45 protein-coding genes and 3 pseudogenes (2 of these 48 running past the window's edge) are annotated in these 57,671 nt (G+C 71.8%); 17 read left to right on the top strand and 31 right to left on the bottom strand.

Features of this window, described 5'->3' with window-relative positions:
- The 3 genes from ACSURM_RS00755 to ACSURM_RS00745 form a co-directional block, all read right to left on the bottom strand.
- Window positions 1-273 carry the 5' portion of a hypothetical protein gene (locus ACSURM_RS00755; RefSeq protein ID WP_436952403.1) on the bottom strand. Its footprint begins 216 nt before the window's first position, so only the first 273 of its 489 coding nucleotides appear in the window; its start codon is at window positions 271-273; the stop codon falls past the left edge of the window.
- A gap of 92 nt (window positions 274-365) precedes the next feature.
- The gene (locus ACSURM_RS00750) at window positions 366-1,379 is read right to left on the bottom strand and encodes an ArsR/SmtB family transcription factor (RefSeq protein WP_436952401.1); all 1,014 of its coding nucleotides are present in this window, start codon (window positions 1,377-1,379) and stop codon (window positions 366-368) included.
- A 358-nt stretch (window positions 1,380-1,737) separates the two neighbouring features.
- Window positions 1,738-3,090, bottom strand: a complete 1,353-nt coding sequence (locus tag ACSURM_RS00745) for a lipocalin-like domain-containing protein (RefSeq protein WP_436960861.1) — start codon at window positions 3,088-3,090, stop codon at window positions 1,738-1,740.
- Window positions 3,091-3,345: 255 nt separating this feature from the next.
- On the opposite strand from ACSURM_RS00745, the gene ACSURM_RS00740 reads away from it, so the two are divergent.
- Entirely contained in the window at window positions 3,346-3,924 is a 579-nt protein-coding gene (locus ACSURM_RS00740) for a potassium channel family protein (protein WP_436960859.1), read from the top strand.
- 114 nt (window positions 3,925-4,038) lie between these two features.
- Here ACSURM_RS00740 and ACSURM_RS00735 read toward each other — a convergent pair.
- The 8 genes and pseudogenes from ACSURM_RS00735 to ACSURM_RS00700 all read right to left on the bottom strand — a co-directional run.
- Window positions 4,039-4,419, bottom strand: a pseudogene (locus ACSURM_RS00735) (leucine zipper domain-containing protein); the annotation flags it as partial.
- A gap of 341 nt (window positions 4,420-4,760) precedes the next feature.
- Window positions 4,761-6,131, bottom strand: a complete 1,371-nt coding sequence (locus ACSURM_RS00730; protein ID WP_436952399.1) for a pyroglutamyl peptidase — start codon at window positions 6,129-6,131, stop codon at window positions 4,761-4,763.
- 511 nt (window positions 6,132-6,642) lie between these two features.
- Window positions 6,643-9,870, bottom strand: a complete 3,228-nt coding sequence (locus ACSURM_RS00725; RefSeq protein WP_436952397.1) for an MFS transporter — start codon at window positions 9,868-9,870, stop codon at window positions 6,643-6,645.
- Window positions 9,867-10,508 carry a prolyl hydroxylase family protein gene (locus ACSURM_RS00720; protein ID WP_359044039.1) on the bottom strand — a complete coding sequence of 214 codons (642 nt, stop codon included), beginning with the start codon at window positions 10,506-10,508 and terminating at the stop codon, window positions 9,867-9,869. The genes ACSURM_RS00725 and ACSURM_RS00720 overlap by 4 nt, the downstream gene beginning before the upstream one ends.
- Before the next feature lie 10 nt (window positions 10,509-10,518).
- Window positions 10,519-11,253, bottom strand: coding sequence for a tyrosine-protein phosphatase (locus ACSURM_RS00715; protein WP_436952395.1), 735 nt, complete (start codon window positions 11,251-11,253; stop codon window positions 10,519-10,521).
- A complete protein-coding gene (locus ACSURM_RS00710) occupies window positions 11,250-12,374 on the bottom strand; it encodes an aminotransferase class I/II-fold pyridoxal phosphate-dependent enzyme (protein WP_436952394.1) in 1,125 nt (374 codons plus the stop codon). Before ACSURM_RS00710 ends, ACSURM_RS00715 begins: the two co-directional genes overlap by 4 nt.
- On the bottom strand, window positions 12,371-13,735 hold the full coding sequence (locus ACSURM_RS00705; RefSeq protein WP_436952393.1) for a B12-binding domain-containing radical SAM protein: 1,365 nt from the start codon (window positions 13,733-13,735) through the stop codon (window positions 12,371-12,373). Before ACSURM_RS00705 ends, ACSURM_RS00710 begins: the two co-directional genes overlap by 4 nt.
- Window positions 13,736-13,766: 31 nt before the next feature.
- Window positions 13,767-14,423, bottom strand: a complete 657-nt coding sequence (locus ACSURM_RS00700) for a prolyl hydroxylase family protein (protein ID WP_436952391.1) — start codon at window positions 14,421-14,423, stop codon at window positions 13,767-13,769.
- Between the two features lie 233 nt (window positions 14,424-14,656).
- Here ACSURM_RS00700 and ACSURM_RS00695 point away from each other — a divergent pair, with 233 nt between their 5' ends.
- Complete coding sequence (locus ACSURM_RS00695) at window positions 14,657-15,283, top strand: 2OG-Fe(II) oxygenase (RefSeq protein WP_436952389.1); 627 nt, start codon at window positions 14,657-14,659, stop codon at window positions 15,281-15,283.
- Window positions 15,284-15,364: 81 nt separating this feature from the next.
- Here the strand turns inward: ACSURM_RS00695 and ACSURM_RS00690 are convergent, their stop codons facing one another.
- Genes ACSURM_RS00690 through ACSURM_RS00660 form a run of 7 tightly spaced genes read right to left on the bottom strand, consistent with a single transcriptional unit; the run spans window position 15,365 to window position 22,921 of the window.
- Window positions 15,365-15,559 carry a ferredoxin gene (locus tag ACSURM_RS00690; RefSeq protein ID WP_436952387.1) on the bottom strand — a complete coding sequence of 65 codons (195 nt, stop codon included), beginning with the start codon at window positions 15,557-15,559 and terminating at the stop codon, window positions 15,365-15,367.
- Between the two features lie 16 nt (window positions 15,560-15,575).
- Entirely contained in the window at window positions 15,576-16,808 is a 1,233-nt protein-coding gene (locus tag ACSURM_RS00685; protein WP_436952385.1) for a cytochrome P450, read from the bottom strand.
- Entirely contained in the window at window positions 16,805-18,490 is a 1,686-nt protein-coding gene (locus tag ACSURM_RS00680; RefSeq protein ID WP_436952383.1) for an AMP-binding protein, read from the bottom strand. Before ACSURM_RS00680 ends, ACSURM_RS00685 begins: the two co-directional genes overlap by 4 nt.
- Before the next feature lie 30 nt (window positions 18,491-18,520).
- Complete coding sequence (locus tag ACSURM_RS00675; protein ID WP_436952381.1) at window positions 18,521-19,690, bottom strand: FAD-dependent oxidoreductase; 1,170 nt, start codon at window positions 19,688-19,690, stop codon at window positions 18,521-18,523.
- On the bottom strand, window positions 19,687-20,967 hold the full coding sequence (locus ACSURM_RS00670; RefSeq protein WP_436952379.1) for a DegT/DnrJ/EryC1/StrS family aminotransferase: 1,281 nt from the start codon (window positions 20,965-20,967) through the stop codon (window positions 19,687-19,689). Before ACSURM_RS00670 ends, ACSURM_RS00675 begins: the two co-directional genes overlap by 4 nt.
- Complete coding sequence (gene dmpG / locus ACSURM_RS00665) at window positions 20,961-22,034, bottom strand: 4-hydroxy-2-oxovalerate aldolase (RefSeq protein WP_391340476.1); 1,074 nt, start codon at window positions 22,032-22,034, stop codon at window positions 20,961-20,963. The genes ACSURM_RS00670 and dmpG overlap by 7 nt, the downstream gene beginning before the upstream one ends.
- Complete coding sequence (locus ACSURM_RS00660; RefSeq protein ID WP_436952377.1) at window positions 22,031-22,921, bottom strand: acetaldehyde dehydrogenase (acetylating); 891 nt, start codon at window positions 22,919-22,921, stop codon at window positions 22,031-22,033. Before ACSURM_RS00660 ends, dmpG begins: the two co-directional genes overlap by 4 nt.
- A 275-nt stretch (window positions 22,922-23,196) precedes the next feature.
- On the opposite strand from ACSURM_RS00660, the gene ACSURM_RS00655 reads away from it, so the two are divergent.
- From ACSURM_RS00655 to ACSURM_RS00620, 8 genes are all read left to right on the top strand, one after another.
- The gene (locus ACSURM_RS00655) at window positions 23,197-25,230 is read left to right on the top strand and encodes an amino acid adenylation domain-containing protein (RefSeq protein WP_436952375.1); all 2,034 of its coding nucleotides are present in this window, start codon (window positions 23,197-23,199) and stop codon (window positions 25,228-25,230) included.
- A gap of 6 nt (window positions 25,231-25,236) precedes the next feature.
- Entirely contained in the window at window positions 25,237-26,058 is an 822-nt protein-coding gene (locus tag ACSURM_RS00650; RefSeq protein WP_436952373.1) for a thioesterase II family protein, read from the top strand.
- Window positions 26,048-27,238, top strand: a complete 1,191-nt coding sequence (locus tag ACSURM_RS00645) for a cytochrome P450 (RefSeq protein WP_436952371.1) — start codon at window positions 26,048-26,050, stop codon at window positions 27,236-27,238. The genes ACSURM_RS00650 and ACSURM_RS00645 overlap by 11 nt, the downstream gene beginning before the upstream one ends.
- Before the next feature lie 13 nt (window positions 27,239-27,251).
- Window positions 27,252-27,932: a uracil phosphoribosyltransferase gene (upp, locus tag ACSURM_RS00640; RefSeq protein ID WP_436952369.1), complete on the top strand. Its 681-nt coding sequence runs from the start codon at window positions 27,252-27,254 to the stop codon at window positions 27,930-27,932.
- A 68-nt stretch (window positions 27,933-28,000) separates the two neighbouring features.
- A complete protein-coding gene (locus ACSURM_RS00635; protein WP_436952367.1) occupies window positions 28,001-29,275 on the top strand; it encodes an ATP-grasp domain-containing protein in 1,275 nt (424 codons plus the stop codon).
- Window positions 29,276-29,302: 27 nt separating this feature from the next.
- On the top strand, window positions 29,303-30,625 hold the full coding sequence (locus ACSURM_RS00630; RefSeq protein WP_436952365.1) for a histidinol-phosphate transaminase: 1,323 nt from the start codon (window positions 29,303-29,305) through the stop codon (window positions 30,623-30,625).
- A 35-nt stretch (window positions 30,626-30,660) separates the two neighbouring features.
- Window positions 30,661-31,089, top strand: a complete 429-nt coding sequence (locus ACSURM_RS00625) for a cobalamin B12-binding domain-containing protein (protein ID WP_436952363.1) — start codon at window positions 30,661-30,663, stop codon at window positions 31,087-31,089.
- Window positions 31,089-32,360, top strand: coding sequence for a methylaspartate mutase (locus ACSURM_RS00620; RefSeq protein WP_436952361.1), 1,272 nt, complete (start codon window positions 31,089-31,091; stop codon window positions 32,358-32,360). The genes ACSURM_RS00625 and ACSURM_RS00620 overlap by 1 nt, the downstream gene beginning before the upstream one ends.
- Before the next feature lie 227 nt (window positions 32,361-32,587).
- Here ACSURM_RS00620 and ACSURM_RS00615 read toward each other — a convergent pair whose 3' ends face one another.
- The gene (locus tag ACSURM_RS00615; RefSeq protein WP_436952359.1) at window positions 32,588-35,680 is read right to left on the bottom strand and encodes a BTAD domain-containing putative transcriptional regulator; all 3,093 of its coding nucleotides are present in this window, start codon (window positions 35,678-35,680) and stop codon (window positions 32,588-32,590) included.
- Window positions 35,681-37,604: 1,924 nt separating this feature from the next.
- On the opposite strand from ACSURM_RS00615, the gene ACSURM_RS00610 reads away from it, so the two are divergent.
- Complete coding sequence (locus ACSURM_RS00610) at window positions 37,605-39,185, top strand: alpha/beta hydrolase (RefSeq protein ID WP_436952357.1); 1,581 nt, start codon at window positions 37,605-37,607, stop codon at window positions 39,183-39,185.
- 30 nt (window positions 39,186-39,215) lie between these two features.
- Here the strand turns inward: ACSURM_RS00610 and ACSURM_RS00605 are convergent, their stop codons facing one another.
- Window positions 39,216-39,374: a hypothetical protein gene (locus tag ACSURM_RS00605; RefSeq protein ID WP_436952355.1), complete on the bottom strand. Its 159-nt coding sequence runs from the start codon at window positions 39,372-39,374 to the stop codon at window positions 39,216-39,218.
- 715 nt (window positions 39,375-40,089) lie between these two features.
- On the opposite strand from ACSURM_RS00605, the gene ACSURM_RS00600 reads away from it, so the two are divergent.
- Window positions 40,090-42,069 carry a hypothetical protein gene (locus ACSURM_RS00600; protein ID WP_436952353.1) on the top strand — a complete coding sequence of 660 codons (1,980 nt, stop codon included), beginning with the start codon at window positions 40,090-40,092 and terminating at the stop codon, window positions 42,067-42,069.
- Between the two features lie 1,020 nt (window positions 42,070-43,089).
- On the opposite strand, the gene ppk2 is transcribed toward ACSURM_RS00600, so the two are convergent.
- On the bottom strand, window positions 43,090-44,085 hold the full coding sequence (gene ppk2, locus ACSURM_RS00595; RefSeq protein ID WP_436952351.1) for a polyphosphate kinase 2: 996 nt from the start codon (window positions 44,083-44,085) through the stop codon (window positions 43,090-43,092).
- Between the two features lie 135 nt (window positions 44,086-44,220).
- Here ppk2 and ACSURM_RS00590 point away from each other — a divergent pair, with 135 nt between their 5' ends.
- The gene (locus ACSURM_RS00590; protein WP_436952349.1) at window positions 44,221-45,849 is read left to right on the top strand and encodes an alkaline phosphatase D family protein; all 1,629 of its coding nucleotides are present in this window, start codon (window positions 44,221-44,223) and stop codon (window positions 45,847-45,849) included.
- A 75-nt stretch (window positions 45,850-45,924) separates the two neighbouring features.
- Here the strand turns inward: ACSURM_RS00590 and ACSURM_RS00585 are convergent.
- Window positions 45,925-46,136 (bottom strand): annotated as a pseudogene (locus ACSURM_RS00585) (IS701 family transposase); the annotation flags it as partial.
- A gap of 24 nt (window positions 46,137-46,160) precedes the next feature.
- On the opposite strand from ACSURM_RS00585, the pseudogene ACSURM_RS00580 reads away from it, so the two are divergent.
- Window positions 46,161-46,298: pseudogene (locus tag ACSURM_RS00580) on the top strand (IS701 family transposase); the annotation flags it as partial.
- A 79-nt stretch (window positions 46,299-46,377) separates the two neighbouring features.
- On the opposite strand, the gene ACSURM_RS00575 reads toward ACSURM_RS00580, so the two are convergent.
- Together ACSURM_RS00575 and ACSURM_RS00570 are read right to left on the bottom strand one after the other, a co-directional pair.
- Entirely contained in the window at window positions 46,378-47,133 is a 756-nt protein-coding gene (locus ACSURM_RS00575) for an SDR family NAD(P)-dependent oxidoreductase (RefSeq protein WP_436960857.1), read from the bottom strand.
- A gap of 50 nt (window positions 47,134-47,183) precedes the next feature.
- A complete protein-coding gene (locus tag ACSURM_RS00570; RefSeq protein ID WP_436960855.1) occupies window positions 47,184-47,945 on the bottom strand; it encodes an SDR family NAD(P)-dependent oxidoreductase in 762 nt (253 codons plus the stop codon).
- Window positions 47,946-48,111: 166 nt separating this feature from the next.
- Here ACSURM_RS00570 and ACSURM_RS00565 point away from each other — a divergent pair, with 166 nt between their 5' ends.
- From ACSURM_RS00565 to ACSURM_RS00555, 3 genes are all read left to right on the top strand, one after another.
- A complete protein-coding gene (locus tag ACSURM_RS00565; protein WP_436952347.1) occupies window positions 48,112-48,966 on the top strand; it encodes a helix-turn-helix transcriptional regulator in 855 nt (284 codons plus the stop codon).
- Window positions 48,967-49,281: 315 nt separating this feature from the next.
- Window positions 49,282-49,623, top strand: a complete 342-nt coding sequence (locus ACSURM_RS00560; RefSeq protein ID WP_436952345.1) for a nuclear transport factor 2 family protein — start codon at window positions 49,282-49,284, stop codon at window positions 49,621-49,623.
- Between the two features lie 330 nt (window positions 49,624-49,953).
- Window positions 49,954-50,076: a hypothetical protein gene (locus ACSURM_RS00555; RefSeq protein ID WP_436952343.1), complete on the top strand. Its 123-nt coding sequence runs from the start codon at window positions 49,954-49,956 to the stop codon at window positions 50,074-50,076.
- Between the two features lie 56 nt (window positions 50,077-50,132).
- Here the strand turns inward: ACSURM_RS00555 and ACSURM_RS00550 are convergent, their stop codons facing one another.
- The 7 genes from ACSURM_RS00550 to ACSURM_RS00520 form a co-directional block, all read right to left on the bottom strand.
- Window positions 50,133-51,389, bottom strand: coding sequence for an IS701 family transposase (locus ACSURM_RS00550; RefSeq protein WP_436952341.1), 1,257 nt, complete (start codon window positions 51,387-51,389; stop codon window positions 50,133-50,135).
- A gap of 544 nt (window positions 51,390-51,933) precedes the next feature.
- Window positions 51,934-53,118: an acyltransferase family protein gene (locus ACSURM_RS00545; protein ID WP_436952339.1), complete on the bottom strand. Its 1,185-nt coding sequence runs from the start codon at window positions 53,116-53,118 to the stop codon at window positions 51,934-51,936.
- Between the two features lie 120 nt (window positions 53,119-53,238).
- On the bottom strand, window positions 53,239-53,640 hold the full coding sequence (locus ACSURM_RS00540; protein ID WP_436952337.1) for a YybH family protein: 402 nt from the start codon (window positions 53,638-53,640) through the stop codon (window positions 53,239-53,241).
- Between the two features lie 43 nt (window positions 53,641-53,683).
- The gene (locus ACSURM_RS00535; RefSeq protein WP_436952335.1) at window positions 53,684-55,084 is read right to left on the bottom strand and encodes a flavin monoamine oxidase family protein; all 1,401 of its coding nucleotides are present in this window, start codon (window positions 55,082-55,084) and stop codon (window positions 53,684-53,686) included.
- 100 nt (window positions 55,085-55,184) lie between these two features.
- The gene (locus ACSURM_RS00530) at window positions 55,185-56,363 is read right to left on the bottom strand and encodes an acyl-CoA dehydrogenase family protein (protein ID WP_436952333.1); all 1,179 of its coding nucleotides are present in this window, start codon (window positions 56,361-56,363) and stop codon (window positions 55,185-55,187) included.
- Between the two features lie 46 nt (window positions 56,364-56,409).
- Entirely contained in the window at window positions 56,410-56,769 is a 360-nt protein-coding gene (locus ACSURM_RS00525; protein WP_436952331.1) for a nuclear transport factor 2 family protein, read from the bottom strand.
- Window positions 56,766-57,671: the 3' portion of an FAD-dependent oxidoreductase gene (locus ACSURM_RS00520; RefSeq protein ID WP_436952329.1), read on the bottom strand. The gene runs 489 nt beyond the window's last position; 906 of the gene's 1,395 nt are visible here — the last part of the coding sequence; the start codon falls outside the window, past its right edge — the gene reads right to left on this strand; the stop codon is at window positions 56,766-56,768. The genes ACSURM_RS00525 and ACSURM_RS00520 overlap by 4 nt, the downstream gene beginning before the upstream one ends.

The following is a 57,671-nucleotide window of genomic DNA, read 5'->3' as shown; positions in this document are numbered from 1 at the left end:
ATCCCAGACGACGGCACACAGGTTGCCGCTGGAACAGGTGTACGGCGTGTTCGGCGGCAGGTGCGACGTCGAGACCGATGGTGAGATCCCCGGCGAACTGGCGAGTACGGTCTTCGCCGACGCCCCGTGCGGAGCGGGCGGCGTGACCAGGACACGGCTGCCCGCGGTGGGGTTCACGGGCGCGGCGGCCTGGGCCGGCGCGGCGAAGAACAGGGCGGCGAGGGCCACCGCGAGGGCGGCGACGAGGCCGAGGACGGATCGTTTGTCGCGCATGCTGTTTCGAACCCCCAAGGAAAGACGGCGACTTGGTCGGCGTCCAGCCTGCCGGGGGCGGCGAACGATGCGCCACACGTTGAAGCCGTGCCTTAAACGGAGCCTGCGGGACCGTCGAGCAGGGCGAGGCCTGTGGGAGTGATGGTGTGCAGGACATGGCGGTTGTGGCGGACGCTGAGCAGCAGGCCGGCCCGGCGCAGGACGGCGGTGTGCTGGCTGGCGGCTGCCCCGGAGATGCCGACGCGCTCGGCGAGTTCACTGGTGGTGCGGCCGGTGACGACGTCCTCCAGGATCGCGGCGCGGGTCCGGCCGAGCAGCGCGCCGAGTTCCGCGTCGGGCCGCGCCGCCGCGTAGCCGTGGGCGGCCCAGCCGGGGAGGTGCGGGATCGGGTAGACGAGGACCGGGGTGCGGTCGGGGGCGGGGACGGCCAGCATGATGGGTCTGCGGATGCAGAAGAAGGAGGGCTGCAGCACCAACCCGCGCCCGTCGAGGCGGATCTCACGCTCGGCTGGGTAGTCGGCGCTCAGCACGGGCGGCTGCCAGCGCAGCACCGGGCCGAACCCGGCGAGCAGCCCGTCGGTTCCGCCGGCCAGCGCACTGCGGGCGCGGTCGGCGCGGTCCGCGTCCACCTGAGCCCGTATCAGCGGCCAGTAGGGGGCGAGGGCGCGCTGGTGATAGCCGCCCAGGGCGGCGCCCAGGCGGCGCAGCGCGTCGGGGTCGCCGGCGGCCAGGGCGTGCGAGCCGTCCGGCAGGGAGCGTCGCCGCTGCGGCGAGGCGGCCAGGCGAGTGAGGTCTGCGCGTAGCCGGTCCCGTGGTGTGCCGAGTACGGCGTCGACGGCGCTGTCCAGGTCGCGGGCGGCGCCTGGGTCGGCGGGGCTCGGGGTGAGGAAGTCGGGAGAGTAGCCGCGCTGCGGCAGCAGCCCGGCGAGCAGCGCGCCCACCGGTCCCAGCCTCGGCCGCACCAGCCGTCGCCAGGCTCCGAACACGGGTTCCTCGTCCCCGGTGAGAAGGGCCTGGAAGCTGTTGGTGATCTCCCAGAGGGGATCGGGAGCGGCGGCGACACGGACGCGCGCGATGTCATCGGCGGTGAAGTGCACCCGCAGCATGGGGTCTCCGATGGTGGTCGGTCATCGGGTGAACGGGGATGCGTCACGAGGATGGCCCGGTCCCATGGATACCGACAAGGCGGCATTCGGCCACCGCATCATGTCATTCGGCGCCATTCGGTCAGACGTTCACACGCGTTGCTTGAGACGGCATCTTGCTGCGCAAGGACGGCTGAATGGGCGCCCGCCCCAGCCGGAAGACGACCGAGGCGCCTGTCGTCGCCCAGGGGTGATGGCCGGGCGGACCATGGCCGAAAGGCCGACGTCCGCCCGGAGGCCGCGGGCGCGCCGGACGCCGGGTCCGGGTCCGGAGCGGCGGTGCGGTGCGGTGAGCGTCACCTGTAGTGCTCTCGGGTGTCTATGTGGACGGTGGGTGGGTGTGGCCGTCCTTGGCGGGCGCGCTGCTCAGACCGAACTGAGCCGCTTCGAGGGTTCCCGTCCCGCTTCCCGAGGCGTGCGCGTCGGCCAGTCTCAGGGTGAGGTCGTTGGTGGTGGCGTAGCGGGTGTACCAGATCTCGTCGATCCCGAGCCTGGTCAGGGCGGTTTTCTGGGCCTGGGTGGGGTGGGGGAGGTAACGCCGGGAGACGATCAGCTGGTCGGTGTCGGTGAAGGTGAAGTCGGCCCTGTCGCCGCCGTGGTGGTAGGACCAGCGGACCTTGCTGTAGTAGTCCCGGGGGTAGTCCGCGTCGGGGTGCGCCTTCGGGGCGGATTCGTGAGCGGTCACCGTCCTCGGGTCGTAGGCGCCGACGAGGCGTTCGCCGCTCTTGGTGTCGTCGACGACGAAGACGGGGACGGTGCCTGCGCCGTACTCCTCGCGCAGGTGCAGGTCCGCGCCGATCACGGCGTACGGGCCGACGCTGCCGCGGCCCCAGCGCCAGTGTTCGACGCCGTAGGGGAAGGGGCGGTCGCCCCAGTTGTGGTCGTGGTAGCCGTGGCCGGTGAAGGATCGTGTCCGGCCGTTCACGGTGACCGTTCCGGTGGCGGTTCCGGAGGGCACCGCGCACAGCCAGCCGAAGGAGTGGCCGGTGTCGCCGAAGTAGATGACGCCGGTGCCCGGCCGGAAGGGGCGCACCGTGCTGGTCAGTGTCAGGTCGACGCCCACGTCGCCCGACCGGCCCCGCATGCGGTAGGTCTTCAGGTCGCCGGTGAAGGTGAAGGGGCCCAGGCGCACGGCGCAGCGGTTCTTGGCGCTGGTGAATTCCTGCCAGCCGTAGCGGTGGACGCCGCCGTGGCTGGTGCCGTCGGGGTCGGTGACGGTGACGGCGGCCTTGGGCGTGCGCCCGGGCTCGCCGGGCTCGGGGACGAAGCCGTCGTCGAGCCGGGTGCTCAGGGTGAAGGAGACGACCGTGCCGTCGTCGCCCGTGAAGTCGGAGTACCACCACTCGAAGACGTTCGGGTCGTCGTTGTGGGCGTGGGTGCGGAAGCCGTCCTCCCACTGCTGGATCGCGCCTCGCCGCAGGCCCGTCCGGGTGTAGTCGGCGTCGGTGTGTCCGTAGCCGTTGGACGTCCGGCCGCCTGCCGAGGACGGCGCGGCCGGTGTGGACGGGGCGGGGCTGACCGGGGCCGCCTCCGTCCGCCGCGGCGGTCCGGCGCACGCGGAGAGCGCGAGGCCGCAAGCCGCGGTGCCCAGCCCGGCCGCGGCGGTGGTGCGCAGGAACGCGCGGCGGGAGGGTGCGCACCGTTCGTCCATGGCGAAAGCCTTTCCACTCACCGATGTGCGTCCTGACGAGGGCCGTCCCACCGTCGTCAGGAGGCGGTCCGCCCAGTGAACGGCCTCCGGGGGGACGACGCATCTCGAACGGCGGGCCATCACCCGCTCCGGTGGCTCACCCGGTCGGACCGGTTGCCGTGGCCGGGCGGGGCCGGGAGCCGGAGGCTTGATGACCGAGCCGCCGTGCCGCTCCGACGGGGGGGGGAGGAGGGTCGGTTCGGCCCCAGGGCGACTGCCGAGGAGACGAAGACGGAGATGAGGCCGAGCGGTCCGCTGCGGGATCTGCCGCCGGCGAGGCGGCGATGGGCCGTGGTCCTGTCCGTCCTGGAGTCGGGTCTCTCGGGCGCGGCACTGCTCGGGGCGTACGCGCTGCTGCCGCTGTCCGCCGGCACGTCCCTGCCGGAGCTGCTGCGACTGGTCACGGCGGTGGTCCTGGTCGCGGCGGTGGCGGCACGGCAGGTGCGGGCGGTGCCGCGCGCCGGGCGTCCCGTTCTGCGTGCGGTCAGGGCCCTGTGTGTGTCGGTGCTGTTCCTCCTGGTGGTGTTCGCCGCCCTTTACGTGAGGTTGTCGGCCGGTGATCCAAGGGCGTTCACACAGCCTCTGACGCGGATCGACGCGCTGTACTTCACGGTCTCCGTCTTCGCCACCGTGGGCTTCGGCGACCTGGCGGCGGTGACGCAACCGGCTCGCCTGATGGTCACCGTGCAGATGCTGCTGGACCTGGTGGTGCTCGGGGTGGTGCTCCGCGTGCTGTCGGGTGCGGCACGGATGAGCCTGGTACGCGGCCGGCCCGGGCACGACCAGGAGGATCCGCCCCGGGGACGACAGCCGTGAGGCGGCCGGGCCTCTGTGGCACCGAAGCCGGCCTCCGGCACGGCGACCCCGCCGCCCACACCGGGGGAGGCGGCGTCGCCGGGCAGCGGTATAGGTCCGGCCGGGGCGGTCGCGTTCGTAGCGGCGTATGACGCGGCCGGTGGCCCGGTCCAGGTGAGCCAGGCGGGTCAGAACGCGGTGCACCGTCGAGGGCACCAGGTGCGGCGGCGGGTGCGGGATGCGGGCCGGTCCTCACCGGCGCAGGGAGGGGCGGACCTTGGTGATCCGTCGTTCGGTACGGGTCGGGGTCCGACGCGGGCTTGTACGCGGTCGGCAGGAGCGGTCGGTCATACCCGTCTCGCCGTGCGTGCGGTAGCGGTCGGCCCGTCGCCGGGCAGCGGTGGGCGAGACCTGGAAGCGTTCGGCTGTCCGGCGTCGGGGCCAGCCTTCCTCGACGACGCGGCGGGGCAGGCGTAGCCGCCCGGTCTCGGTCAGGGGCGCGTCACGGTGGACCACGAGGGCCTTACGGCCCCGGGCCCCGACGCGACATCGACACCCGGCCCAATGAAGGGGCCCGGCCGACGTCAGGCCATGAGCCCTTCCGCCTGATCGTCGTGGCCTTGGTCGACTCGGTGTGACACCGCACGCGAAGAACCTCGCCCACGGCGAGGGCACCGCCCTCGAATCCGTCTGCGCTGTGAGAGTCAGCAACTACTCCGCGTCCTTGGCGCCTGCCGCCTGCCGGCCGCGATGGCCGCGCCGCCGGCCGGTGTGAGGCAGCGGCGTGAGCCGCGTACCTCGGCCGACGGCGACGCTGCCCGGTGGTCGTCCCCGGTCCGGCAGACGGGCGATCGGGCTCAGCGGGCGGCGAGAGTTCCCAGCGCGGTGGTGAGAAGGGCGCGGGCCTGGGCGAGGACGGCGTCCCGGTAGCGTTCGAGGACGGGGTCCGTGATGTGCCCGGTGGCGGGGTCCTGGTTGTCCGGGGCCAGCAGGAGCTTGGGTGTGTGCAGGTGGCCGCCGGGGACCCGCAGGCGGCAGGCGTCGCGGAGCAGGGTGGCGCGGTAACCGATCTCGTTGGAGAGGTAGTCCCCGCCACCGCCCTCGCGGGCCAGGGAGTTGGGCGTGGGCCCGTCTTTGCGCTCGGCTGGTTTGTCGGAGTCGGCGGGAATCTCCGTGACCCCGGTGTGGTGGTAGACGGGAAACGGAGCGGCCGGCTGGTCGGCCAGGAGGCTGGCGGGCAGGGTGGTGGTGGTCCACTGCGGCTGCGGGTGGACCGTGGGGACGCCGGGCGGGATCGGTACGGGGCCGGGGGCCCGCTGGTTGAGGTTGTCCCATCCGACGCCGCGCCAGGCACCGTTCGTGTGTTCCACGTCGAACTGGTTGAGGCGACCCTGGCTGATGGTCATGAACAGGTCGACCCTGTGCGGGCCGGGCTGGAAGTAGGGGGTCAGGGCGTGTTCGACGATGCCCTGGGCGAAGGCGTGCCAGCGCAGCGGGAACATCATCGTGGTGATGTGTGCCGGTCCGGCGTCGGTGTCCAGGGTGGTGCCGTCCAGGGCCAGCGCGAGACAGCCGGCGGGGTTGCTGTGACGCAGGTCGTCGTTGATGTGGTCGATGCCGCGGTCCAGCTGGAAAGGGTCGAAGCCGGTGATCACCGCACGGAGCCCCTCCTGCGGTGGCGGCGAAGCCTGGGACTGGGTGCGGCCGATACCCCTGGATGCCCGTTCGAAGGCGAGCAGGACTCGCTGGCGGTCTGCCTCGTCCAGCGGTGAGCGGGCACACCAGGCGCGCAGGGCCCGGGCGAGCGTGAGGCGTGTCCAGTACAGGGGGCGGTCGTCGGTGACCGGCAGGTCCGAGTCCGAGTGCGACGTCGTCCGGCCCTGCGCACGGTCGACGGCCCGCTGCCACAGCCGGCCGCCCAGGAAGGCCATCGCGCGTTCGGCGTCCGACAGCGTCTGGGCCCCGTCCAGTGCCTTGCTCAGTTCCGCCTGCCAGCCCTGCGCGTCGCCCATGCCTCCGCGGGACAGGATCTCCTGGGGGATCTTCTCGTCGACGCGGGCTTCTTCCACGGTCTGCTCGGCCGCGTCCGTTCCGTTCCCCGGCTGCGGGAAATGCTGGACGGCCGGTTGCCAGATCACCGTCGGCATGGACCCCGCAACGACGATCCAGTCTGCCTGCCCCCCAGCTCCCTGGCCGGCGTCCTCGTCGTAGTACACGTTGCCGTCCACCGCACGCTCCCTCTCCTCGCCGCTTTCCGGTTCCTCTCTGGAAAAGCACTTCCCGGATACGCCTGCCGCTCACAGGGAGTTGAGCGGGAAGAGTGAAAAGCCGTGAAAGGGGAAAAGTCAGTGGGTGATATGTGGGAGAGTGGAGATTTCCTCCCCGGGTGCAGCGCGGGAAATCCCAATATCACCCCTTTGAACAGTCCACCTTCCGTTCACCTTCGCCTCGAGCGCGCTGGAGACCGGCATGCACTACCGTTCCGGGCGCATCGTGGAACGCGCCCGTGCCGTGCGTCGCGGCGTGTCCACCCGGGTCCGGTAACGCCGCACGACGAGGGACGACCCGCATCCGTACACGGAACACCGTGCGTCGGCGCTCGCGTACGTCCCCCGGCCCCGGCACCCGGCGAGTACATGAGGCTGGGGCGCGCCCGCCCGCCCGGACGGGCGGTGGTGGCGAGCGCGCCCAGAGTCTCCGTGCTCCGGCAGGGCCCCGCGGCGGTCGCGGCTCAGGACGTCAGGCCGGGTCCACACCGGCCCCCGCCGTGGGCTTCGGCCGGACGTCGGGCGCCGTCGTGTGCCGGATGTCGGCGCCCAGCTTCACCAGGTCCTCGACCAGGTCGCGGTAACCGCGGGCCAGGTGGTGGTGGTTGCGCAGCGTGGTCCGGCCGGGTACCGCGAGCGCGGCGAGCAGCAGGACCGCGGCGGCGCGCAGGTCGGTGGCGTGGAGGTCGGTGCCGGGCCGGTGCGGCGGGCAGGGGCCGTCGACGCGCAGGACCGTGTCGTCGACCGTCGTGCGCATGCCGAGCGCCTCCAGTTCCGGGGCGAAGCCGAACCGGTGCTCCCAGACGGCCTCCCTGATGTAGGTGGGACCTTCGGCGTACGCCCCCAGCAGGGCCAGGAAGGGCTGGCTGTCGCTGAACACACCGCGTGACATGGCGGTGAACTCCACGGGCCGCAACGGCTTCGTCAGCGGGTGCGCGGTCACCTCGTCGGCGCCGACGTCGACCCGCACCCCCATGCGGTCCAGCAGGTCGAACTCGGGCGCGAGCGCGTGGACCGCGCGGTCGATGCCCGGCCCGGTGATCCGCAGCGGCTCGTCCGCCAGCAGGACACCGGCGCAGACCCAGGTGACCACCTCGATCAGGTCGGGGATCAGGGTCACGTCGACGGGCTGGTTCAACGACTCGGGGCCGCGCCCGTGGATCACCCACGTCTCGGGCCCGGCGAACTCGATGTCGGCGCCCAGGTCGCGCAGCACGGTGACCATGTCGGTCACGTCGGGCTTGAGGTACGGGTGCCGCAGCGTGGTCGTCCCGTGCGTGACCGCGCCCATCAGCAGCGCGGTCTTGACCGCACCGCTGTAGCAGGGCCCGCTCATGAGCGCCTTGTTGCGCGTGTAGTCGAGCATGTCGATGGTGCAGGGCGTGAGCCGTTGCGCCGTGAGGTCCACGGAGCCGTCCGCCGTGAGCCGGGTGGTGACGCCGAACCGCCCCATCACGTCCAGCAGGTGCTCGACGGGCCTCCCGCGCGGGCCTTCGCCGATCGAGCAGCCGCCGCTCGCGGACAGCCGGGCCACGCCGTTGCGGGAGACGAGGGCGGGCAGCAGGTAGAGCGAACCGTGGATGCGGCCGACGAGATCGGCCGGCAGCTCCGCGCGGTCCCAGGCGGACGCGTCGACGGTGAACGTCTCGGCCGCCCCGTCGTAGTGCGCGTGCGCGCCCGCGGCGCGGAAGATCTCGCCCAGCACCGCGGTCTCGACGATGTCCGGGCAGTTCTCGATGCGCACCGGCGCGCTCGCGGTGGCCGCGGCGGCCACGGTGGTGACCAAGGAGTGCTTGAACCCGGAGGTGCGGACGGCCCCGGAGAGCCGGTTCCCGCCGTGGATCTCCAGCAGCGGCTCACCAGGGGGAGCGGGTTCTCGCCGACGGTCCTGCATGGGGGTACCTCCTGAGCTGAGTGGTGAGGGGTCGGGCGATAGGGTCCGGTGCGGGATCGAGCGCAGCCACCGCCGCGCCTGCCCCGCATCGGTCAGGTGGACGACGGTGAGGCCGGGGTGCAGGCGGAGGAAAGCGGCCGTCTCGGCCCGCCGGGTGGCGTGCTGGGACCAGGCCCAGCGCAGCGGGTGGCGCGGATTGCGCAGCATCGACCGCCAGGTTTCCCGGTTGCCGTGCCACAGCTCCCGGCCCGTGGCGGCCCGGACCACCGAGCGCCACAGCACGCGGCGCATGACGGTCCGGCGGGGCAGGTCGAGCCAGACGAACGTGTCGGCGCGCCCGCCGAGCAGGTCGCCGACGACCCAGTGGTACTGGGCGTCGCAGATCCACGCCGGTGCCCGCGTGGCGCGCTCCACGTCGTCCGCGAACTCCGCCCGGTGGGTCCAGCCGGGACCGTGGTAGAGCGCGTCCATCTCGATGTGCCTGATGTCCAGCGCCCCGGCCAGGGCGGCGGCCAGCGTCGTCTTGCCCGCGCCGGAGATCCCGCCGACGACGATCCGCCGCAGCGGCGCGGCCGCGGGCGCCGTCACCGGCCGGGTGGGCCGCGTGAGGAACCCGACCGACAGGGCCGTCCCCGCGCAGACGGCGGCCAGGCCGAGCCACAGCACGGTGTTCCCGTGGGCCAGCAGCGCCGTCCCGGCCGCCGGGGCGACGGCGCCCGCGATCCCGAAGGACGTCTGGAAAGTCGCGTTGTAGCGGCCCTCCAGACCGGGCGGCGCGGCGGCGTTCGCCGTCGTCGTGACGACCGGGGCGAACAGCGCGTCGCCGAGCGTGCCGATCAGCGCCGCGGCCAGGACGACCGCGGTGGTCACCGGACCCGCCCAGCCGGACGGCGCCATGACGAGGACCGACAGGGTGAAGAAGCAGGCCGCCAGGCGCAGCGCCTTCGGGGCGGAGACCCGCCGCGCGTAGGCGACCGCGGGCCGCCGGGCCACGGCCATCGCCCCGCAGGCTACGCCGATCACCACCCCCGGCACCCACGACGGCTGCCTCAGCACCACGACGGCGACCACCGGGAGCATCGTCGTCAGGCAGTCGGAGACGAACGCCAGCAACAGCGTCAGCAGGCACAGCCGCAGGAAGCCGGGGGCGTCGCGCAGGTCGCGCCACCGCCACGCCCGCCCGTCGGCCGGGGGCTCGGCCGCGGGGGAGGGCCGCAGGTGCCGGCGCACCGTGAGCACCAGGCCCATGGCCGCCGCGTAGGTGAGGCCGTTGGCGTACGCGACCAGGTGCAGTCCCGTACCGCTGTCGATCAGCAGGCCCCCGGCGGTCGCGCCGATCGCACCGCCCGCCGCCCACCCGCTGACCTTCAGCACGCTCGCCGTGCTCAGCACGCCCATCAGCTCCCCGGCCGGGACCAGCCGGGCCAGCAGAGGGGTGCTGGCCGTCCAGAACAGCCGGTCCGCGGCGGCCGCGACGACGGCGAGCGCGCCGACCTGCCACGTGGCGGAGACGAAGGGGAACAGCGCGAACACCCCGGTGCGCACGGCGTAGCTCAGGGCCGCCCCGCTCGCCGGACCCCAACGGTCCACCAGCAGGCCGTTCACCGGCCCCGCGAGCAGGCCGAGGAGCCCGCCGACCGTCAGCGCGGCACCCACGTGCGCCAGGGGGAGGTGCTGACCCCGGGTGAAGAAGATCAGCGCGACCGGCGCCCACAGGCCGTTGCCCACGCAGTCGACGGTCAGCGCCACGAGGTAGGTGCGCTTCCCGGGCGTCTCCCGCCCCCGGCCGGTCAGGAACGGGATCACGGGCGGACGAAGTGCACCAGCAGTGCCCGCCGGTCCACGGGGCAGGTGTCGGCGACCGGCGGCACGCCGTGCCAGGACCGGTCCGAGCGGACGAGCACCACGGACGTCCCGGTGGTCGGCGCCACCCGCTTCGCGCAGTCGGCCATGTCGGCGCTGCGCAGCAGCCGCAGGTCACCTCTCCACTCCGGGTCCCACCCGTCGTTGAAGTAGAAGAGGTGGGTCACCGCCTTGTCCGGGCGGTCGGTGTGCGGCTCGATCCAGCAGCCCCGCGCGTAGCGGGTCATCCGGGCCTCGACCAGACACCGCTCCAGGTCCACGCCGGTGAGCGCGGACAGCGCCTCCCGGTAGGGCCGGGAGACGACGTCCGCGACGAGCTGCTGCCAGTCCGCGGGGAGCGTGCGCACCTGGTCCTCGACGACAGCCCCGGCGGTGACGAGGTTGCGGTTGAACATCCGGTACTGCTTGTCGGACCGGTTCAGGTCGGTGCGCTCGGACTCCTCGAAGCCGTCGTCGCTGAACTCGCCGCGCAGCTTCTCGGCGACGGCGTCCGTGACGAACGAGCGAGGGATCACCACGTGGCCGAACGGGTCCTGTTCCAGCTCGGCCCGGCTGATGGTCTCGATGTCGACTAGGGACACGTCTTCTTCCTCACAGGTGGACGGGATGGGTGAACGCGCCGACGACCGTGCGCAGCCGGGTCTCCTCCCGGAGACCGTGGAGCGTGAGCATCCGGGCGACGCTGCCGTGTTCGGCTTCGATCCCCGCGATCAGGGAACGCATCGTCGCCGCCGGTGTGGAGGTCCGCAGCCGCAACTGCGCCAGGGTGTCCTCGCGGGTCCAGCTCGGGCGGGCGTCGGCGCTGCGCAGGGCGCGGTAGGCGCGGGCGGTCAGGGCGTAGTCCCGGGCGACGTCCGCCGTCCGCACCCCGAGCGCCCGCAGGACCAGGGCGCTGACGACGCCGGTGCGGTCCTTGCCCATCGCGCAGCAGATGTAGACGGGGACCTCCGCCCCTTCGGCGAGCAGGTCCACGATCTCCGCCGCGACCGGCGCCGCCCTCGTCAGCATGTCTCGGTAGTTCGCGAGGTAGTCGCTGGGCCGGGGCCGCACATTGCCCCGGATACGGCTCATGTCGCCGGCCACGGGCCGGGACAGCACGGTCGCGCCCGTGTACTCGGGCCCCCGGTACTGCCGGCGTTCCTCCTCCAGGCGCAGGTCGACGACCGTGCGGATGCCCAGGCCGCCGAGCGCCGGCGCCGTCTCCGGGGACGGTGCCGGCCCCCGGACGAGGAGCCCCCGGCGCAGGTACCCCCCGCCGGGACCGCGCAGCCCGCCCAGATCGCGCACGTTGGGCAGGCCCGGAACCATGATCCTCCTGGTGTTCATGCCACCCCTTCGCGGTACCGGTCGCCCAGGGCGGCGACGACCCGGCGGACGACGGCCTCGTTCGCGACCGCGATACGGACGGCGGCCGGCAGCCCCGGCGCGCCGGACAGGTCCCGTACGACGATCCCCAGCCCCAGGAGGTGCCGGCTCGCGGCCCCGGCGTCCGCCGGGTCGGGGACGTCCCAGGTGACGAAGTTCCCGCCGCTCGGCCGGGCGTGCCAGCCGGGCACCGCGCGCTCGACCTCGGCCGCGAACCGCTCCCGCAGCCGCCGCACGTCGGCCCAGATCCCGGTGAAGACGGCCTGCTGCTCCAGTGAACGCCGCAGCAGCGCGACCGCCGGAGCGGAGACCGAGCCCTCCGGGTCCAGGTCGAACAGGTGGCGGGCGGTCGCCGGGTGAGCGACCGTCACCGCGATCCGGGCGCCCGACAGCCCGTAGGACTTGGAGAACGTGTTGACGCGGACGACGTGCCGCAGACCGGCGAGCCCGCGCACCAGCTCCTCGCCGCCCTCGGTGAACGCCAGGTAGGCGGTGTCCACGACCAGCAGACTGCCGTGCTCCGCCACCGCGTCCGCCAGCTCGGCCAGTTCCTCCCTTCCGTGCACCTGCCCGGTGAAGCTGTGCGGGGTGGTGACGACGACGAACGCCGGCGCACCCGCGCGCAGCCGCCGCGCCAGGTCACGGAGGTCGAACAGCCCGGTCTCCGGGTCCGGTGCCACGGGGTCCAGCACACAGCCCGAGATCGCCGCGAACTTCGCCCATCCGTCGAAGTTCGGCTGGTGCAGGACGATCCGCGACACGTCGGGGAACGCGCGGGTCAGCAGGTTCAGCCCGGGATCGCTGCCCGCGGTCAGGACGAGGGAGTCGGTGTCCACCCCGAACCGGTCGGCGAGCATGCCGTAGACCGGCTGGAGGATGGGGTAGGTCAGCACGTCGTTCGGGTCGAGCTCCGCCAGCGTGGCCCGGTGCACCGCTGCCGCCCGGCTGTCCAGCAGTCCACAGTTCTTCAGGTTGATCTCGTCGGGGATCCGGACGCGCCGGTTGCGGAACCGGCCGGCGCTCTCCCGCAGGAAGGGGGAGCCCGCCCCTTCCCGCGCCGGCACGAGCGTCTCGTCCCTCATGCCGGGCGCAGGGCCGGGTCGGCGGCGCGGGCGGGGATGTTCTCGAACACCTGCGTGACGTCCGGCTGGCTGCCGAAGACGATGTCGTAGCCGCGGGCCAGCTCCTCGTCGGTCAGCGCGTGGGTGCCCGGCACGAACAACTGCCGGTTGAACGCGGCCATCTCGTGGTCGGGGAGGTCCGGGCCCGCGAGCTCCCAGGGGGCGTACACGGTCGGCCGGGCCCGGCCCCCGCGCTCCTGGACGGCCTCGATGGTCCGCTCGGCCCCCTCGATCGTGGTGCCGGGCAGCCCGACGATGACGAAGCAGTTCAGCTCGATGCCCGACTCCTCGCACCAGGCCGAGAGCCGGTCGAGGTCCATCGCGGACTTCTGCTTCGCCCGGGGCAGCAACGCGCCCTCCTGCGGGTCGAGCGTCTCCAGACCGACGCTGATCCGGACGCAGCCGGCCGCCCCCATCGACCGGATCATCTCCTCGCTGAGGTGGTGGACCGTCGTCGCGCACTTCCACGGGTACGGGGAACCGCGGCCGGTCAGCTCCCGGCACAGCTCCTCCATCCACTTCTTGTCCAGCGTGAACGTCGGCGCGTAGAACGCCACGTACTCGAACGGCGCCGCGGCGAACGACTCCTCGATGTACTGGAGTGTCCGTTCGACCGTGAGCCGCCGTTCCTTCCGCGTGTAGATCAGTGGCACCTCGCAGTAGGAGCAGCCGACCGGGCATCCACGAGCCGCCGGTACGACCAGTTCGCGGCGGCGCGGGATGCCGCAGAACTTGTTGGCGTCGTCGAAGTAGAGGGCGTCGTAGTGCCCGTACGGGATCTCGTCGGGCGTCGGCAGGTACCAGTCCTCTGCCGGGAGCAGGTCGCCGCGGCGCTTGGGAGCGGTCCAGGAGCCGTCGCGGCGCAGGTGCACCCCCGCCGCGTCGGCCGCCCGGCCCCGGAAGACCTCGATCGCGGCGACGACGCCGGACTCGAAGTCGCCGTTCTCCACGATCGCGTCGATGTCGAAGCGCTCGAAGAAGCGGGGGTTGACCCCGGACAGCCTGCCGAACGTGACGATCGGGGCGTCCGGGTTCAGCGCCCGCGCGTAGGAGACGAGCCGGCGCAGCCCGTCGATGCCGTCGAACTCGTTCATCACGGCGATCACGTCGTACCGCTCCTGGAAGAGCCTGCTGCCGAGGTCCTTCCACGTCAGCCGCTCGACACTGGCGTCGATCGCGGTGACCTGGGCGCCCGGGTAGACGGCGCGCAGGTGACCGGTGACCTGGTAGAGCGCGAGGTGGTGCCCCGCGTTGAAGTAACTGAGCACCTGCGGCGGCCAGATCACGAGGATCTTCCGGGGTTCGTCCACAATCTTTCCCATGGGGGTCCTTTCGGTGCCGGGCGCCGGACGGTCAGTTCTGCGGCCGGTACGCGGACCCGGCGAGCCCGGTGGTCAGCCAGTACTCGATCTGGACCGTGATCCGCTCGGTCCCCTCCGGGTGCTCGATCTTCGAGACCGCGTGCCACGACGTGTCGGTGGGCGGGAAGGCGAGCAACTGGCCGCCGACCGGGCTGATCTCCTCCGTCGGACCCTCCTTGGGGGACGCGAAGATCTGGAACTGCCCGCCCGCCTCGACGGGCCAGTCACGGTTCAGGTAGAGGATCACGGTGATCGCCTTGGTCGGCTTGTCCTTGTGTACCGACAGGTAGTCGCCGTTGCGGTGGGTGTAGAGGCCGATGCTGCGCTGCAGGCCGGCCAGTTCGATCCCGGTCGACTTCTCCAGCCAGGCGGTGAACTCGGCGCCGCGCAGGTCCTCCACGAGGTCGCGCCAGACCGCGGGCAGGCGGGGGAAGACCGGGGCCTCCTCCTCAAGGACGATGAGGTCCACGAGGTTCATCCGGTACTGCTTCTCGTGCTTCGGGTCCTCGACCGCGATCTCCGCGATGTCGGCGGTCGGCACGGTCGCGAGCAGCTCCTTCAGTTGCCCGTCGTCGAGCAGGTCACGGCCGCGGAAGAGCTGGAACGGCTGGGTACGTTCCTCCAGCGCCGAGTCGAGCGTCAGCACCACGGTGTCTCCTTGGAGTCGATGCGTGGGCCCGGGACGGCCCGGGCCCGACCTGGCCACAGCCTGTCCACGGGCCCCTGCCGACCCCTCGTCGGTTCGCTGCCCGGCCGCTGCCGGGGATCGGCAAGGTCTTCGCAAACCGGCGCGCCATCGCACGGCAAGCGGCACGGTGACACTGGCGGGGCAGCCCTGATACCCGAACCGGCGCACACGCCGGCCGCCGAGAGGTGCGAGTCTTGATCAACCTGGACGTCCGGCTCGAAACGCGGGACCACCCCTTCCGGCACTTCCGCGGCGCCGGTCTGCTCTCCGCGCGCCACCTGGCCGACCTCGGTGCCACCGCGCCTGACGAGGGCCTGTTCCGGCGGATCGACACCTCGACCGGTGAGGTACGGCGCCGCTACCGCTCATCCGTCCTGCCGGTCTCCGACAACAGGACCGGCCTCACCCCCGAGGAGATCCCGCTGGCGGCGCCCTGGCGCGAACTGGTCACCGACCTGCTGTCCGACGGGTTCACAGACTGGCTCCGCCGTGAGACCGGGGTGGACACCACCGGGCTCCACCGCCGGGCCGAGATCTACCACCACTACGACGGCGACTTCGAGGACCTCAGCATCGGCAAACAGCACAAGAGGCTCTCCTTCGCACTGCACACCAACGAGCACTGGCCGGCCGACGGCGGCGGAGAACAGGAGTGCTGGTCCGGCCCGGACAGGTCGGCCGGCCCCGCCTCGACCATGCTTCCGACGGGAGGCACCGCCTGGCTCTACTCGCCCTCGCCCTCGTCCTGGCACCAGATGGCGCCGGTCAGCGCGGGGCGGGGCCTGGTGCGGCGGTGGGTCACCCTGGCCTTCTTCGAGTAGCCGGCGAACCCCGGCCCGACAGCGACGGCCGGACAGACGGAAGCCGCCGCCCGAGTCGTCCCGGACGGCGGCTTTCGCCGGTCACTCCTCGTCGATCCGGATGGCCGACGACGGGCACAAGTGGACCGCCTGACGGACGGCCGGCCAATCCGCCCCGGCCGGATCCACCGTCACCGGCGCGACCAGCCCCTCCTCGTCCTGGTCGAAGACGGCGGGCGCCGCCAGGACGCACTGGGCGGCGCCGACGCACCGCCCCTTGTCCGCGGTGATGTGCACGGGCGTGCCCCTCTCCTCAGCAGTTCACCGGCACCCGGTAGATGCCGTAGATCCCGGCGTCGTCCTTGTACGGCAGCTTCTCGGCGGGCACGGCCAGCGACAGGCCCGGAACCCGGCGCAGCAGCGTCTCGAACACGACCTCCAGCTCCACCCGGGCCAGGTTCTGCCCGAGGCACTGGTGGACTCCGTACCCGAAGGCGACGTGGTGGCGCGCGCCGCGTTCGAAGTCGAGCCGGTCCGGGTGCTCGAAGACCTCGTCGTCCCAGTCGGCGGCCAGCCCGGACACGACGATGCCCTCGTTCTCGCGGATGGTCACGCCGCCGATCTCGATGTCCTCGGTGGCGACCCGGGCGGGCGCGTTCTCCACGACGCTGAAGTAGCGCAGCATCTCCTCGATCGCCGGGGGCAGCAGCGAGGGATCGGCCGCGATCCGCGCCTTGTGCTCCGGGTTCTCCAGCAGCGCCACCACGCCCAGCGAGATCATGTTCGCGGTGGTCTGGTGCCCGGCGACCAGCAGCATGACGGCGGTGCCCACGATCTCGTCGTGCGTCATCACCGGCGTCCGCCGGTTGCGCGCGATGAGCCGGCCGATCAGATCGTCGGTGGGCTCCCCCCGCTCCTTCTCGGTGACGAGGTCCTCCAGGAAGTCGTTGAGCGCGTCGGAGGCCGCGGCGCGCTCCCGTATCGAGACGGACCGGCTGACCAGCATGCCCGCCCACGCGTGGAAGTCACGGCGCTGCTCGTGGGGCACGCCCAGCAGCTCGCAGATCACCAGCGACGGCACCGCCTGCGACACGTGCTCGACGAGGTCGGCCGGCTGCGGCGCGGCCAGCATCTCGTCGATGCTCCGGTCGACGATCTCCTGGACACGCGGGCGCAGCGCGGCGATCCGGCGCAGCGAGAACTCGCCGGTCAGGATCTTGCGGTGAGCCCCGTGCTCGTCCCCGTCCAGGTGGATCATGGACCGCCGGGTGCTGAGCCGGCGGACGCGCTCGGGCGCCGCGCGCTGCTCGGCGGTCAGCCGGCCCGGGAACGCCGGGTGCAGGCGGTCGGCGCTGACTCGCGGGTCGGCGAGCAGCTTGCGGGCCAGATCGTGCCTGAGGACCAGCCAGGCCACCTGACCGTCGGGCATGCGGACCCGGCTGACCGGCTCCTGCCCGCGCAGCTCGCGATACTCGGCGGGCGGGTGCATGGGGCACTCGCGGGCCATGGGGAACGACGGGATGTCGTGGCCGGACGTGTCGGTCATGGGGTGGGTTCCCGTTCCTCTCGGGCCTGCCGGTCCGCTGCCGCCGCACGGAGCGCGACCCGGTTGATCTTGCCGACGCCGATCATCGGGAGGGCATCGACCACCCTTATCTCCTCGGGCAGTTTGTACGTGGCGATGCCGCGCTCGGTGAGGAAGCGGCGCAGGCCGAGCAGCGTCGGCTGCTTCTCCGGGTCGGAGGGGACGGCGAAGGCGCAGACCGTCTGCCCCCACACCGGGTGCGGCATCGCGACCGCCGCGACCGCCCGCAGCAAGGGGTGCTCGGCGAGCAGCGATTCGATCTCCCCGGCGGAGATCTTCTCCCCGCCGCGGTTGATGACGTCGCCGATCCGGCCCTCCACCACCAGCCCGCCCGACGGGTGGAGGCGTGCCAGGTCGCCGGTGCGGTAGAAGCCGTCGTCGGTGAAGGCGCGCGCGTCGGCGTCCGGCGCCGCGTAGTACCCGGCGACCGTGTACGGGCCCCTGGTCAGTACTTCTCCCGTCTCGCCGGGTGCCACTTCGGTGCCGTCCTCGGCCACGATGCGGATCTCGTCGCCGGGTGAGGCGGGCCGCCCCTGGGTGTGGGCGATGACGTCAGCGGGGTCGTCCAGCGCGGTGTAGGTCAGCAGGCCCTCGCTCATGCCGTAGCACTGCTGCACCGTACAGCCGAGCAGCTTGTGCGCCTCGGCCGCCGGGGCCGGCTCCAGACGGGCGCCGCCGGCCTGGAGCACGCGCAGTGACGTCGGCCCGCGCCCCCGCTTCCCGGCCTCGCCCAGCCACTGGGTGATCAGCGCGGGCACCAGCGTCGTGTGCGTCACCCCCTCCCGGTCGATGAGGTCGAGCGCAGCCGCGGGATCTCCCGGCGAGCCCAGGACGACCCGGCCGCCGAAGGCCAGGACGCCGAACATGCCGGGGCAGTTGAGGACGAACCCGTGCGCCCCCGACATGACGGCGAGGTACACCGTGTCCGGGGACAGCCCGGCCCACCGGGCGGCCGTGCGGATCATGTAGCCGTAGCCCTCGTGGGCGCGCGCGATCGCCTTCGGCGGGCCGGTGGTCCCGCTGGACAGCAGGAAGACGGCGGGCTCGTCGGCCAGCGGCGGCCCCAGATCGGGCAGGGGCCTCGCGCCGGGGTCCGGTCGGCACAGCTCGACCAGGTCCTCGGTGCCTTCGGGCACGGTGTCCGCCGCGCGGTCGGCGACCAGGATGTGCCGGATGCTGGGGCAGCTCTCCCGCAGTTCCCTCGCCAGCGCGACATGGTCGAAGCGCTGCCAGCGGCGGGGTACGGCCACGGCCGTGGGCCGGGTGGCCGCCACGACCGCCAGCAGCTCGCGGCGGCGCAGCGTGGGCACCGCCATCACCGGGTGGGCGCCCAGCCGCATCAGCGCCAGCGGCAGGACGACCAGCTCCAGGTCGTTGGGGAGCTGGACCAGGACACGGTCCCCGCGCGCGATCCCGAGGCCGGCCAGCCGGGCGGCGGCGCCGGCGACCGCGTCCGCCAGCTCGCGCCGGGTCAGCCGGCCGCCGGGGCCGCGGACGGCCTCCTTCTCGGGATCCTCGGCCACATGCCGCAGCACCAGCCGGTCGACCCGCTCGGGACGCCACCACCCGCGGTCGCGGTACTCCCGCGCGCGATCCGGTGGAATCCTCGGGAGGCCGGGATCCTCGGGACGGAATGAATTCACGCTTTGTCACCTTCCTTTCCGGCGGCCACGTCAGAGGGCCGACTGCGGGGCGAGCCGTGAGATGTCGTACGCGGTGGAGTCCTCCACGGCCAGGTCGGCGCAGATCCGGCCGAACAGCGGGACGAACTTGAACGCCCAGCCCGCCCCGTAGACGACGAGCTTCTCCCCGTGCGTCATCAGGTCCCGGGCGGTGCCGAGGAAGAACTGCCGTTCGGGGTCCGTGGGCAGCACGGCCAGGCAGGTCGAGGTCCGCACCGGGTCGGGGTCGACCGTGGGCAGATGGTCCCGCAGCCAGCCCGAGAGCCGGTCCATCTGGCGCCGGTCGGCGACACCGGTGGCCGCCGAGGGATGGTCGAGCGGGTCCACCTCGAAGTCCGGCCCGCAGCGCACGAACTCCCCGGGCGCCCACGGGTTGTGGCCGAACCCGTAGAACAGGTTGGTGTCCTGCGGTGTCGGCTGCTGGAAGGCGAACCAGAACGGCGCCTCCGTCACCGGCGTGGCCTGCCGGTAGGCCGCGATGGCCATCTCGTACACCGAGTACGCGAGGCGCGCGCCCAGCGGTTCCAGCAGGTCGTTGGTGTAGGGGCCGCAGGCCAGCACCACCTTGCCGGCCCGGTAGGTGCCCCGGTCGGTGGTGACGCTCACCCCGTCCGCGTCCGGCACGAGTTCCGTCACCGTCTCCCCGGCGCGCAGGGTGCAGCCGGCCGCCTGGGCGAGGGTGAAGAGCGCCGCCAGCGTTCCCCTGACGTCGATCGTGCCGCCGTCCGGCTGGAGGAACCCCTCGTAGTCCCGGGGCAGGCCGCGGAACCCGAACCGCCGCTCGATGTCGGTGGCCTTGAGCCACTCGTAGCGCACCGAGAGCTTGTCCATCATCGCGGCGGTCCCCGAGATCTGGCCCTCGTTGGTGACGACGTCGGTGTCCCCGAACCAGAGGCTGCCGATCTCGTGGATGAGGCGGCGCTCGCAGCGGCTCTCCAGCGCGCGCCACAGCGGAAGGGTCTCCAGCGTCAGGCGGAACAGGTCCTCCTGCGTGTACTGGAGCCGCCAGTGCCGCTCGGCGCCGCTGGTGCCCCCGTTCTCGTTGAAGAACGTGTGCCGCTCCAGGACCAGGACCCGGTGGCCGCGCTCGGCGACCTGCCAGGCGGTGGCCAGGCCCACAGGCCCGCCTCCCACGACCACCACGTCATAGGATTCCGTCATGCCCGGGCCTCCTCGTAACTCGACGTGCCGCGCTCGCCGGTGTTCCGCCGTCCGGTGAGCGCGGACTTCAGGGCCAGCACCAGGTGCTCCACCTGGCCGTCGGTCATCGACGGGTAGCAGGGCAGGTTGACCTGCTCGTGGAACCAGAGCCGCTCGGCGACCGGACACTCGCCGAGCCGGTGGCCCCGGCCCCGCCACTCGGGGCGCAGGTGCAAGGGGAAGTAACGCACCTGCACCTGCACCCCGGCGTCCTCCAGGGCGTGGATGACCTCGTCGCGGCTCACGCCCTGTCCCGCCCGGACGAAGAAGGTGAACAGGTGGTAGGGGTGGTGGATGTCCTCGGGCACGTCGGCCAGCCGCACCTGCGGCAACTCGGCCAGCGTCCGGGTGAGGCGCCCGGCGATCCAGCGCCGCCGCCCGGCCAGCTCCCCGAGACGCTCCAGCTGGACGAGCCCGACAGCCGCCCCGGCCTCGCTGAGCGTGGCGTTGCTCCCGGGGTGCCGGATGCGCAGACACTCCTTCTCGTACGAGTCTCCCGCCCACATCATCCAGGGCTCCGCGTGCTGGTACGGCCCGGCCGACAGCGGCGACGGGATGAGGACCCCGTCGGCGGCGTTGGAGCGGATGCGGTCGAGACGCTCGGCCCACTCGGGATCGTCGAAGGTGAGCATGCCGCCCTCGCCGAGGGTCGTGATGTTCTTGCTGGAGTGGAAGCTGAAGCACCCGATGTCGCCGAGCACGCCCGGCCGCCGGCCGCGGTAGAGGGCGCCCAGCGCGTGCGCGCAGTCCTCGATCACCCGGACGCCGTGCCGACGGGCCACCCGCATGATCTCGTCCATGCGGGCCGGCCGGCCGCCGTAGTGGACCAGGATCAGGGCCCGGGTCCGCGGGGTGATCAGCGACTCGAACGAGTCGACGTCCACGTTCAGGGTGTCCGGCTCCACGTCGCAGAAACGGACCGTCACGTCGTGGGCCAGCAGGGGGTCGGCGGTGGCCTTGAAGGTCTGCGGGGTCACGATGACCTCGTCACCGGGGGCGAGGTCCAGCAGGTGCACGGCGAGCGCGACGGCGACGGTCCCGCTGGTGACGGTCAGCGCGTACCGGCTGCCGACGTGCTCGCGCATCGCCTGCTCGAACGCGTCCCGCCACCGCCCTTGCGAGAGGCTCTCGCCGGACCGGACGACCTCGCCCAGCGCGGCCAGTTCGGCGCCCCCGAGGATGCTGCCCACCGCGGGGGCCGGCACGAAGTACCGGGAGTTCTCGTCCACGGTCAGCATGAGCCGGTCCCGCTGCTCGCCGGGCTTCCCCCGTCCCGGGCGGCGCGCAGGGCCAGCGCCACCTCCACGATCAGGTCCTCCTGGCCCGCGACCACCTGACGCCTGCCGAGTTCGAAGAAGATGTCGCGCGGATCGACCCCTTCCCGCGCCGCGATGTCGAGCACCGGTTTCTTGAACCCGGAGAACACCCCGGAGAGCCCGCTGACGATGGAGACGGAGTCGATGGTGGGCGGCGCCGGCATCAGCTCCCGCTCGGCGATGTCCGCCGCGTCCAGGAGCCGGTAGAGGTCGATGCCCGTCCGGAACCCCAGCCGTTCCAGCACCGGCACCAGGACCTCCAGCTGGGTGTTGCCGGCGCCGGCGCCGAAGCCCCGCGCACACGCGTCGAGGATGCCGGCCCCCGCCTGGGCCGCCGCGATCGAGTTCGCCACGGCCATGCCGAGGTTGTTGTGCCCGTGGAACATCACCGGCACGTCGACGGCGGCGCAGATGGCCTCGATGCGGGCTGTGACGTCCGAGGGCAGGAAGTGCCCCGAGGAGTCGAGGATGCCCACACCGGTGGCGCCGTACCCGACCAGGCGCGCGCACTCCTCGGCGAGCTGGTCGGGGCTCGCCATGTGCGTCATCAGGAGGATGCCGTGCGCCTCCACGCCCTCGTCGCGCAGGAAGCCGAGGTGGCGCTCGGCGACGCTGGCCTCGGTGCAGTGCGTCGCGATGCGCACCAGGTCGACCTCGTACGCGAGGGCGTTCTTGATGTCCTGGGTGGTGGCCCAGCCCGGGAACATGAGAACCCCGAGCTTGCTGGTCGTCAGGGTCTCCCGGGCGATCGACATCATCTCGTCGTCGCTCAGCCGGGCCCGGCCGACCTGGAGGGACGAGGCGGCCAGCCCGTTGCCGTGGCCGACCTCGACGACCGGGACGGCCGCGGCGTCCGCGGCCTTCAGATAGGCGCGGAACTGCTCCGCGCCGAGGCTGTGCCGCACGGCGTGCTGGCCGTCGCGCAGCGTCGGGTCGTGGATCTGGACCGGCCTGCCCGCGGCGGCGTCCCGGGCCGCTTCCTGGCTCATGCCGTCTCCCTGCCTGCCAGTGCGAGCCGGTCCGCCGCGTAACACTCGGCGGCCTGGATCGCGGCGGAATTGATGATGTCGAGATTCCCGGCGTAGTGCGGCAGCCGGTCGCCGGACGCGGTGACCTCCACGGAGACGAAGGCCGTGGAGTCGTTGACGGTGCACACGCTGACGTTGAACCCCTTGGCATACGCGCGGATCTCGTCAGCGGCTGTCGTCACCAGCGCGCGCACCGAGTCGGTGGTGAGGTCCCGGCCCCGCAGGTACATGGCGACCCGGAAGGTGGCCGCGGGCCGGGCCGGGCTGATGTTGACGAGCGCCTTCACGTCCTCGACGCCGGTGAACCAGCGGACCGCGTCCTGCGTGGTCTGCACGTACTCGTCGAGGTTCAGGCGTGAGGCACGGCCCACGCTCAGGGTGGCGGCCGTGGTCACGACCTCGACGCAGTCGATCTCGTGCACTCTCGCGATCGCGTGCAGGATCGGTACGCACGCCTGCCCGCCGCAGGTCACCATGCTGATGTCGCGGTGGGAGCCGATGTCCTCCTGGTTGACGCTCGGGACGATCATCTGCCCGACTCTGCTGGGCGTCAGGTCGACGATCATCGCCCCGGACGCCGCGAGCTTCTCCGCGTGCTCGGCGTGGAACGACGCGTTGGTGGCGTCGAACACCACGTCGAAGTCCTCCTCGGCGTCGACGAGGGACTGGATGCCCCCGGTCGCCACCGGCAGCCCGCGCCGGGCGGCCCGCCGCAGCTCGGCGGCGTCGTGCCGCCCCGCGACGAGCCGCAGATCGAGACAGTCCGAGCGCATGATCTTGGTCGCCAGGTCCATACCGATGAGTCCGGCGCCCAGGACCGACACGGACAGCCGTCCAGTTGCTTGCATGTACGGTCGCCTTTCCGTCAAGGTGCGGCGTGATCCGCACGGGGACCGCCCGCGGAGGCCGGCCGCGGTGATCCCTACGCGGCCCAGCCTGGAACCGGGGCCTTGCCGACGGCTTGCCGTGCACTGACCGGCCGGCGCCGCGGGCGGGGCAAGCGAGGCGGCGAGGCCCTTGCAGGCACGCGGCGACATGCTGTGCGGGCACCACCCCGGGGCTTCCCCCGCTACCACGCCAGTGCGTACGCCGCACATCCAGCATCCGAAGGGGACTGCGATCCGTGGTCAACCCGATTCATGACGACAACGATGCCTCTCTGGTCCTGGTGAACAGCGAGAACCGGCACGCTCTGTGGGCCGACGGCCTGGACGTACCACCGGGCTGGCGCGTCGCGCACCGGGCGGCCGGCCGCCGGGAGTGCCTGGAGTACATCGGCGCCCACTGGCCGGACATCCGGCCCGCCGGACTCCCGGACGCCGGGAAGGACACGGGCGCCTGCCTGCACGACCTGTTCGCCGCCCAGGTCGCGCGCACCCCCGGGGCGCCGGCCCTGATCTGGCGGGACCAGGAGGTGTCGTACCGTCAACTCGACGACGACTCCAGCAAATTGGCCGCCTACCTGCGGCTGCGCGGCGTCGGGCCCGGCGCGTTCGTGGGCCTGTGCGTCGAGCGGTCGCCGCAGATGATCACGGCCCTGCTCGGCATCCTGAAGACCGGCGCCGCCTACGTGCCCCTCGACCCCGAGTACCCGGTCGAGCGGTTGCGGTACGTCCTGTCCGACACGGGAGCACGCCTGCTCCTGACCCAGGAGCCGCTCAGGCCGCTCTTCCCCGACCACGACGGCGAGATCCTCTGCCTCGACCAGCACCGGCAGGACATCGACGCGCTGCCCGCCGCGCCCGCACCGGACAGCCCCGTCCCGCTGCCGTCGGACACCGCCTACGTCATCCACACCTCCGGCTCCACGGGCCGCCCCAAGGGCGTCCTGGTGACGCACCGCTCCCTGGCGAACCACAGCTCCGCCGTGAACCGGTACTTCGCCTTCGGCCCCGGCGACCGCGTCCTGCAGTGCAGGCCGCTGAGCTTCGACGCCGCTGCCGAGGAGATCTTCCCGCCGCTCCTGCACGGCGCGGCCCTCGTCCTCGGCAGCGACCCCCTGCGCCAGACGTTCCGGGCCCTGACCCAGCAGGTCATCGACACCGGCACGACCTTCCTGAGCGTGCCCACGGCCTTCTGGCACAGCTGGGTCGCGGAGGAGGACTGCCTGCTGCGGCTGGCCACGGAGTCCGCGCTGCGCACGATGATCGTGGCCGGCGAGAAGGCGGCCCGTCAGTCCCTGCTGACCTGGAAGAAACGGGTCGGCGAGGACATTCGCTGGTTCAACGTCTACGGCCCCACCGAGGGCACCATCACCACGACGGTCCACGAGCCGGGCGCCGACTGGGAGACCGGCGAGTACGGCTCCGTCCCGATCGGCCGCCCCATCGACAACGTCCGCACCTACGTCCTCGACGACGCCCTGCGGCCGGTCCCGGCGGGAGAGCCGGGCGAGCTGTTCATCGGCGGGGCGGGCGTGGCCGTCGGCTACCTGAACGCGCCGCGGACCACCGCCGAGCGGTTCCTGCCCGACCCCTTCTCCGGCGTGCCCGGCAGCCGGCTCTACCGCACCGGGGACCTGGTGCGCGCGGACGCCGACGGCTGCCTGGAGTTCCTCGGCCGCCGGGACCACCAGGTGAAACTGCGCGGTTACCGCATCGAGCTCGGCGAGATCGAGGCCGTGCTCACCGAGCACGAGGACGTCCGGACGTGCGTCGCCCTGGTGACCGGCGACGGCCCCGACAGTGCCCTCGTGTGCTTCGTGACCGCGGGCGGGCGGGCCGCGCCGCCGGCCGCCGAACTGATTGCCCACCTGCGCGGCCGGCTGCCCTGGTACATGATCCCGACGGCCGTCCACGTCCTGGACGCCTTCCCCCTGACCCCCAACGGGAAGATCGACCGGGCCGCCCTGCTCGCCCTCGAACCCGCCGACGACGGCGAAGCCGTCCACATCGCGCCGCGCACCCCCGAGGAAGCGGTCCTGGCGGACATCTGGGAGGACATCCTCGGCCGCCGCGGCATCAGCGTCGACGCCGACTTCTTCCAGGTGGGCGGCCACTCCCTGCTCGCCGCGAGTCTCATCGCCCGCATCCGCGCCCGGTTCGACGTCCCGATGACGGCCCGCGTGCTGTTCGAGTCCCCGACCATCGCCGGGCTCGCCGAAGCCGTCACCCGGGCGACCGGCGACGGCGCGGCGGCCCGCGCCGGACGGAGCTGACCGGCGGTGGCACCGCGACAGGCCGCCGCCACACGCCCGGACAGCCCCTGGCTGCGCACCTTCGGCCCGCCGCGGCCCGCGGCCCCGGCCCGGCTCGTGTGCTTCCCGCACGCCGGGGGCGCGGCCAGCTACTTCCGGGACTGGGGCGGCCGTGACCTCGCCGGGGCCGAGGTGTGGGCCGTCCAGTACCCGGGCCGCGAGAACCGGATCCGGGAGGAGTTCCCGCCCGACCTGCACACCCTCGCCGACCAGGTCACCGAGGAGCTGCGCGGACTCCTCGACCGGCCCACCGTCTTCTTCGGGCACAGCATGGGCGCCGTCGTCGGCTACGAGGTCCTGCGCCGCCTCACGGCCGACGGCCGGGGCGGTGCCGTACTCCACCTCGTGGTCTCGGGGTGCGGCGCCCCCCAGCGGGTGCGCCCCTTCGCCGGACAGGAAGGCGCCCACCTCTTGGACGACGACCGGCTCGTGGCCCTCCTCAAGGAGCTGGGCTCGGGCAACGCGGGCCTGCTGGACGACCCGGACATGCGCTCGGCCTTCCTGCCGGCGGTCCGCGACGACTACCGCATCGTCCAGTCCTACGCCCCGCGCGCCGGCGGCCCGCTCCTGCGGACCGACGTCACCGCGTTCGTGGGCCGTCAGGACGAGGCGGTCGGCGTCGGCGACGCGGGCGCCTGGGCCGGCGCGACCCGGGGCCGCTTCACGCTCCGCACCTTCCCCGGCGGCCACTTCTACCTGGGCGAACACCCGGACGACGTCCTGCACGCCCTGCGCGAGGTCCTCCGTGCCGCCACCACGATCGACACCGGGAGAGCCGATGAGAGTTGACCTGTCCGACCCGCTCCTGTACCGGGACTCCGACCCCGCACCGGTCTGGTCGCGGCTGCGCGCCGAACACCCCGTCTACCGCAACGAGCGGGCCAACGGGGAGCACTTCTGGGCGGTGATGACCCACGGCCTGTGCACCGACATGCTGACCGACCCCCGCGTGTTCAGCTCCCAGAACGGGATGCGCCTCGACTCCGACCCGCAGGTCCTCGCCGCCGCGGCCGGCAAGATGCTCAACATCACCGACCCGCCCCGGCACGACAAGATACGCAAGGTCGTCAGCTCGGCGTTCACCCCGCGCATGGTGAGCCGGCTGGAGGCCACCATGCGCGAGACGGCCGCCATAGCCATCGACGAGGCGCTGGCCGCGGGGGAGTGCGAGTTCACGCGCGTCGCCCAGAAACTGCCGGTCTCGGTCATCTGCGACATGCTCGGCGTCGAGCCCGCCGACTGGGACTTCATGGTCGAGCGCACCCGCTTCGCCTGGAGCTCCACCGCCCTCGACGAGGCGGAGGAGGCGCGCAAGGTCCGGGCCCACACCGAGATCCTGCTCCACTTCCAGGACCTCGCCGCGCAGCGCAGGCGGGAGCCGAAGGACGACCTCATGAGCGCCCTGGTGTGCGGCGAGATCGACGGCGCCCCGCTCACCGACCAGGAGATCCTCTACAACTGCGACGCCCTGGTCTCCGGCGGCAACGAGACGACCCGGCACGCCACCGTCGGCGGGCTGCTCGCCCTCATCGACAACCCGGACCAGTGGCACCGGCTGCGCGACGAGCCCGCCCTCATGCCCTCGGCGATCCAGGAGATCGTGCGCTACACCTCGCCCGTCATGCACGCGCTGCGCACCGCGACCGAGGACGTCGAGTTCGGCGGGGAGCTGATCAGCGCCGGGGACCACGTCGTCGCCTGGCTGCCCTCGGCCAACCGCGACGAGAAGGTCTTCGACGACCCCGACCGCTTCGACATCGCGCGCGAACCCAACCGCCACCTGGGCTTCATCCAGGGCAACCACTACTGCATCGGCTCCTCGCTCGCCAAGCTCGAACTCACGGTGATGTTCGAGGAACTCCTGGCACGGGTCGAGGTCGCCGAACTCGCCGGCCAGGTCCGCCGCCTGCGCTCGAACCTGCTGTGGGGGTTCGACTCGCTTCCCGTGAAATTCGTACCGAGGGCCTGAGGAGAGCTGCCCCATGACCGCGCCCACCGCCCCCTCGATCGACACGTACCTCGGCACCAACGTCCGTCTGCTGCCCCAGACCGGCCAACTGCGCGCCCTGCACACCGCGATCCGCGACCAGGACGCCCGCCGCGAGGACTTCGTCCGCTACTCGCGCCGGATCATCCGCCTGCTGATCGAGGCGGGCATGGACCTGCTGCCCTTCGAGCCGCACGAGGTCCGCACCCCGACCGGCGCCGCCTACCAGGGGCTGCGCTTCGCCTCCGGGCTGTGCGGGGTCACCGTGGTGCGCGCCGGGGAGAGCATGGAGGGCGAACTGCGGGACGTCTGCCCGGGGATCAGGATCGGGAAGATCCTCATCCAGCGGGACGAGACGACCAAAGAGGCCCGCCTCTACTACACCTCCCTGCCCGCTGACATACCCCGGCGGCACGTCCTGCTCCTCGACCCGGTCATGGCGACCGGCGGGACCGCGCTGGCGGCGCTGCGCGTGCTGACAGACCTCGGCGTGCCCGAGGAGAACATCGTCTTCGTCAACTTCATCACCGTCGCCGAGGGCATCACCGCCGTCTGCGAGCAGTACCCGCGGGTGCGGATCGTGACCTCCGCCATCGAGGAGCGGCTGACCGAGGACGCGTGGATGCTGCCCGGCATCGGGGACTTCGGGGACCGCTACTTCGGCACGGACGCCTGACGCGTGCGCGGCCGGCTTCCCCGGCCGGCCCGGAAGACCGTGAAACGACGACTGATCGAAGGACGCACATGAAGGCCGAACAGGGGCCGTTTCTCCTGCTGAACACCAAGAAGATCGTCTCGCGCCTGCACGAGTGGTTCCCCGACGCGGCGCGGGAGCTGGTCGTGGTGACCACGAGAGCGGACATCCCCTCCGCCGACATCTCCGCGTACGCACGGCGCTTCCTCCACTTGGAGGTGGTGCCCAACCTGTGGGAGCTGTCGGACGACGAACTCCTGGCCCTCGCCCGGCGGTTCGGCGTACGCCGGATCCTGTCGCTCGGCGAGCGCGAGGTGCTGCGCGCGGCGCGCCTGCGGGCCGAACTCGGCCTGCCCGGCCAGAGCCTCGCCTCGGCCACGGCGTACCGGGACAAGCACGTCATGAAGTCGACCCTGGCGGCGGCGGGCATCGACGTCGCCCCCATGCGCAAGTTCCGGACCACCGACGACCTCGCCGAGTTCGTGGGGAAGGTCGGCTTCCCGGTCGTCGTCAAGGAACTCGACTCCGGCGCGTCGAACGGCACGGTGGTCCTGATGGACGAGGAGGACCTGCGCGCCCTCCCGGAGCGTGCCACCGCGGCCCCCCGGCTGGCCGAAGCCTGGGTCGAGGGCGACTTCTACCACGTCAACGGCCTCATGAAGGACGGCGAGGTGGTGCTCGCGGTGCCCTCCCGCAACCTGTACTCCGACTGGTTCTCGGTCGCCTACGACGCCCCGACCATGACGGGGATGATGCCCGACGACCACCCCCTGTCCGAGCGGCTGCGCAGTACCGCGCGGCAGGTCGTGGCCGCGCTTCCCGCCGTACCCGACCTGTGCGCCTTCCACCTCGAACTGTTCCACACCGCCGACGACCGCCTGGTCGTCTGCGAGATCGCCTGCCGGGCGGGTGCGGCCCTCGTCAGCGACGTCCACGAAGCCGTGCTGGGCGTGAACTTCCACGGCGCGAGCCTGCTCGGCCAGGCCGGACGCGGTGACCAGGTCGAGATCCGGCCGACCGGCGAACGGCTCGGCTTCGTCTGGTTCCCGCCGGCCAAGGGAGTCCTGCGCGCGCTGCCCGGCACGTGCCCGCTGCCGGGGACGGTGAGCTACCGGCCCCGCGGCGACGTCGGACGCCGCTACGGCAGCAACTCCGGACTCGGCCGGCCCATCGCCGAGATGGTCTTCCGGCTCACCGAGCCGGACACCGGGGCGGAGCTGCGGCGGATAGAGGAGTGGTGGGACGACAACGTCGTCTGGGAGGACCGGACCAACGCGGTGCCCGACCGCTGGAAGACGCCCCGAAGGAAGCCGGCCGACGCGTAGCGGCCCGGCAATCGGACCGGAGGACCCGTGTACGAACTGCTGAAGACGATCATGATCGAGGAGCTGGAGGTGGAGGCCGGCCAGGTCTCCCCGGACGCGAGCCGCGAGGACGCCGGCCTGGACTCCCTCGCCACCTTCGAACTCTCCCTGGCACTCACCCAGCGCCTCGGCGTCACCATCGCCGACGAGGACCTGTTCGGTCTCAGGACACTGGCGGACATCGCCGAGTTCCTGGAGAAGCGCACCACCGGCCTGCCGGGCTCCCCGGAAGCATCCGGAGCTCAGACGGCGGACCGAGCCGAGGACCGCGAGCACGCCGGGCTCACCCGGCTGCTCGGCGGCGGGGACGGCGACCGCCCCGGCGGCCCCGCCCCCGCCCACCAACTCGCCCGCAACGAAACCCCGTTCCAGCCCCCCGCGCCCGTGCTGGACGCGATCACCCGGGCCGCCGCCGAGGCCAACCGGTACCCGGACCCGGCCTGCGGAGCGCTGCGCGCCGCACTCGCCCGGCACTACGGCCTCTCCCCGGACCGCGTCGCGGTGGGCGCCGGATCGATCACGCTCCTCCAGGCACTGCTCACGGTGACCGCCGGACCGGGAGCGGCCGTCGCCTACTCGTGGCCGTCCTTCGACGGCTACGAGGTGCTCGCGGACCTCGCCGGGTTCCGCACGGTACGGGTCCCGCTGGCCGAGGACGGGCACGACCTCGACGCCCTGGCCGCGGCGGTCGACGAGCACACCCGCCTGGTGCTGCTCTGCAACCCCAACAACCCCACCGGCACCGCGTCGGGCGAGGCCGACCTCCTGCGGTTCCTCGACGCCGTGCCGCGCACGTGCCTGGTCGTGCTCGACGAGGCGTACTGCGAATACGGGCGAGACCCCGGCCTCGGCGCCCGCCTCCTCACCTCGCGGCCGAACCTGATCGTCGCCCGCACCTTCTCCAAGGCGTACGGCCTCGCCGGCCTGCGCGTCGGCTACCTGCTCGCGGAACCCGGCCTGATCTCCCGCGTCCACAGCATGGTCATGCCGTTGAGCGTCAGCGACGTCGCCCAGGCCGCCGCCGTCGCGTCGCTGGCGGCGGAGAAGGAACTCCTCGGCCGCGTCCGGGAAACGGCCGCCGAACGGGACCGCGTCCGCGCCGCGCTGCTCGCCCTGGGATTCGACGTGCCGCCCTCGGAGGCGAACTTCCTCTGGCTGCCGCTCGGCGCCCGCGCCCAGGAGTTCGCCGCCGCGTGCGCGTCGGCGGGAGTCGACGTACGGCCCTACCCGGGCGACGGCGTGCGCGTGACGACAGGAACCGCGGAGGACAACGACGCGTTCCTGGCAGCGGCCGAGATGAACCGCCCGTGAATTCCGCTTCCCGTGGAAACGGCAGGACGTTCGTCGTGACCAGTGTGTCGTCGGATTCCCACATGTGGAACCTCGTTTTCCTCCAGTTGCTGCTTGAGGAGAACGGCGGGAAGGTGATCAACCTCGGCGCGTGCGCTCCGGACGAACTGGTCATGTCCGAATGCCTCAGAATCCGGCCGGACGCCTTGGTCATCAGCACGGTCAACGGACACGGTCATATCGACGGCCTACGGCTGATCAGAAAGATTCGCGGGCATGCGGTCCTCGCCTCCATGAAAGTCGTCATCGGCGGAAAGCTCGGCGTCCACGGTTCCCGGCAGGCGGGATCCCGGGCGGAACTGGTCGCGAACGGCTTCGACGCGGTGTTCGAGGCGGACGCCGATCTCGACCGGTTCCTCGACTGCCTCGGACTGGGCACACCCGCCCCGCGACGCGTCGCCTCTACGGAAATCCGGAGCACCTGATGGCACCTCCCACCGGCCCCGGACGCTTCACCCGGTTCGTCCGGCGGGCGTCGAGCGAAGGCAAACTGGTCGTCCAGCCGCGCATGGGGTTCGGCACGGTCGAGCAGATGCGCGCGGGACTCGACGCGGTCAGGACCGTCGACGCGGCCACGGTGGGCACCATCACCGTCGACAGCTACACGCGGGTGAACGATCACGCCTCGGCCCTTCTCGCCCTGGAGAAGGGAGCGGACCTCAACGGGTTCCCGCTGGTGGCCCACGGCGCGGCGGCGACCCGCGAGCTGCTCGCCGGAATCGCGGGCGACGACTTCCCGGTGCAGGTGAGGCACGGCTCGGCGTTGCCCGGCGCATTGTTCGAGGGACTGGTGGCGGCCGGCATCGACGCCACCGAAGGCGGCCCTGTCTCCTACTGTCTGCCTTATAGCCGCGTCCCCCTGGCGCAAGCCGTCGCCGCCTGGGCGGAATGCTGCCAGATGCTCGCGGGAATCAGCGAACCGGTGCATCTGGAGAGTTTCGGCGGCTGCATGCTGGGACAATTGTGCCCGCCGAGCCTGCTGATCTCCCTGAGCATTCTGGAAGGTTTGTTCTTCCGCGAACACGGACTGCGGGACATTTCCCTCAGCTACGCCCAGCAGACGAATCAGCAACAGGACATCGAGGCGATCCACGCCCTGCGCGCCCTGGCGAAGGAATGGCTCGGCGACACCGACTGGCACGCCGTCCTGTACACCTACATGGGCGTCTATCCCCGCAGCCGACAGGGGGCGTACGGGCTCCTCGAGGAGAGCGCGAGGCTCGCCGCCAGATCCGGGACCGAGCGGCTGATCGTCAAGACCGCGGTGGAGGCCAGCAGAATCCCGTCGATCACGGAGAACGTCGACGCCCTGGAACGCGCCGCGAGGGCGGCCGAGCGGGAGGCGGTGGCCGAACCGGCCGGAATCCCGGACTCCGGGATCTACGAGGAGGCCCAGGCGATCATCACGCACACGCTGACCCTCGGCAGCGATGTCGGCAAGGCGCTCGTCCGCGCGTTCGCCCTCGGACACCTCGACATCCCGTTCTGCCTGCACCAGGACAACGCGAACCGCTGCCGGGCCCGCATCGACAACCGCGGCCGGCTCACCTGGGCCGACCCCGCGGGGGTGCCGGTTCCCCGGGCGCGCGATCTGGCCGGCGACCGGCAGCGGCTCACCGCCCGGGGCCTCCTCGACATGCTCAGCTACAACGAACGGCGCTACGACAACCCGTCCCGGACCAGCCACCCTCGTTGACGGGCCGCCGCCGCACGGCGGATGCTCGACCACTACGTCCACGGCGCCCAACGCCGCCACGACCGCGCTGACGCCCGACCGCATCGACGCCGCCCCCGAGGCCCCGCCGAACCGGGCGTCGAACGGGAGCCCTTCACCGACGAGACGGGATGACCCCCCCCGCGGAGACCGCGCCGCCGCCCTGCCCTGTGGCGGGAGGCGGCGCGGAACCTCGACGGACCCGGCCGCTACGAAGCGGACGTCAGGGGACACAGCCGGGTGAACGGCAGGGTGTGGCTCACATAGGCGAGCTCCCCGCGTGATCTGGCCTCCGCGGTCGACGACCGCAGCGTCCGTCTGGCGTCCTCGGCCGCCCCGCTGCTGTGCTGGGCGTGGGCCAGCAGGCCCAGGTGGAGCGGCAGCCGGATGAGCAGCCGCCGCTCGCGCAGTTCGGCGATGGCCGACTCCAGGCTGTCGAGTGCGGCGGCCTCGCCGCTCTGCTGGAGTGCCCAGCTCTGGCACACCTGGAGCATGGCAGTCCAGTGGCTCAGACCGTGGGCGCGGGCGATGTCCAGGCCCCGGCCGCTGGAGGCCGCCGCCCCGTGGGGGTCCTCGCCCAGGGCCGCTGTCAGGGAGTGGAAGTAGTACGCGCTCGCCTGGTCGACCGGCGTGCCGTCCAGGCCGGTGGCCACGAGCAGCTTCTCGCACAGCGCCCGCGCCTCGTCGGTGGCGCCGAGCAGCCACAGGGTGAGGACGCGATGGTTCGCGGCCATGAACCGCGGGTCGTGCTGGGAGCGGCCGGTCATGCGCTCCCGCCGTTCGGGGGTCAGCTTCTCGGCGATCCGCTCCGCCTCGGTCAGGGCGGTGAGCGCGTCGGCGGTCTCGCTGGGCAACTGGAGCATGCCGCGGGCGATCCGCTCGTAGAACCGGACTTCTGGGGCGTCGCACCGCTCGGCGAGAGTGCGCAACTGCTCCGCGTGCCGGGCGCACTCGGCGTGCCGGCCGGTGATCAGTTCTGCCCCGAACTGCCACAGCAGCAAGGCGGCCTGCTCGATGGACCGGCCCGCCGTGGCGGCGTACAGCTTCCGGACGCGCCCGGCCTCGGCCGCCACCTGCCGGTTGCTGTAGCCGCGGGTGATGCTCGCCGTGTAGAGGAGCTTGCTGCGCAGGTCCAGCGTCTGCTCCGATGCCTCGCCACCGTCCCGGGGCATGGCGCAGAGCAAGGTGTGCGCGTGCTCGAACCAGGTCTGCGCGCGCCGGTAGTCGCCGTCGACGATGGCCTGTTCGCCGGCGCGCCTGAGGTGCGGCAGCACGTCCTCGGCCGGCAGGGCCAGCACGGCCTGCCAGGCGTGCTCGGCGATCCGCTCGCTCGCCTCGGGGGAGTCGTCGTGGCGGGCACCGAGCACGCCGACGGCGCGCGCGTGCAGGGCCGCCCGGTCCTGGCGGCGCAGCTCCGCCAGGAGGACGTCGCGGATGAGGCCGTAGCGGAAGACGAGCCGGTGCGGGTCGTCGGGGTCGCTGTGCATGAGCCCGGTCGCCAGGACCTCTTCCAGGACGTCGTGGCCGGCGTCCTCGTCGTCCAGCATGGCGGTCAGCGCGGCCAGCGTCGCCTCGCCGCCGAGCACGGCGCAGCACTGGAGGAGGTGCAGGACGCGCGGGGGCAGTCCGGCGAACTGCCGGCGCAGCATGCTGCGGACGCCCGTCGGGATCCCGGCGCGGACGACGTCGGCCGCACGGGGATCGCGCAGGCGCCGCGCCCCGCCGGCGTCGGCGAGCAACTGGTCGAGGAGATAGGGGTTGCCGGCGCTGCGCTCGTACAGCGCCCGTACGACGGACGCTTCGACGCCGGGCCCGGCCTGGGCCGTGACCGCGGCCCGGACGTAGTCCTCGGTGAGGTTGTCCAGGTGCACGACCTTGGTGCGGGAGTCGGCCAGGAGGTCGACGAGCGGGCCGTCGGTCTCGGGCCCGGCCCCGAGACCGGGTTCGCGGACCGTGATCACCACGCTGACGGGCCGCCCCTGCGTGCGGCTGCAGAACAGTCCCAGCACGTCGAGCGTGAGGCGGTCCGCCAGGTGCACGTCTTCGAGGACGAGCAGGAGGGGGCTGCCGTCGGCGTACTGGAGGATCGCTTCGCACAGCGCGTCCTGGGCGAGGAAGTCCATCCGGTCCGAGGGGGGTTGCGACAGCGTTGTCACCGGGTGCCGTTCGGCGCGCTGCTTGCGCAGGTCGTCGAAGGACGTCCCGAACGGGATGTCGAGCCGGCGCAGCACCTGTTGCCACACCCAGCCGACGGGCATCCCCTCGCTGCTGCGGCAGTTGACGCGGATCAACTCCGTCTGCGGTAGCGGCGGCTGCGCCCGATCCGTGGCACGTGCCACCAGTTCGGTCTTGCCGACGCCCGCCTCGCCGACGACGGCGGTGGTGTGCCCGCTGCCGCGCAGGGCCCCGGTGATGGACGACCGCAGAGTGTCGAGGGCGTCGCCGCGGCAGGGGAAGGCGGACCAGGCCGCCGGTGCCGTACCCCGCTGTCCGTCCTCGGGGTCGGCCGCCGGACCGTCTGCCGGCGCGGGCCCCTCCGCCTCCCGCTCGGCCACGGTGCCGGGCCGGACGCGTACCTCGACGGCGGCCGGGGCGGACGTCCGGTCGTCGAGTTCGTGGCGCAGCAGGGCGAGGTGGACGCGCTGGAGTTCGCGGGCCGGGGCGACCCCGAGTTCCTCGGCGAGGTAGGCGCGCGTCCGGTCGTACAGCTGGAGCGCCTCGGCCTGCCGGCCCAGGCGGTACAGGCCCGTCATGAGGCTGCCGACCAGGCGTTCGTCGATGGGCTGGAGGGACACCTCGCGGCGCAGCAGCGCGACGGCGACACCGGCCTCGCCGAGCTCGAGGAGCGTGTCGGCCTGGGCCGCGACGGCGGTGGTCCGCAGGAGGCTCAGGCGGGCGGCCTCCTCCGCGAGCGGGGTGTAGGCCGCGAGGTCCAGGAAGGGGTCCGCCCGCCACAACCGCAGCGCCTTGTCGAACGCGTCGCGGGCGTCCTGGAGCCGGCTGTCGGCCGCATGGCGCTGCCCCTGGGAGACGAGGCTCTCGAACCGGGACAGGTCGAACGTGTCCGGCTCCACCGTCAGGACGTACCCGGGGGCCTGGTAGCGCAGCGGGGCGATCGGCCCGTGCCGCCCTGTCAGCACCCGCCGCAGATGGGACAGGTACGTCTGCAGGGTGGCCTGCGGGCGTCTGGGGAGGCTGTCGCCCCATAGTTCGTCGATGAGCTGATCGGCGGGCACGACCTGGCCCAGCCGGATGAGCAGCAGCCCCAGCACGGCCCGGTGCCGTGGGGGACCGAGAGGCACCTGCTCGGCTCCGCGCCGAGCCGTCATCACACCGAAAGCCTCGAACGACAGATCTGCCAGGGACGCGCTGTGTTGCTCTTGAGCTGTGTACGCCATGTGGGGGGCTCTTGCCTTTCGACGGTCACTTGACGGGCGTTCGGTCGTAGGGCGGGACAGGTGCTGAAACAGTGCCGAGCAAGTGACGCGCTGAACACGCCATGACACGGCGATTTCCATGCCGGCCAGTGAGCTGGCCGTGCCCGCTCGTCCGGTCCCGCGTTCCGGAGGGGCGCGGCCATTTCGGCTTGAGGGCCCGGCGGGCGTGGAGGGCAGGGACGACCTGATGCGCACGGGGCCCGGGTTCGCGGAATACCCGGGCCGCCTGGTTCCGCTTCCGGCCGACCCACGGCGGCCGGAAAAACCCCCGATGACCAGATTTCCGGAGACGACTAACGTGCCGACGTCCGCACTCGACCACAGCCAATAGCAAACATTGCCGACGCCGAACCGCATCGCGATAAGGAGGCCGCAGCGGACCCTGCGAATGCCGGCCATTACGCGGTCTCGCCTGGTAGTCGAGCGCCTCTTCTCGTCAGCGCCTGGTATTCAATTGGTGGCCCCGCTGCCTGCCTGAGAGCGGACGCCTTGGCCCCGCGCCGGTGGCGCACCGCCCATCCTCCCCAGGGGTCGCCTTTCGTCACGATCTCGGAGCGTGTCCCGGCCGGCCAGGCTTGCTGGGTCTCGCGAGGTCTTACCTGGACTGCCGCGCTGTGTGAGAGGGGGATGGTCGGGTCGGCTGTGGTGAGTCGGCTGATGTTCTCATTCCGCTCGGACATGTCTGCGTTCATGGTGTTCGCGATGTCCCTGCTGTTCTGAGGCTGGTGTGCCTCGCCGGAATCAGTGTAACGAGCATTCTCCTGAGCTGGGCGAACGCGAATGAGCCAGGTGACTCAAAATGGCTCCCTGCATTCGCGACCTGGCCATTCGGGATGAGCTGACACACCAGAAAGAGCAAAGTAGAATAAATGCGGATATTTCTTGTTTTGGATGTCCGACTGCTCTTCGCGGACGTTGCAGGGCGTTGCAGGCGTAAAAAGTCGGCCCGGCCGGTTCTTCCGTGCCGAGGCGAGGTTCGTAGTTTGCAGGTGGGACAACAGGTCGGCGAGGGCTGGACGGTGTCGCCGATGTGCTCGTGGCGGCCGAGAGGGCGGGTCAGAGTTTGCCAGTTCTTCAAATGCGCGATGCTGTGCTCGACGCGGATACGGCGTGAGGAGCGCGTCTTGCGTTGCCGCTCGTGCGTCTCCTCGTACCAGTCCGGGATCTTCTTCTTGAACTCGCGGTGGTGGCATCACTAGGCGTCCGCCGGTCTGGGCGCCCGGACCCTGGTAGCCGGCATCCGGAAGGCTCAGGTGGCACTCCTTCTCACGCGGGCGAAGGGGCCGACGCAGCCCCCGGCGGAGCGCATGGGTGTCTCGCGCCGCACGGGTGGAGCGCTACCGCGCCGGGACGCTGACGACCCCGCAGAAGCGCCCCCGGGCCGACCTGGTGGATTTCACGTACGTCTCGGCAATTTGATTCCGCTTCCGACCCGGCCGAATTCCACACCTGCTGGAAACATATCCGTGACTGAGCGCTTCAGTTGTCCGGTGAGCGTTCGGGTCGGCCGCTTGAGTGTTCCGAGTTGAGGGCATGCCCGAGCCAGTCGGCTGGCTCGAAGCGAGTCCGTAGCCGACGTGGTGGGCTGGTTTCGCGAACTCGGTCGGTCTGAAGACCGGCGGCGCTCCCGGAGGGTTCGTCGGTGGCATTGGTTGTCATCCCTCCGGACGAGAAAAGGAGAAGCGGCCTCTACCTCGGAACGATGTGAGGGTGGGATTCCGCTTCGTACCGTGTCCTCGTCGCTGACACGTCGCAGCGATGCTCGATTCGGAGTCCGGAGCAGTCACCCTTGTTCACTCATGGCAAGCGGCACCGCCGCGCCCTCGTCCTGGCCGTGGCGGCAGTTCTCGCCGCGGGTTCGCTGAGCGGCTGTACGCAGGACACCCCCGCGGCCGCCGCCGACGATCCCGCCGCCCGCGCCGACCTGCGCGCTTTCTACCACCAGAAGCCGCAGTGGAAGCCCTGCGGCGAGGAGGAGTGCGCCACGCTGAAGGTCCCCATGGACTACTCGGCGCCCGGCAACGGCAAGACCTTCACCCTTCCCCTCATACGAGCCACCGCGACTGACACGACCCGCCGCATCGGGGCGCTGGTCTTCAACCCGGGCGGCCCGGGGGAATCCGGGGTCGCCCTGCTCAAGGACGGCGGAGCGGAGTCGTTCAGCGAGCGAATACGGGCCCGCTTCGACATCGTCGGGTTCGACCCGCGCGGTGTGGCGGGCAGCAAGCCCGCAGTGGACTGCGGCCCTGACGACGAGGCTGATACGCGGGCCGATGACGCCGCGCCCCAGCCGCTCCACCCCGCGACGGCCGAGCAGCGCCGGGCCGCCCTGGCCGACGCCGAGAGCACGGCCGCGGCCTGTAAGAGGCACAGCGGCTCGATCCTGCCGCACGTCGGAACGGTAGACGCCGCCCGCGACATGGACGTGCTGCGCGCCGCGCTCGGAGACGACAAACTGAGCTATCTCGGCTGGTCCTACGGGACGTCTCTCGGCACCACCTACGGCGAGCTGTTCCCATGGCGGGTACGCGCGATGGCGCTGGACGGGGCCGTCGACCCCGCGCAGGACTGGGCCGAGCGGGCCCGCAGTCAGGCCGCCGGATTCAGGAAGGCGGTCGACGACTACGCCGAACACTGCGCCGACATGGCGGGGGACGCCTGCCCCGCCGGCACCCCTGACGGCATCCGCGAGCTGCTCGACGGTCTCTACAAGCGGACCGCCGAGAAGCCGCTGCCGGTCGACGACAGCGAGTGGGGCCTGGACGTGGCGACTCTGCACAGCGCCGTCGTCAACTCGATGTACACCCCGGAGGAGCAGTGGGAGGCCCTGTCCCAGGGGCTGAGCGACGCGGCCGGCGGTGACGGAACGCGGCTCGCCGAGATCGCCGACGGAGAGGAAAACGCCTCGGCGGACGAAGACACCGGCAGCAGTAGCGAAGTGGAGGAGGAGAGTCACCCCGACAACTCCGACGCGGCCGGCACCGCGGTCGACTGCGTCGACATCCCCCACCCCAAGGACCCCCGGGAATACTGGAAAGCCCTCGACAAGGCGCACCTCGCAGAGGGCGACTTCGGGTCCGAGAGCGTGGTCGCCGCGCTCGACTGCAAGGGCTGGCCGCACCGCGGACGAGGCCCGCACCGGGTGAGTGCGGATGGCCTTCCTCCGGTCCTCGTGGTGGGCACCACCGGCGACCCGTCCACGCCGTATCACGAGGCACAGAGCCTGGCCCGCCAGCTGCCCCACGGCATGCTGCTGACCTTCGAGGGCCTTGGACACACCGCCTACGGGCGCGGCAGCAGCTGCGTGGACAACGCCGTGGACAGCTACCTCATCGACCTCAAGCCGGTGAAGCCGGGCGCGACCTGCTGACGCTGCCACACTCCGGGCGCCCACGGCAGGTCAGGATTCGGTGATGTGGTCGAACCCGCTCAGCGTCGGCGTCGGCTCCTGGGCGCACCCGCACATGGCGTACAGCCGCGTCCCCGGGGTCTCGGCGACGTTCAGCGCGTGCTCCGGATCGAGCAGCGGCGAGACCTCGCAGTCCGGCGCGTGCAGCACTCCCGGGCCGGGCCCCGCCTCTCGCGCTTCTTCGCCAGTACCCAGCCCGAAGGCCGGCGCTCGTGCCGTCGGTGAAGGTGAAGCCGGCCCTGTCCCGGCCGTTGCGGTAGGCCGGCGGTGCGGAAGCCGTCCTCCCACTGCTGGATGCCGCCGCGCCGAAGGCCCGCGCGGGCGAAGTCGGCGTCGGTGCGGCCGTAGCCGTTGGACGTCCGGGTGCTGGCCGAGGGGCGCGCACTCGGGGTGGCCGGGGCCGCACTGGCCGCGGCCGCGTCCGTTTCCGGGGACCGGGCACACGCCGCAACCAGCGGTGCGCGGGCGGCGGCACCCAGGCCGGCCGTGACGGCGGTCCGCAGGAACGAACGGCGGGAGTGCCCGCAGGCGCGCCGGTCCCGGCGAGGTTGTGCGACCGCTCGGTCTTCGGCCTCCTCGGATCCTGCGGCCGGCTGACCACCGCCGTCTCCACGACCGTGATCAGCCCCTCCCGGAGCGTGGGACTTCCAGACGGTGGCCACGGTTGTCCTCCGGCTCAGGGGAGTTGGCGGTCGAGGTCCGTTCCGCCAGTGAACGAGCTGCCCGCACGGGGGTGCATCTTGGGCCGGGCGGCCTTCGCCTCTTCCGGTCCGCCCTCACCCGGTCGGTGCGGTTCGCGTGGCCCGGTCGGCCGAGGGACCGGAGACTTGGCGGACGAACCCCCATGAACGTCCACGGAGGCGTGATGTTCGCAGGACCTTCGACGCCGGGTGAGGACCGCCGCAGCGGAGTGACGGTCGTGGCCCAGGCGGAGCCGGACCGGTGGTGGTGCGGGTTCGGTCAGCGGACCGAGCCGATCACACCGGGCGGTGAACGGCCCGCAGGGGGGCGGGCGCAGATCACCCAGCACTACATCTGGGCGTTCACGGCCGACGACGCCGGACGAAGTGTCTGGTGGGGCACGGCCACGAACGTCACCAGCGCGGGCTTCGTCACCGTGGCCACCGACTTCCCCGGCACCGGAATGGCTTCCCCGCTGCGGCCGTGGGACGACCCCGAGAACGTGACCTGCGAGTTCAGCGCCTCCTACGACTCCGCCCACCAGGTGCTGCCGGCCCAGGGCGTCGTCGGCGACGCGGTCCCGGTGCAGGTGTGGCAGTACGACATCGCCGACGGTACGTCGACGAACCGGACCCCCACCGCCGAGCAGTGCCCCGATCTGAACAAACTGGCCGGGCTGCGGGCGGCAGGGTCTTTGGCGAACGTCGTCCTCATCGGCGGGATCGAGACCACGACCGAGGCCGGTGCCCAGGCGGGCGGCACGGTCGTCCTGTTGGCGTACCGGGCGAGCGACGCCGAGTTCCTGGGCTGGCGCCGCTTTCCCGAGTGGAACAACATCAAGAACTTCGTCGTCGCCGGCGACCGGCTGTACTTCGGTGTCGGCCTCGCCGAAGCCGGCGAAGCGGGAACCGGCTCCGGCCCGAACCGGCCGACGGGCAGCGTGCAGCGCTGGTCGGGCGACGAGCAGGACCCGTTCCGGTTCGAGGAGGTCGGGCTGCTGGGCAACCAACCCAGCTACTTCACGGTCCACCAGGGCCGGATCGTCACCGGTACGTGGGTCGGCACCCGAAGCCGGGAGCACGCGGGGGTGTACGTCAGCCCGCCGCTGGAGGCGTTGTCGCCGGACACCCGCACGCAGTGGCGGCTGGTGTTCACCGCAGCGCAGCTGTTCCCCGATCCCGTCACCGCGCGCTCCATGGTGTCGTTCGCGGTGACCTCGTTCGCCGGGTGGGTGTACGCCACCTTCGGCATCCCCAGCATCGAGCCGTCCTTCACCCGCCACCTCGCCGCCTACCCCGAGATCCCCCGCGAGACGCTGCCGGACCTGACCGTGGCCTTTCTGCGCAGTTCCCCGGCGGGAGTCGTGTACCGGCTGAGGGACCTCGGCGAGCCGTACCAACAGGCCGAGCTCCTCTACGGCGAACGCAGGTACTGGACCTACGAACCCGGCCGCGGCGGCGACGGATGGACACTCCGCGACAACCTGCTGCACCAGGACCCCAAATTCGGCCGCGGTGGATTCGGCGACCGGTGGAACGACTACGTCGGCTGGGGCGCGGCCGTCTTCCGCGGCAAGCTGTACATGGGCACGTTCAACATGGCGAAGATCCTGCGGGACATCACCCTGAACCCCTCCACCGGCGTACTCGAGCGGATGCTCGACCGGCCCGTCAACGCGACGGAGCTGAGACTGCTGCGTGCGCTGGCCTTCCCGGACGACCGGGTGGCCGGCCAGGTATGGGTCTTCGACAACGCCGAAGACCCAGCCCGGCCGCTGACCACCACCGGTTTCAACAACGCCTGCACCTGGGGCATCCGCGGCGTGCTGCCGGTGGGCGACGAGTACCTCTTCTTCGGCACCAACCAGGGGTGGCAGTACCCGACCGAACCACGTGCGAACCCGCCGCGCCGCGCCGGTTGGCAGCTCCTCAAGCTCACCCCCGACCACCGGGGGCAGTCCAGGCGGCGGTGGCCGGTGGACTGGTCCGCAGGGGCGCTCCGTGCGGTCAGCGGGACGATCGGCACCGTCGTGGAGACGGACTGGCTCGACAAGGGGCTGCGGGCCGTGGTCCGGCCGGTGGCCCGGGTAATGCCGGGCAGCGACTGGCCCGAGAACGCCATCCGTGCGATGGACCGGCTCTCAGGACTCCTGCGTTTCCGCTGAAGCGGCCACCGCCTGCGCCCCGGCGCCGAGCCTCCGGCCGCCGTCGACAAGGGGCAGCACCAGGCGGGAGGGATGCGCCGGGTCCCGTAGATCTTGTGGGCGACGGGCCAGCTGACCGGCAGGCGGAAGTGGTCCGTAGGCAGCGGCGCGCTGTGCTCGTGGGTGAGCTGCTCGTCGTTGGACAGCTCCGCGACCATCCGGTGCCCGGACGAACATGCCGGCCTCGCCCCCGCCCACCGCCCCACCTGGCCCGTTCAGCCACGGGTCCGCCAATCGCAGGCCCTGCGCGAAGTCGTGGAGCGCCGCGAAGTCGGTAGAGCCCAGCCGCTGCGCCGGTATCACCACCCGGCCGCCGCTCCCGGTGGCCGTCCGCGCGTGCGGGAGCGCGGAGGTGGTCCGGCGCGATCTTCTTCGGCCTGGTCACGGCGCCGATCAACGTGGTCGGCGCGTTCGAGGACCACAGCATCCACTTCCACCAGTACCACCTGCCCGACCAGGGCCGGGTCCGTTACCAGTACATCCGTTCACCAGAAGGTTGGTTGGTTGCGGAGATCCGATGGAGGGCCGGCGGCAGGCAGGGCGCCCGGGCCAAGGACGGCTTGAGGCGCTGACCGCGGTCGACGACTACACCCGCCCGGCCGGGGTCGGGGGAGGTGTCGCTGCCCGTCGTCTCCCGCGGCGCCCCTGCCGTCCGCGCTGCGCCGTCACGTCACCGTTTATTCGCCGCCGGGTCGTCGCGCAGGTGGACCGCGCCGACGCGCGCGGCCGGCAGCCGAGCCAGGGTGGCCTTGCCTGTGCCGGGCTGCCGGCAGCCGGGCCAGGGGTGGCCTTGCCTGTGCCGGGCAGTCCGCCGATCACGATGAGCACGTGCTCACTGTGCCGGAACGGCACACACGCGTGACGGGGCGGGGCTCTGCGGGAAAATGGGTGCCGGACCGGGCGGCGTTCCGGGCCGTCGCCGCCGGCCGGACACAGCCGGACGTGCCCACGTCTCGACGCCGCGCGGACGCCGCCGGTCCGTCACCGCGGGTCCGGGTGGTTGCCGGGCTCGCCGCCCGGTCCGGCCAGCGGTGTCGGCGACAGGGCCGTGGGTTCCTCGCCCGGTTCGAGCAGGGTCTCCGCCGCGCCGACGATCAACGGGTCGGGGGTGCCGACCGCGTCGTGGTCCTTGGCCGGGTAGTCGAAGCGGTCGAGGAGACTGCGCATCGCCTCCAGCCGGCCCCGCCGTTTGTCGTTGTTCTTCACGACCGTCCAGGGCGCGTGCGGCGTGTCGGTGGCCCGGAACATGTCGACCTTGGCCGTGGTGTAGTCGTCCCAGCGATCGAGGGAGGCCAGGTCCGTCGGGGAGAGCTTCCACCGGCGCACCGGATCGACCTGGCGGATCGCGAACCGGGTGCGCTGCTCGGCCTGGGACACCGAGAACCAGAACTTGACCAGCAGGATGCCGTCATCGGTGAGCAGGCGCTCGAACATCGGGGCCTGCTGGAGGAACTGCCGGTACTCGTCCTGCGTGCAGAACCCCATGACCCGCTCGACGCCCGCGCGGTTGTACCAGGAACGGTCGAAGAAGACGATCTCGCCGCGGGCCGGCAGATGGGCCACGTAGCGCTGGAAGTACCACTGACCCGCCTCGCGCTCGGTCGGCTTCTCCAGCGCCACCACCCGGGCCCCGCGAGGGTTGAGCCGCTCGGTGAAGCGCTTGATCGTGCCGCCCTTGCCCGCCGCGTCCCGTCCCTCGCAGACCACGACGACCCGCTGGCCGGTGTCCTTCACCCAGCGCTGGAACTTCAGCAGCTCGATCTGCAGTATGCGTTTGGTCTGCTCGTACTCGCGCCGGCCGATCCTGTGGTCGTATGGGTGGTTCTCCCGCCAGGTCTCGATCGGCCGGCCGCCGGAGTCCAGGAGCACCGGCCGTTCCGGCTGCCGGTCGTCCACCTCGAGCCCCCGCAGCAGGTCGTCCTCACGTGCCGTGCCGTGGATCTCCTGGGTCTGGGTCGCCTGCTCGTGCTCGGCCACGACATCGCCTCTCCGCCTCGCCACTCACCGGGGCCCTCCCGCCCGGTCTTCTCCCACGTGCCCACGCGAACGGGTCCCATGTACCGTCGCTACGGTCGTTCCTTTCCGTACGGTGCGAGACAGGATGGCGATCACATGGCCGAACTGCGCCTGGGACCACTGCTGAGGTACACCGACGGCTCGTGCGCGACCGTGTGGGTCGAGACGGACGTGCCCTGCACGGCGCACGTGCGCTGTTCGGACGGTGCGAGCGGCACCGCCCCCACCTTCCGGGTGGCCGGGCACCACTACGCCCTCGTCACGGTGACCGGGCTCCGACCGGGCACCTCGCCGTCGTACGAGGTGTTCCTGGACGACGCGCCGGTGTGGCCCCTGCCCGACTCCCGCTTCCCGCCCTCGGTCATCCGGGCGCCCGGCGCCGGCGACGCCGTCCGGGTCACCTTCGGGTCGTGCCGCTGGGCCGCGCCCCCGGCCGACGGCAAGGACGCGGTGGGCCCCGACGCGCTCGACACCCTCGCCAAGCGGCTGGCGGCCGACCCCGACGCGCGGCGCCCGGACGTCCTGCTGCTCCTGGGGGACCAGGTCTACGCCGACGAGGTCTCCGAGGAGACCCGGCGCCTGCTGGCCACTCGCCGCGACCTCGACGAGGCGCCCGGCAGCCAGGTCGCCGACTACGAGGAGTACTGCCACCTCTACTACGAATCCTGGCTCGATCCGGATATCCGCTGGCTGCTGTCCACCGTGCCCAGCTTCATGATCTTCGACGACCACGACATCGTGGACGACTGGAACACCTCCGCCGCCTGGCTCGCCGACATGCGCGCCACCGACTGGTGGCAGCAGCGGCTGCTGAGCGGCCTGATGTCCTACTGGGTCCACCAGCACCTGGGCAACCTTTCGCCCGCCGAACTGGCCGACGACCCGGCCTGGGCCGCCGTGCGCGACGCCCCTGACGGCACGCACGCGTTGCGCGCCCTCGCCGAACGGGCCGACGCCGATCCCTCCTCGGTCCGCTTCAGTTACCGGCGCGACTTCGGCCGGGTCCGGGTGGTGATGGTCGACTCCCGGGCCGCACGCGTGCTGGACGAGGACCGGCGCGCCATGCTCGACCCGGGCGAGGCCGGCTGGCTGCGCGAGCAGGTCCTGGCCGACGAGGGGGCTTACGACCACCTTCTGATCGGCACTTCCCTGCCCTGGCTGCTGCCGCACCTGGTGCACGACGCCGAGGGCTGGGACGCGGCCCTGTGCGCCGGGGAACGCGGGGACCGCTGGGCCCGCTTCGGCGAGTGGCTGCGCCGTGGCGCCGATCTGGAGCACTGGGCGGCCTTCCCGCGCTCCTTCGCCGACCTCGCCGGCCTCATCGGTGAAGCCGCATCCGCGCCGGGCGCCCCGGCGAGCGTGTGCGTGCTGTCCGGGGACGTGCACCACGGCTACGTCGCGCGCGCCTCCTGGCCGTCCGGCGGCCCCGGCATACCGGTGGTCCAGCTCACCTGCTCACCCGTGCACAACTCTGTGCCTCTGACGATGCGGATCGGGTTCCGCTTCGGCTGGAGCGCCCCGGCCCGCCTCCTGGGGCGGTTGCTGGCCCGGCACGGCCGCTGCCCCCGGCCGCCGGTGAGGTGGCGCAAGCAGGGCGGGCCCTGGTTCGGCAACCAGCTCATGACCCTCACCCTGCGCGGCCGTTCGGCCCACCTGCGCCTGGAGCGCACCGGTACCGACGAGACACTGCGAACCGTGCACGAGACCGTCCTGACCGCCGGGTAGCAGGACTCCGTCAGGTTGTCGCGGCTCTTGCTGTTCGGTATCTGCGCCGGGAGTGTGGGCAGCGGCCGGTGGCAGGTGGGCGGCGGTGACCGGGGTGACGTGGTGGTGCCGGCCTGTCCAGGAGCGGCCTTCCAAGTAGCCCAGGCCGTGCTCGAGTTCGCGGTAGTCGTGCTCGATGCGCCGACGGATCTCGGCCAGGCGGACCAGGGCGGCGATCGGGGCGTCGGCGGCAGGTCGGACAGCCAGAACCGGGTCGATCCGTCCTCGCCGTCGGGCCATACGGCCGGCGGTCGCACCTCGGGCAGGAGGAACTGGCCGCGGCCGCCGGGCGGAAGGCGTTCAGCGAGGTGACCTGGCGGGAAGGTTCGTGCGGCCCTATGACCTTCCGGTTCCTCGTACTGCGGGTCCGGCCCGCCGGGGTGCGCTCGCGGCGGCTGGCCCAGCAGGCGCCGCAGTGACCCGGCACGGCTGGTGGGACGACCGCCACCGTTGTGGGCCGGTTGCCGGTTGCCGATAGGAGCTGATGGGTCAGTGCGCGGTGAGTCCGCCGTCGACGACGAATTCAGCCCCTGTGATGTACGAGGATTCGTCGCTGGCCAGGAAAAGCATCATGGGGGCGATTTCCTCGGGGCGGCCGGCGCGCCGCATCGGGGTCCGCACGATGTCGGGCTGCTGGTCTCCCTCCTGGTCGAGGATCTTCTGGATCATGGGGGTGGCGATGACTCCCGGGTGCACGGAGTTCACGCGTACGCCCTGAGCGGCGTACTCCACGGCGGCGGTCTTGGTCAGCAGGCGTACTGCTCCCTTGGACGCGTGGTAGGCGGCGGCGCCCCCGCTGCCGATCAGCCCCAGGACGGACGAGGTGTTGATCACCGAGGCGTTGCCGCTGGCGCGCAGCAGCGGCATGGCGGTCTTCATGCCCAGCCAGGTGCCGGTCTGGTTGACCGCGATCACCCGGTGCCAGGTGTGCGGATCGGTTTCCTCGACGCCGGCCCAGTCCACGATTCCGGCGATGTTCACCAGCACATCCAGCCTTGCGAAGTGTCGCTCTACCTGGGCGATGGCCTCGCGCCACTGCTGCTGCGACGAAACGTCCAGGCCGATGCCCAGTGCTTCGGCGCCAGTGCTCTCCAGCCGGGCCGCGAGGTCCGCCGCGGCGTCGGCGCAGGCATCGGTGAGCACCAGATGTGCTCCCTGGCGGGCGAACAGTTTCGCGGTGGCCTGTCCGATGCCGCCCGTCGCGCCTGTGATCAGCGCTGTTTTTCCTGCCAGGCGTCCCGTCATGGTCATCCCTCGATTCCTCATGTGGTGTGTTGGGTACCTCGTGTGCCGGTTCAGAGCGCGGTGAAGCCGCCGTCGGCGGCGACCACGGCTCCGGTGACGAAGCTGGAGCGCGGGGAGGCGAGGAAGCACAGCACCTCGGCGATCTCGTCCGGCTGCGCCACCCGGCCCAGGGGTTGTGCGTCGGCGAAGGAGGCGAGGTAGGCGCGGCTGTCGGAGCGGAAGGTGTCGAGGAAGTCGGACTCGATCACGCCCGCGGCAACGAGGTTGGCGCGGATGCCCAGGGGCCCGCCCTCGACGGCGAGCACCTTCGTCAGCTGGGCCAGAGCGCCCTTGGACGCGCTGTAGGCGGCGCCCTCGGGCAGCCCGACGGTGCCCGCGTAGGAGCCGGTGCTGACGATGGCCCCGCCACCGCCGGCCCGCATGGCCCCGAAGGCCTCGCGGGCGAAGAAGAACGAGCCGCGGGCGTTGACCGCCATCACCGCGTCCCAGTCCTCGGCGGTGGTGTCGGTGACAGGCTTGTTCACGGTGCGCCCGGCGTTGTTCACCAGGATGTCCAGCCCCCCGAACGCGTCGACCGCCCTGCGCACGGCCCCGACGGCCGTCTCCTCCCGCGTCACGTCCCCGGTCACAGCCAGGACACCGGGAAACTCCTTTGGCAGGTCCTCGGTCTCCGGACGCAGGTCGACGGCGACGACGCGGGCGCCACGGGCGCTCAGCAGCGCCACCGTCTCCCTGCCGACCCCTCGCGCACCCCCGGTGACAAGGGCCACCTTCCCGGCGAACTCGGCATCCCGCCGATCACCGCCACCCATCCCGGCCACGGACGGCTCCTCTCCTCGGTTCTCCTCGATCGGCGCGCGTCCCGCGCCAGTCGCTCTCCACCGAGAATGAGCAGGTCGGCAGCAGTTGACCAGGACGTACGCTGCCTGGGTGCGGCACACCCAGGCAGCGCACCCGGCCTGTGCTTAACCTGAACAAATGACCGACAACCACCTGGGCGACTTTCTGCGTGCACGCCGTGCGGGCCTGCGGCCGCAGGACGTCGACATGGCGAGCTACGGGACCCGCAAGGTCACCGGACTGCGCCGCGAGGAGGTCGCCGTCCTGGCCGGAGTGAACGCCGACTACTACGCTCGCCTGGAACAGGGACGCGAAAGCAACCCCTCACCCCAGGTGCTCGACGCCCTCACCCGGGCGCTCCGGCTCGACGAGGACACCCGCGCGCACCTGTACCGGCTCGCCGGGGCCACACCCGGCGACCACCTCGCCGCGCACACGTCCGCACGGGTCAGTCCCGCACTGCGCCAACTGATGGACGGCTACCCGAACACCCCCGCATTCGTCCTGGACCGAACCCTGGACATCCTCGCCACCAACGCCCTGGCCGACGCCCTCTTCGCCCCCTTCGACCCGCCGGACAACCTGGCCCGCATGACGTTCCTCGACCCCGCGGGCCGGCACTTCTACACGGACTGGGACCGTGCGGCCCAGGCCGTCGTCGCCAACCTCCGCCACGCGACGGGTTTCGACCCGGACGCTCCGCGGCTGCGCGAGCTGGTCCGCACCCTCACCGAGCACAGCACCCTGTTCGCCCGCCAGTGGAACAGCCACACCGTGCGCGGCAAGACGCGGGACGCCAAACACCTCCACCACCCGGACGTCGGTCCCCTCACCCTCACCTACCAAGCCTTCGACGTACGCGACGCGCCCGGCCAGCAACTCGTCATCTACCACGCCGAACCGGGAAGCCCCAGCGCCCAGGCGCTGGACCTGCTCGGCTCCCTCCACGCCACCCGGAGCCGGGGCGAGGCACGACGCGAGAATTCACCCTGACCGGCACCGGCCGTACCCGGCTGGAACCCCTGCGGAAGGCGATCGGCACTCCCCGCACCGCGGGCCTGGCCGGGCCCGTGCGGCCGCCGCGCGGCGGGGCGGGGCGGGGACGTGCGGCGGCACCGGCGAGCCGGGACCGCGGTACGCGGGCCGCGGCCGACCCGAGGGAGCGGCGCCGCCTCAAGTAGTCTGTGGAGGACACTCGTTGTGGTGTGCCGCCGACACCGACATCCCCTGGCGAAGGCCGCAGGAAGGGGAAGAACGATGGCGCAGCATGCCGCTCCCGTCTCTGTGCCGCGGTGGGTCGGACAGCTCATGCGCGAGTTCGACACCCTCGATTTCGGCGAGGGTTTCGCCCGGATGACCGACGACACCGAAATGTTCTTCGGCACGGCCCACGTGGTGGGTGCCGAGGCCGTCAAGGCGTTCTTCGTCACGATCGACGAGCCGCTGCACATCGAGCACACCGTCCTCGAGTGCTGGGACGCCCCCGACGGGGTCCTGTTCCTGCGCGGCGAGGCCGTGATGGCGAAGAAGACCGACCCGGACACCATCGTGCGGGCCCCGTTCATGCACCTGTACCGCCTCGACGACGACGGCAGGATCCGCACCCTCCACGTCACCGCCGGACCGCTGCGCACCGATGCGGTGATGTGAGCAAGACTCACGTCCTGACGTCTCCCACGGAACCCTGGTTCGGGATCACTTTCAGTGCCGGGGCAACGGAGGTTGCCCGCGCATCGGCGGAGCGGGCCGCATGTCCCGCCTGCAGGCCGGTGTCGGGCCGGGTCCACAGCCGATACGTGTGCCGCCCGCCGTTCACGGCAGTTCTCCGGGCCCATACCGGCTCCCTCCCCGCAGGACTGATCGTCCTGTCACCTGACCACGGAACGCACCGGTAGTTCGAAGAAGCCAGGTCGCGTACCACGTCGGCTCGCCACCAGGGCCGGTATCCAGCGCCCGGCCGCTCCCGTCGGGAACGGGAGCGTGCTCGCCACGCAACGCCTGAGCGGCTCGGCCCTGCTCCCGGTCGGCGTCCTGACCGGCGTGGCCGGTGGTGTGTACCTGGCGTGGCTCCTGCGGGGCGAGCGGAGGAGAGTGCGGCCATGAGCCCTGCGGGGCAGGGCAGGGCCGGGGCCGGGGACCGTGCTCGTGCGGGACGGGGGTCAGGAGGGCGGCAGACCCGCATCGGAAAGGGAAGCGGGGCCGGTGAGGGGGCGGGGGCCGGGAGGCTGGCGGGCGCGGCCGGACAGGGCGACGACCGCATGGGCCGCCGAGGCGAGGGTGACATGCCGGTGCCAGCCGCCGAAGGAGCGTCCCGTGAAGTCCCGCATGCCCACTTCCTCGGAGATCCCGGTGAAATCCGCGCCGACCTTGTCGGCGAGCCGGGTCAGGCGCACCAGCAGGGCGGGCTGCGCGGTGGTCATAGTGGTCAGCCACAGCTGCGTCCTGCCCCGCCCGCCCGCGTCCTCCACGCCCAGCAGGGCCAGTTCGCCGCAGGGCGCGGCGGACCCGCCCGCGGCCGGCAGGGTTACCCGGACGGTCGCCGCCAGGTGGGTGTGGCGGCCGCTGTCCGCACGCGAGTCGGTCCAGTTGGCGGGCCGCCGCAAGTCCCGTGCCATCCCCATGATCTGGTCCGCGGGCATCGTCTGGCCCGCGCTGGCCGGCAGCAGCGGGTCGGAGACGGTCAGGCTCGTTCCGGCGTCGGCGCGCACCAGCAAGGGGATGCCCGACTCCGCGAACTCCGGGAACAACGTGGCCACGTCGGCCTCGACGGTGTCGACGACGAGCGGGCGCGGGGATAGGTTCCAGGCCAGGACGGTCTCGGTACAGACCCTGGCGAGACACTCGGTGAGGGTCTCGGGCCCGACGCCGTCCGGTATCGCGACCTGACTGCGCCGGCGGCGGTCCTCGAACCATGTCTGCGGCAGGTGCAGCCGCCAGTTGACCGGCGCCGTCACGTCTTCGGAGGCGGCCCACACGCCGATGGCCCGCTGGGCGTTGAGCACTTGGCCGAGGGAGGGGATGAACTGCCGTTCCACGCCCACGGAATGCTGCCCGGACTTCGGGATGATCAGGAGCCGGGCCACCCAGGCCTGGACGTGGGTGATGGTCGTCAGGTAGTGCGCGAGCGCCCGCCGCATGGGCACCCAGTCCCAGGTGGAGGAGGACACGAAGTGGTGCAGATTCTGCTCGGAGACGTGGTCGCCGAACAGTGAGGCGATGGCGCGAATGGACTTGCGCCCCTCGGCCTCCAGCAGTCCGCGTAAGTAGTAGAGAGCCTTGCGGTGCTGGTCGCTGCGGTTCAGGGAGGCGAGGAGCCGGGGCGCCAGCTCGCCGAGGGTCGTCTCGCGCGGGGGAGCGGTGACCGGGGGGAAGGCCGCTCGCCCGTTGGTCTCAGGACGCACGTCGACGCATGTCATGGGGGGTCTCCTTGGGATCCGGAAAAGACGCGCAAGTCACGCGCACGGGCGCATGAGCGGGCACTCGGCTACGGGATGGGGCGACCTGAAGGGTCAGCGGCGCGGGTGGGAACGTCGGGTGACCACTGCGGTGTGCGTCGTCGGTGTCCCGCACACCCGGTCTCCCGGCGCCGCCGGTTCGACGCGCGATGCCATCCCCCACCTCCATGAACCGTCCTGACTTCGCTCCCACGAGGGTTCTGCCGACTGTAATAGGCACCTAGGGTGGGGGCCACTGTACGAAGAGAGAGTGTCAAGTCGCCGACGGGTAAACAGCTCACCAAGTGTCGGTCAAGTATGAAACACGCCAGTAACACGCGCCTCTGGAGCCCCCAACACGCATGTGCGCCGGCCAGGAACCGTGTCCTGGCCGGCGCGGTGACGCGGCACGGCGGGAGGCCGTCCGCGGCGGGGGCGTCTCACGCCCGGCGGGGCGACGACGGGGCCCGGGGGACCGGGCGGCCCGTCCCCCGGCCGCCCCTCCGCGTCCGCCTGGGCGGCCGGCTCACTGCACGGGCTCGGCCGGGCGGCTGAGCGCGGCGGGTGCCTCTTGCGCGGGGCTCGGCTTCCGCCGGGGCGAACTCCAGCGCCGCATCACGGGCTTCTCGACGCAGGTGTGCAGGATCCAGGCGCACACCAGGGTGATGGCGTATGTGGTCACGATGAACAGGAGGGCACCGGGAACACCCCAGGACTTGTCCTGCCCGATCAGTTTCCGGGCGCCGAGCATGACCGAAAGATGCACCAGGTAGAAGGCGAAGGAGAGGTCGCCGAGCCAGACGAGGCGCCGTCCGCGCATCAGGGTGCGCCGGCCGGTGAGGTCGGCCCGGATGGACGCGCCGACGATCAGGATGACGGGGACGAAGGTGAACGTGGCGAAGGCGAACACCTCCGGCAACTGCGGTGCGACACAGCAGAAGACGGCCAGCAGCAGGGCCGCGGGACCGAACCCGACGTCGAGCCAGCGGCCGCTGAGGATCAGGCGGGCCACGATGATGCCGGCGACGAACTCCAGCATCCGCACCGGCGGGAACACGTAGCTGAACCAGACCTGGTGTTCCAGGGGGATCGCCAGATGGCTGACGATGGTGAGCGCGAGGGCGGCCGCCACCAGGCCCCCCAGCCAGCCGTAGAGGTGGGTCTCCTTGATCTTCCTGATGCCCAGCAGCAGGAACGGGAAGAGGAAGTAGAAGAACACCTCGGCCGATATGGACCAACTCGGGCCGTTGGCACTGAAGATGACCCTGGTGTCCGGAACCCAGTTCTGTACGAGGAAGATGGCCGGCAGGTCCTTGGCGTTGGTGTTCGCCCCGGTGAGGACCAGCATGCCGATGCCGTAGGTCACCAGGTGCAGCGGGAAGATCTTGAAGAAGCGGCGGCGCCAGAAACGGGCCAGCGTGTCCTTCGGGCGGGACGCCCAGGTCAGGATGAAGCCGCTGGTGACGAAGAAGAAGGAGACACAGGTGTAGCCGACGAACCCGAAGACCGACCGGTAGGTGTCACGGATCCCGGGATCTTCGAAGATGGTGAGGACGTCGACCTCGTAGGGCAGGTCGCCGGCCAGGATGATGATGTGGCAGAGGAATACGATCACCGAGGCGACGCCGCGCATCCCGGTGAGCGACGCCAACGGGGGCCGTTTCCCCTCCGTCCCGGTCAGCGATTCCCGAGCCTGTTGCGTCTGAGCCATCGGACGGCCCCTTTCGTGTATCAGGTCTGCGCGGCGCAGCGGCGCGAGCCGGCCGCCGTCGGAGGGATCCGGGGCCGCGGCCGGCTCGCGCGTGGGTGAAGGGCTGTTGCCGAGGGGTTCCTACGCGTACTCTTCCTCGGCCACCGGACGGTCGATGACCATCTGCCAGTTGCCGTCCTCGCCGCGTCGCAGTACGTCGGTGCAGGTGCCGCGCATGTGCACGGGGCCACCGTCCGGCTGGGGCACCTCCATGTCGTACTCGACGAAGATCAGAAGAGCGTCGCCCGCGACATAGGCGTTGAGGAACTTCGCGTTGAGCCTCGGCTTCTGCGCGAGGAACTCCGTGATCACCCGGGTGCGTTCGGCACCGGTGAGCGGGCTGCCCGACAGGTTCGATATGGCGTCGTCCCGGTAGAGACTGTCGAAGACCGCTCCGTCGCCGGTGTTGAACGCGGCGAGGAACACCTCGTTCTGCTGGACGGGGTCGTCCGTGAGCTTCAGGTCACGCGGATCGATGGACATGGGTAAGACCTCCGTTGTCTGTCCGCCGGGCGTCCACGTCGTGCTAGATCAGCGCCGCGGCCTGGGTGGCGGCGCGGTTCCCGGTCTCGATCGCGCCCTCGAAGGAGCCGATCCAGCCGTTGGGCATGTCGCCGCCGGCGAAGGTGATCCGCCCGTGCGGCTGGTGGATGGCGGGCAGCTGACGGAGCATCTGACCGGGGCGACGCATGCCCCAACCGCCCTGCGTGTAGGTTTCGTTGACCCAGTCCTGGACCTTCGTCGAGATGACCCGGCCGGTGGGCACGATCCGCTTCAGCGCGGCCTCCACACTCGCCCGGTCGTTGACGTTGAGGCCGGGACCGTTGAGAGCGATCATCAGGGCGTCGCCGTTGCTGAAGAAGCCGTGGGTGACCAGCGACGCGATCGGGTCGCCCGCCTCTCCCTGCGCCGCCAGCCGGGTGGTCACGCCCGCGACCCTGAGCCACATCTTGGCCGCGTGGGGGCGCACCCCGACACCTTCCGTGGTCGCGTTGGCGAACACGGTGGGCAGGCCCGGGTTGAACTGGATGGTGCGCCATATGTTGACCGGGACGGCGACGACGGCCACCGGCGCGGAGTAGGCCAGCCCGCTCCTGGTGACGACCCGCACCTTGCCGCCGCTGTCGGTGACGGACACCACCGGGGAGCTCAGCCGGACGGGGATGCCGTTGAGCATGGCCTGGACCAGCGAGGTGGCGCCGGTGCTGATGCGGGCCGCGGTCATCTTGTTCCAGCCGTCGGCGCTCCAGTCGCACAGCGCCCACCACTGGGCGAGAGCGGTCAGGCCGCCGTTGGCGGCATCGCCGCCCGAGTACGTGGCCAGCTGGCCGTGGATGAGGCTGCGGTCCTCCGACGACAGGTTCAGCGCCTTCAGCCGGTCGGCCAGCGACAGCGGATCGACGCTCTTGAGGAGGTCGGCGCGGTACAGCGGCTCGTTGGGGCGCGGGAAGTAGTCCTGGGAACCCTCGAAGACCCTGCCCAGCAGTTCCCCGACGCGCTGGGAGGTGGCCACCGGGTCGACCGGGGCGTAGGTGCCGTTGCGCGGGTAGATGACCTGCTCCACCGGGGTGTCCACGACCGTGGTGAGGCCGTAGCGCTTCATCTCCGCGTAGGTGCGGTGGTAGTTCGGGTGCAGCCAGGCGCCGCCCCGCTCGATCGCCACGCCGTCGTAGTCGGCGCTGTACACCCGTCCGCCGACGCGGTCGCGGGCCTCAAGGACCAGCGGGCGCAGTCCCTTGTCCTTGAGGTCGCGGGCGGCGGTGGCGCCGGCGAACCCGGCACCGATGACGATGGCGTCGTAGAGGCCGGTCTCGCCGTCCTCGGCGAAGGCCGGGCCGGTGAGGAGCGAGCCGGCGCCGACGGCGAGCGCGGCCGTGCCGCCCGCCTTCAGAACGTTCCGGCGGCTTACGGGATGCTGCTCGTTCACTGTTCCCCCGTGGGTACGTGTGCGGTCTGTCTGTGGTGTGGTGGTGGTATCGGGATGGGAAGGTGTGGAACCCGACCGGTGGGACACCCGGCGCGCCGGTTCACAGAAGCGGCGTGTCGGGGTCGAGCCCCAGCAGGACCCGCCCGTGGGTCTCCAGGTTGGTGCTCAGCAGCAGCAGGGCGTGCAGAGCCAGGCCCTGGCTGTCGCGGTGGAACCGCTGGATGGGGACGCCGCGCTGGATCGCGGAGGCCCCACTGGCGTTGTAGAGCGTCTCCACCGCCTCCTTGGCCAGCTGGATGGCGTACGCGGCCTGGCCGCGGACGGTGGCCTTCTCCTCGACGGTGGGCTGCTCGCCCGCGTCGGCCCGCGCCTGGAGCCGGCGCAGCCAGCCCTCGGCGAGCCCTTCGGCCGCCGAGATCTTGTTGGCCGCGGTGGCGACCTGGATCTGGGTCAGCGGGTGCTGCACCTGGTCGGTCCAGGAGGTGTAGGTGATGGGCCGGCCGGGCACCCGGTCGAGGAACAGCTCCAGCGCGCCACGGGCGATGCCGATGAAGGTGGCGGCGCACTCCGCCATCACGAAGCTGAAGAGGCCGTAGTCCCGGCCGGTCTTGCCGGCGTGGGCGCGGCCCGGGGTGGTGTTGAGGACGGCGTCCTCGAAACCGATGACCCGGTGGGCGGGCACGAAGACGTCCATGGCGGTGGTGGTGGAACTGCCGGTGGCCGCGGCGGACGAGGTGTTCCAGTCGTCGGCGACGGTGAACTGGTCCATCGGCACGAGCGCGACGAGGTCCTCCACCGTACCGTCGGGCTGCTCCAGCAGCGCGGCGGCGATGTTCCAGTGTGCCCCACGACAGCCGGTGTTGAAGCGCCAACTGCCGTTCAGGAGGTAGCCGCCCTCGGTGGGCGTCAGGGTGCCGCTCGGAGTGAAGCCGCCGGATATCCGGACGGAGTCCTGGGCGAAGACCTCCTCCTGGGCCTGGTCCGGGTAGAGCGTGGCCACCCAGGCGTTGGACACCCACACCATGGAGACCCAGCCGGTCGAGCCGCAGCCGCGAGCGATCTCGGTCAGGACCCGGGCCTGGTCGGCCAGCGAGAGGTCGAGGCCGCCGAACCGCCGGGGTGTGGCGATCCGGAACACGCCCGCCTTGTCCAGGAGGTCGATGTTCTCGTCGAGGATCCAGCGGCGCGTCTCGGACGCCTCACCGTTGTCCCGGAGCGTCGGCACGATCTTCTCGACCTGGCGCAGCACGGTGTCGACTGCTGTGGCTGTGGTGGTCATTTCGCCTTCCTGGGCGTTGCGGAAGTGAGTCGCGGTGCGGTGGGCGTCAGTTGATGAAGCCGAGGATGCGGTGGATGCGCCCGTCCCGGATCAGGACGGTGTCGGTGCCGGTGGCGCGTGACATCGCGCCGCCCGGGGTGGCCCAGCGCCAGGTGAACAGCACCATGTCGTTGTGGGAGCCGAGCACCGAGATGATGGAGAAGTAGTCGTCGGGCGCCAGTTCCTGCATCTCGACCATCGACTCGTTGATGGCCTCCAGCCCCACCAGGGGAGCGGTCAGGTTCTGGTCGATGTACGACCCGTCCTCGGTGAACAGGTCGGCGAGCAGGGCGCGGCGGCGGGCGTCGTCGCGTTCGTTGATGACCTCGATGTAGCGGTGGACGAGGTCGACGGATGTGTCGGTCATCGTGTGCGTGCACCTCTTTCGGCCGTGCCCGGTATCAGGGCACGGAGATCTGCGGGGGCGGTGCCGAGCGAGTGCCGCAGAACGCGCAGCAGCATCGCGGGCCGCATCAGGGACTCGGCGGGTTCGAGGAGCGCGATGACCCGCAGGAACGCGGCGGCCACCGCGGGGTCGCGGGTGCCGGCCCGCTGCACCAGCGTCACGTAGAAATGGCCTACGCGGCTCATCAGGTTCCGCTCGCCCTTGACGCCGGGGTAGGCGCGGTCGCTTCCGGTCATGAGGTCCCAGACACGGTCGACGGCGTCCCGGGCGATGTCACGCTGGAAGGCCAGCGGCTGCGGTGCCCGGCCGGTCCGCAGGTGCCGGCGCAGGGTGCGGGTCTCCAGCGCGGCGACCGTCATCCCCTGCGCGTAGGAGGGGTTGAGGCTGCACACCGCGTCCCCCATCACCAGCAGCCCCTGTGGGAACCGGGGCAGCCGCTCGTAGCAGCGGCGCAGGCTGACGGGGAACCGGTAGGCCACCGGGGTGTGCAGCGGCTCCGCGTCCTGCAGGGCTTCGTAGATGTCCGGCACGGCGACCGACTTGATGAAGGCGAGGAAACCCTCGTGGTCGGCGGGCGGGTGGTCGCCGAGGATGCCGTAGGCGGTGACCACGGTACGGTCCCCGTCCACCTTGGCGGCGATGGCGCCCCGGGGCAGGGCGGGGGAGGCCATGATGTTGATGGCGGTGTCACCCCGGTAGGGGTCCGAGCGCATCCGGTAGTGGCAGGTGGTGTAGCCGAGGCCGATCTTCTGCCGCTCCTCCTCCACCTGTCCGTACCCGAACTCCGCCAGCCAGGACGGGGTGCGCGAACCGCGGCCCGTGGTGTCCACGACCAGGTCGGCGGTGAGGGTCTCCTCCGCGCC

It is taken from the genome of Streptomyces sp. SudanB182_2057, from assembly GCF_964272715.1.
GTDB classification, from domain to species: domain Bacteria; phylum Actinomycetota; class Actinomycetes; order Streptomycetales; family Streptomycetaceae; genus Streptomyces; species Streptomyces rubradiris.
This window is presented reverse-complemented; position numbering and strand designations above follow the sequence as displayed.

What these genes read in the sequence shown, in the direction of transcription:
- ACSURM_RS00750 (WP_436952401.1), bottom strand. Translation starts at nt 1,379, where the DNA reads ATGCTGCGGGTGCACTTCACCGCCGATGACATCGCGCGCGTCCGTGTC.
- ACSURM_RS00740 (WP_436960859.1), top strand. Translation starts at nt 3,346, where the DNA reads ATGAGGCCGAGCGGTCCGCTGCGGGATCTGCCGCCGGCGAGGCGGCGA.
- ACSURM_RS00715 (WP_436952395.1), bottom strand. Translation starts at nt 11,253, where the DNA reads ATGAACACCAGGAGGATCATGGTTCCGGGCCTGCCCAACGTGCGCGAT.
- ACSURM_RS00710 (WP_436952394.1), bottom strand. Translation starts at nt 12,374, where the DNA reads ATGAGGGACGAGACGCTCGTGCCGGCGCGGGAAGGGGCGGGCTCCCCC.
- ACSURM_RS00705 (WP_436952393.1), bottom strand. Translation starts at nt 13,735, where the DNA reads ATGGGAAAGATTGTGGACGAACCCCGGAAGATCCTCGTGATCTGGCCG.
- ACSURM_RS00685 (WP_436952385.1), bottom strand. Translation starts at nt 16,808, where the DNA reads ATGACCGACACGTCCGGCCACGACATCCCGTCGTTCCCCATGGCCCGC.
- ACSURM_RS00675 (WP_436952381.1), bottom strand. Translation starts at nt 19,690, where the DNA reads ATGACGGAATCCTATGACGTGGTGGTCGTGGGAGGCGGGCCTGTGGGC.
- ACSURM_RS00670 (WP_436952379.1), bottom strand. Translation starts at nt 20,967, where the DNA reads ATGCTGACCGTGGACGAGAACTCCCGGTACTTCGTGCCGGCCCCCGCG.
- dmpG (WP_391340476.1), bottom strand. Translation starts at nt 22,034, where the DNA reads ATGAGCCAGGAAGCGGCCCGGGACGCCGCCGCGGGCAGGCCGGTCCAG.
- ACSURM_RS00660 (WP_436952377.1), bottom strand. Translation starts at nt 22,921, where the DNA reads ATGCAAGCAACTGGACGGCTGTCCGTGTCGGTCCTGGGCGCCGGACTC.
- ACSURM_RS00645 (WP_436952371.1), top strand. Translation starts at nt 26,048, where the DNA reads ATGAGAGTTGACCTGTCCGACCCGCTCCTGTACCGGGACTCCGACCCC.
- upp (WP_436952369.1), top strand. Translation starts at nt 27,252, where the DNA reads ATGACCGCGCCCACCGCCCCCTCGATCGACACGTACCTCGGCACCAAC.
- ACSURM_RS00635 (WP_436952367.1), top strand. Translation starts at nt 28,001, where the DNA reads ATGAAGGCCGAACAGGGGCCGTTTCTCCTGCTGAACACCAAGAAGATC.
- ACSURM_RS00620 (WP_436952361.1), top strand. Translation starts at nt 31,089, where the DNA reads ATGGCACCTCCCACCGGCCCCGGACGCTTCACCCGGTTCGTCCGGCGG.
- ACSURM_RS00600 (WP_436952353.1), top strand. Translation starts at nt 40,090, where the DNA reads ATGTTCGCAGGACCTTCGACGCCGGGTGAGGACCGCCGCAGCGGAGTG.
- ACSURM_RS00590 (WP_436952349.1), top strand. Translation starts at nt 44,221, where the DNA reads ATGGCCGAACTGCGCCTGGGACCACTGCTGAGGTACACCGACGGCTCG.
- ACSURM_RS00575 (WP_436960857.1), bottom strand. Translation starts at nt 47,133, where the DNA reads ATGACGGGACGCCTGGCAGGAAAAACAGCGCTGATCACAGGCGCGACG.
- ACSURM_RS00570 (WP_436960855.1), bottom strand. Translation starts at nt 47,945, where the DNA reads ATGGGTGGCGGTGATCGGCGGGATGCCGAGTTCGCCGGGAAGGTGGCC.
- ACSURM_RS00565 (WP_436952347.1), top strand. Translation starts at nt 48,112, where the DNA reads ATGACCGACAACCACCTGGGCGACTTTCTGCGTGCACGCCGTGCGGGC.
- ACSURM_RS00560 (WP_436952345.1), top strand. Translation starts at nt 49,282, where the DNA reads ATGCGCGAGTTCGACACCCTCGATTTCGGCGAGGGTTTCGCCCGGATG.
- ACSURM_RS00550 (WP_436952341.1), bottom strand. Translation starts at nt 51,389, where the DNA reads ATGACATGCGTCGACGTGCGTCCTGAGACCAACGGGCGAGCGGCCTTC.
- ACSURM_RS00545 (WP_436952339.1), bottom strand. Translation starts at nt 53,118, where the DNA reads ATGGCTCAGACGCAACAGGCTCGGGAATCGCTGACCGGGACGGAGGGG.
- ACSURM_RS00540 (WP_436952337.1), bottom strand. Translation starts at nt 53,640, where the DNA reads ATGTCCATCGATCCGCGTGACCTGAAGCTCACGGACGACCCCGTCCAG.
- ACSURM_RS00530 (WP_436952333.1), bottom strand. Translation starts at nt 56,363, where the DNA reads ATGACCACCACAGCCACAGCAGTCGACACCGTGCTGCGCCAGGTCGAG.
- ACSURM_RS00525 (WP_436952331.1), bottom strand. Translation starts at nt 56,769, where the DNA reads ATGACCGACACATCCGTCGACCTCGTCCACCGCTACATCGAGGTCATC.